This window comes from Georgenia satyanarayanai, assembly GCF_009193135.1.
Taxonomy (GTDB): Bacteria; Actinomycetota; Actinomycetes; order Actinomycetales; family Actinomycetaceae; genus Oceanitalea; species Oceanitalea satyanarayanai.
This window is the reverse complement of sequence record NZ_VUKC01000010.1, coordinates 1-55,990: the sequence shown is the minus strand read 5'-3', so window position 1 is coordinate 55,990 and position 55,990 is coordinate 1. Positions and strand designations below refer to the sequence as shown.

Here is a 55,990-nt window from a genome sequence, read left to right as displayed (position 1 = left end):
CGGAGGAGTTCGAGACCGTGTGGGTCAAGCGGACGACGGCGCAGGGTCCGGCGCCGTCGGACGTGCTCGGTGCACCCGCGCTCACCGGCGAGGCACACCCCATCCCGGGCATCGATCCCGGCAACGCGACCGCTCAGCAGGGTGTCCCCGGCCCGGCGAGCGACCGGCTGCCGCACTTCCGCGCCGACCAGCTGCCCAGCGCCGGCGCGGAGATCCAGTGCGAGTACCTCGTGCCGCGGCACAGCGCGCGGCTGGCGCTGCGGGCGCTCGCCGGCCTCGCCGAGCCGCTGGCCGGGCTCGTGCAGGTGTGCGAGGTCCGTTCGATCGGGGCGGACAGCGCGTGGATGAGCCCGATGTACGCCCAGCCCTGCGTGGCGGTCCACTTCACCCTCGTCCGGGACACCGGGCGGGTGGGCGCCGTGCTGCCGCTCGTCGACGAGGCGCTCGGGGCGCTGGGCGGGCGACCGCACTGGGGCAAGCAGTTCCGCGCCGACCCCGAGCGGGTGCGCTCGCTCTACCCACGCCGCGAGGACTTCCTCGACGTCGTCCGCCGGCACGACCCGCAGCGCAAGTTCTCCAACGCCTTCGTCCGCACCTGGATCGGCTGAGCCGCCCTCACGCGTCTGGTGCGCACGTCCGGCACTCCCGGGAGCGCCCGCACGTGCGTCGAGGCGACCGGGAGTGCGTCCCAGACGAGGGGGCCGGTGGCGAGCCGGGGGGGCGGGAGCCCGGGGGCGCTCTACTCGGTGGCCACCACGGCCCAGCCGTGCGGGGGCAGGACGACGGTGCGGCCGCCGTCGGCGAGCTCCCCCGGGCCGGCGAGCACGGTGGCGGGACCGTCCCCCGCGGCCGGGACGCCGGCGGGCAGGCCCCAGCGCACGCCGTCGTCCTCGGTGCTGAGGAGGACGACGAGCGCCTCCTCCCCGCCGCGGACGGCGTAGACCAGGAGCGGGTCGGACACGTGGAGCACCTCGAGGTCGGCGCGGTGCAGCCACGGGTGGCGGCGGCGCAGGCCGATGAGCTCCTGGTGGCGCTCGTACACCGGGCGGCCGAGCGGGCTCAGCTCCGCGGGCGAGCTGGGGAAGGGAGGACGCACCGCGTCGTCGCCGCCGGCGCGGTCCTCCTTGACGCCGGTGAAGCCGTGCTCGTCACCGGCGTAGACCGACGGGGTGCCGGGGACGGTGAACAGGACCGCGAGGGCGTGGTCGAGGTGGCGCGGGTCGGTGAGCCGGCTGGCGATCCGGGTGACGTCGTGGTTGCCGACGAAGGTCTGCGGGACGAAGGCGCGGGCGAACTCGGCGTGGCGGCGCAGCGCGTGCTCCAGCTCCCAGGCGTTGCCGTCGTTGAGGGAGCTCCACACCGCCTTCCACAGCTCGTACTGGGTGACGGCGTCCATCCCGGACTCCGCGACGATCCCCGCGTAGTCGCCGTGGATGACCTCCCCGACGACGTAGGCCTGCGGGTGGCGCTCGCGCACCCGGGACAGGACCGGCCGCCAGAACGACGGCGGGACGGCGTAGGCGGCGTCCAGGCGCCACCCGTCGGCGCCGCGGTCGAGCCAGTACGTCATCACCCGCTCGACGTACGCCGCGACGGCGGGCTCGGCGTGGTTGAGCGCGACGAGGGCGGAGTGGCCCTCGAAGTCCTCGTGGGTGGGGGTGCCGCCGCCGTCCGGCGCGTCGGGGTCGGGCCAGTGGAGGTGGAACCAGCGCGCGGCCGGGGAGGCGGGGCCCTCCGCGAGCGCCCGCTGGAACGTCGGGAAGTCCTGGCCGACGTGGTTGAAGACGCCGTCGAGGACCACGCGCAGTCCGCGCGCGTGGGCGGCGTCGAACAGCGCGACGAGGTCCGCCTCGTCACCCAGCCGTGGGTCGACCCGCAGGTGGTCGGTGGTGTCGTAGCCGTGGGTGAGGGCGTCGAAGACCGGCCCGAGGAGGATCCCCGAGGCGCCGAGCTCGACGGCGTGGTCGAGCCACGGCCCGAGGTCGGGCAGCCGGTGGGAGACCTCCCCCACGTGCTCCGCGCGCGTCGCCTCGGCGCCCAGGAAGCCCAGGGGGTACAGGTGCCACAGCACCGCGTGCTCCACCCAGTCCGGCTCTGCCACCGCTCACCACTCCCTCATCCGTGTTCGCTCCGATCTTGCCCACAGGGCCGCACGTCCCGCACGGCCGCACCCCCCGTTGCGCCGAGACAGGGGCGGGGCGGGCTGGGTCAGCTCGCCCGGGGGCGGCCGTAGGACTCGAGGAGGCGGAGCCAGACCTCGCTCATCGTCGGGAAGGCCGGCACCGCGTGCCAGAGCCTGTCCAGCGGCACCTCACCGGCGACGGCGATGGCCGCCGAGTGGAGCAGCTCGGCGACGTCCGCCCCGACGAAGGTCATCCCGACGATGACCCGCCGCTCCTCGTCCACGACCATCCGCACCCGGCCGGTGTAGCCGTCGGCGTGGATCGCCGCGCCGGAGACCGCGCCGAGGTCGTGGTCGACGACCCGCACGTCCAGCCCGGCGTCCTTCGCCGCGGCCGCCGTCATCCCCACCGAGGCCACCTGCGGGTCGGCGAAGACGACCTGGGTGCGGGCGAGGTGGTCGGCGGTGGCGGCGTGCACGCCCCAGGCGCTGTCGTCGACCCGCTGCCCCTGCGCCCGGGCCGCGATGACGTCGCCGGCGGCGCGGGCCTGGTACTTGCCCTGGTGGGTGACGGGGCTGCGGTGGTTGGCGTCCCCGACGGCGTAGAGCCACTCGACCGGCTCGCCGTCGCCGTCGAGCACGCGCAGCGTCTCGTCCACCGGCAGCCACCCGCCCTCGAGGCCGACGGACTCGAGGCCGAGGTCGGGCTGCGGCTCGCGCCCGGTGGCGACGAGGATTCTCGCGACGCGCAGGGTGGTGCCGTCGTCGCACTCGACCGCACGGTCGGCGCCGACCACGCGGACGGACGTGGCCGAGACGCCGCGGCGCACGTCCACGCCGCGCTCCTCGAGCGCGGCACGGACCATCTCCCCGGCGAAGGGCTCGTAGCCGGAGAGCAGCTCGCTGCGCACGAGCATCGTCACGCGGGCACCGAGGTCGGCGAAGCCGCCGGCGAGCTCGGAGGCCACGACGCCCCCACCGATGACGAGCAGGCTCTCGGGCACCTCGGTCGCCTCGAGCGCCTCGCGGTTGGTCCACGGCTGCGCGTCCCGGAGGCCGGGGATGTCGGGCACGACGGGCCGCGACCCGGTGCACACGGCGACGGCGTGACGTGCGCTGAGCACCTGCTCCCCGCCGTCGGGCGTCGTCACGGTCACCTGCCGCCGCCCGCTCACCCGTCCGTGGCCGCGGACGAGGTCGATGCCGGCGGACTCGAGCCACTCCAGCTGCCCGGCGTCGTCCCAGCCGCTGGTGAAGGAGCTGCGGCGGGCGAGCACCGCGGCCACGTCCAGGTCGCCGGTCACGGCCTGCCGCGCGCCGTCGACGTGCGACGCCGCCCGCCGCGCCTCCCCCGGCCGCAGCAGCGCCTTGGACGGGATGCACGCCCAGTACGAGCACTCCCCGCCCACCAGCCGGTCCTCGACGACGACGGCGGTGAGCCCGCCCTGGACGGCACGGTCGGCGACGTTCTCCCCGACCGGCCCGGCTCCGATGACGACGACGTCGTAGGTCTCGGACATCTCCGTACCCCTCTCGACAGGCCCTGTGGCGTCCCGCGACCCTACGCCCCGCCTGCTGGCCACGGCCAGAGGGCGGCCGCAGCGGTCGACCCGAGCACCCACACCCGGTCCGGCCCGGCACGACGGCCTCCCGCCGCCTACGCTCGGACCCATGTCGCCCGCACCCGACCGAGGAGCCTCATGATCGAGTTCCGCTCGGTGACCAAGCGTTTCGGGGACACGGCGGCCGTCTCCGACCTCGACCTCGTCATCCCCGCCCACCGCACGACGGTCCTCGTCGGCTCCTCCGGCTCGGGCAAGACGACCGTCCTGCGGATGATCAACCGGATGGTCGACCCCACCTCCGGGACCGTCGAGATCGACGGCACCGACGTCCGCGAGCGCGACCCCGTCCAGCTGCGCCGGGGCATCGGCTACGTCATGCAGAGCGCGGGCCTGCTCCCCCACCGCCGGGTCCTCGACAACGTCACCACCGTGCTGCGCCTCAACAAGGTGGCGAAGGCGGAGGCGCGCGAGCGGGGGCTGGAGCTCATGGGCACCGTGGGACTGGACCGCACCCTCGCCGACCGGTACCCGCGCCAGCTGTCCGGTGGGCAGCAGCAGCGCGTGGGGGTGGCCCGGGCGCTGGCCACCGACCCCAACATCCTCCTCATGGACGAACCCTTCGGGGCGGTCGACCCCATCGTGCGCAGCGAGCTCCAGGACGAGCTGCTGCGCCTGCAGCGCGAGCTCGCCAAGACGGTCGTCTTCGTCACCCACGACGTCGAGGAGGCCTTCCGGCTCGGGGACCGGGTCGTCATCCTCGAGCAGGGCGGCCAGATCGCCCAGCAGGGCACCCCCGCGGAGATCCTCGCGAGCCCTGCCTCCGACTTCGTCGCGAGCTTCATCGGCGCGGACCGCGGCCGACGGCGGCTGACCGTCGTCGAGCAGGACGGGCGGCGCCTCGCCGTCGACGCCGACGGCCGGCCCGCCGGGGTGCTGGACCACTGATGGACTGGTTCCTCGCCAACACCGGGCTCGTCGCCGAGCTCACCGTCCGTCACGCCCGCCTCTGCGTCATCCCCATCGTCCTCGGCCTCGTGCTCGCGCTGCCCCCCGGCGTCCTCGCGTGGCGCAGGCGGCGGATCCGCGGACCCCTCCTCGCGGGGGTCGGACTGCTCTACACAATCCCGTCCCTGGCCCTGTTCGTCCTCATCCCGCCGCTCGTGGGGATCAGCTTCCTGTCCGAGCTCAACGTCGTCATCGCCCTGACGATCTACGCCGTCGCGCTCATGACGCGCACCGTCACCGAGGCGCTCGACGCCGTCGACCCGGCCGTCCGGTCCTCGGCGACGGCGCTGGGCTACTCCGCGTGGGGGCGGTTCTGGGCGGTCGAGCTGCCGCTCGCCGCGCCGGTGCTCCTCGCCGGGCTGCGGGTGGTCGCGGTGAGCACCGTGAGCCTGGCGACGGTCGGCGTGCTCGTCGGCATCCGCAGCCTCGGCTACCTCTTCATGGACGGTCTCCAGCGCGGCATCGTCGCGGAGATCGTCACCGGGATCGCCGCGACCGTCCTCGTCGCCCTCGTCCTCGACGTCCTCCTCGTCCTGCTCGGACGGCTGCTGCTCCCGTGGCACCGACGCCCGCCGCGGGCGGGGCGCCGCATCCAGCTGACGGCGGCGAGCGCCGGATGAGGCTCTTCGCCGACGCCTGGGCCTGGCTCACGGCCCCCGAGCAGTGGACCGGGACGACCGTGCTCGACCGCGCCGGGGAGCACCTGCTCTACACGCTCCTCGCGCTCGTCGTCTCCGCGGCCGTCGCGATCCCGCTGGGCTACGCCGTCGGCCACACGGGGCGCGGTCGGCAGCTCGCCGTCGCACTGGCCGGCGCCGGCCGCGCCCTGCCCTCCCTCGGCCTGCTCACCGTCCTCACCCTTCTCGTCGGCGTCGGTGACGCGGCCCTCGCCGCGACCGCCGTGTTCGTCGTCCTCGCCGTCCCCTCCGTCCTCGCCGGCACCTACGCGGGCGTGGAGAACGTCGACGGCGCCGTCACGGACTGCGCCCGCGCCATGGGCATGACGCCGTGGCAGGTCCTCACGCGGGTCGAGGCCCCGCTCGGGCTGCCGCTCCTCGTCGGCGGGCTGCGCAGCGCCGCCCTGCAGGTCGTCGCGACGGCGGTGCTCGCCGCCTACGTCGGGCTCGGCGGCCTGGGCGTCTACGTCCAGCGCGGGATCGCCCTGCGCCGCTACGACGAGATGCTCGGGGGCGCCATCGCCATCGTCGCGCTCGCCGTCGTCGTCGACGCCGTCTTCGCGGTGCTCGCGCGACTCGCGGTGCGCGCAGCGGGCGAACAGGGCAGGCTCACCCTGTCGACGGAAGGACACCGATGAAGACCACCCGCGCACTCGCCGCCCTCGCCGCAGCAGCCACGCTCACCCTGGCCGCCTGCGGCTCCGACGACCCGCTCGCCGAACCGTCCGGTGAGGCGACGACGACGGACGGCGGCGGCGGCGCCGTCGTCGTCGGCTCGCAGGCCTACTACTCCAACGAGATCGTCGCCGAGATCTACGCCCAGGTGCTCGAGGACGCCGGCCTCGACGTCACGCGCCAGTTCCAGATCGGCCAGCGCGACGTCTACCTGCAGGCGATGGAGGGCGGGGAGGTCCACCTGCTGCCTGAGTACACCGGCAACCTCCTCCAGTTCTACGTGCCCGACACCGAGGCACGCAGCTCCGAGGACGTCGCCGCCGAGCTCCCCGACGCCCTCCCCGAGGGGCTGACGGTCCTCGACCACGCCGAGGCCCAGGACGCCGACTCCTACAACGTCGCCGCGGAGTTCTCCGCCGAGAACGGCATCACCAGCCTCGCGGACCTCGCCGGGTACGACGGTGAGATCGTCATCGGCGGCAACGCCGAGCTCGAGAGCCGGCCCTACGGCCCCGAGGGGCTGCGGGAGTTCTACGGCGTGGACGTCGAGTTCCTCGCCATCGGCGACAGCGGCGGCCCGCTGACCAAGGACGCCATCCGCGACGGCACCATCACGATGGGTGACATCTACACCGCCGACCCGGACCTCGCCTCGGGCGACTTCGTCACGCTCGAGGACCCGGAGAGCATGATCCTCGCGCAGAACGTCGTCCCGCTCGTGGCGACCGACCGCGCCGAGGAGCTGGCCCCCGTGCTCGACCCGGTGAGCGCCGCCCTCACCACGGAGGCGCTCATCGCGCTCAACGCGCGCAGCGTCGGGGAGCAGCTCGACTCCGCGACCATCGCCACCGACTGGCTCACCGAACAGGGCCTGGTGGGCGGGACGCCGTGAGCGCCGCCACCGACCTGCTCCTCGACGCGTACTCCCGGGTCCGGAACTCCGTCCATCGCGCCGGGGAAGGCCTGACGGCCGAGGACCTCGCGGTGCGGCTCGACCCGGACGCCAACTCGATCGGGTGGCTGCTGTGGCACCTCACCCGGGTGCAGGACGACCACGTGGCCGACGTCGCGGGCCGCGAGGAGCTGTGGACGGCCGAGGGCTGGGATGGGCGCTTCGACCTGCCCGTCAGCGGGATCGGGTACGGCCACAGCTCGGCCGAGGTGGGCGCGGTGGGCGGCTTCGGGCCCGAGCTCGTCCTCGCGTACCACGACGCCGTCCACGAGCGCACGCTCGAGTTCCTCCGCGGGCTGCGGGACGAGGACCTCGACCGGGTGGTCGACGAGAGCTGGGACCCGCCCGTCACCCTCGGGGTCCGGCTCGTCAGCGTCGTCGACGACTGCCTCGAGCACGCCGGTCAGGCCGCCTTCGTCCGCGGCGTGCTCGAGCGGCGGACCGGCTCCTAGACTCGGGCGTATGCGCTCACCGATCACCGAGGACGCCGTCGACGAGCTCGAGTTCTCCACGCCCGACCACCGGCGGGTTGCCGAGCAGCTCATCGAGTGGGGAAACCAGCCCCACCCCCGCGACGAGCTCTCCCCCCGCGAGCTGCTGACCGCGGCCGGGGAGCAGCTCGAGCTCGCCGGGGACCCGGAGGCCGCCGAGGTCGTCTACCGCCGGGCGGCCCAGGCCGAGGGGTTCAGCGAGCTCGACCCCCGGTCCCACCTCATGGCCCTCCTCCTCGAGCGCGGGGACACCGCGGAGGCCCTCGTGCTGGACACCCAGCTGCGCCGGAGCCGGCCGTCGGACGCCGCGACCTACGAGTACATGGCCGACGTGTGGGCCGACCACGGCGACGACCGCCGCGCCCTGGGCTGGGTGACGCGCGGCATCCTCGTCCACGAGGAGGGGCCGGGCTTCTCCGACACCGACTTCGCGATGCTGTGCCTCATGCGCTGGCGGATTCGCGAGCGGGAGGGGCAGGAGCCCGACAGCTACGACCTCGTGGGGATCGGGATGGACGAGCGGCTCGACCGCAGCCAGGAGGCGCACCGGCCGCACTGACGCGGGCGCCCGGCGGTCCTGCCCCCGGGCGCCGGCACCGCTCAGCACACATACTGACGACGTGACCCGCGCCCTGGACGACCTGCCGCTCGACCCGACCCGCAGTCGCGCGCCCAGCGACAGCCCCGAGCCCGCCGACCGCCAACGCGTCAAGCACGGCGGGCCGCTGTCCACAGCGGTCGTCGTCAACCCGGCGCGGGTCGAGAACCTCGACGAGCTGCGCACCTCCATCGAGACGGCACTGGCAGAGGCGGGCTGGCCGGCCCCGCAGTGGTTGGAGACGACGCCGGAGGACCCGGGGGCTGGACAGGCGCGCCAGGCGGTCGACGAGGGCGCCGAGGTCGTCTTCGTCAGCGGTGGGGACGGGACCGTTCGCTCGTGCATCGAGGGCCTCGCCGGCACGGAGGCCGCGCTCGCGGTGCTCCCCGCCGGCACGGGCAACCTGCTGGCGGCCAACCTGGGCCTGCCCGACGAGCCCACCGAGGGTGTCCGACTCGCCGTCGACCGCGGCCGTCACCTCCTCGACCTCGGCGAGGTCGAGGGCCAGCTCTTCGCCGTCATGGCCGGCATGGGTTTCGACGCGAAGCTGCTCGACGACGCCTCGACCTCGCTCAAGGCCCGCATCGGCTCACCCGCCTACGTCCTCTCCGCGCTCAAGCACCTGCGCGACCGTCCGATGCGCGTCGAGATCCGCATCGACGACGACCCGCCCCTCCGACGGCGCGCCCGCACCGTCATCATCGGCAACGTCGGCCGCCTGCAGGGCGGCGTCCGGCTCCTCGCGGACGCCGAGCCCGACAGCGGCCAGCTCGACGTCGCGATCCTCAGCCCCCGTCACCTCTCCGACTGGGTGGCCCTCACCTGGGACGTCCTGCGCCGACGCGACCGCGTGCGCCGGATGGAGGTGTTCCGGGGCTCACGCATCACGGTCACCAGCGACCGGGAGCAACCCTGCGAGCTCGACGGTGACGTCATCGAACCGCGGCGTACCCTCACGGCCACCGTGCGGCCAGGTGCGCTGTGGCTGTGCGTCTACCAGCCCGACCGCAGCCCGGACCTCGCGGAGGGCTCCCCCAAGACGCGGTAGCGCCACGCCCAGCACCCCGCCGCACGGGTCTCCCCGCGCTCGGTTGCGGTCGGCACGTTCTGGGGTTGACTGGCGCTCGTGAGGAGAGTGATCATCCCGGGCCTGGCACTGCTGGTGGCCCTGACCGCCTGCTCGGCCACCATCCCCACCGACCCGGACGGCACCCTGGACCGCGTGAGCGGTGGCGTCCTGCGGGTGGGAGTCTCCCCCAGCCCGCCGTGGACCGACCTGCCCGACGGGCCGGACGGTGAGCCAGCCGGGACCGAGGTGGAGCTGGTCGAGGAGTTCGCGGGCACGATCGACGCGGAGGTGCAGTGGGCGGCGGGCGGCGAGGAGGAGCTCATCGGCCTGCTCGAGCGCGGTGAGCTCGACCTCGTCATCGGCGGTCTCACCGCGAGGTCCCCGTGGGCGGAGAAGGCCGCGCTGACCTACCGCTACACCGAGACCACCGGACCCGACGGCGCGAAGGAGCTCCACGTCATGGCCGCGCCGATGGGCGAGAACGCCTTCCTCGTCGAGCTCGAGGGCTTCCTGCTCGAGGCGGACCTGTGAGGACCACGTTCGGGCACACCGAGCTCCCGGAGGAGCAGGAGGCCCACCTGCGCCGCGCGGTCCGGCTGGCGTGGCTGACGATCGCCTTCCTCGTCACCGCTGTCACGCTCGTCCACCTGGCGATGGGCAGCTCGCAGGCGATGAAGGCGGCGTGGGCGGAGGACCTCCTCTCCTTCATCCCGCCGATCGCCTTCCTCGTGGCGGTCCACCGCACCCGCAAGCCGCCCACGCCCGAGCACCCCTACGGCTACCACCGGGCGGTGGGCATCGGCCACCTCGTCGCGGCGACCGCGCTGATCGCCATGGGCGCCTTTCTCGTCTTCGACTCCGCCTCCGGCCTGGTCAAGGCCGAGCACCCACCGGTCGGCCTCATCGAGATCGGCGGGTACGTCGTGTGGTCGGGCTGGCTGATGATCGCCGTCCTCGCCTACACCGCCGTGCCGCCGGTCCTCCTCGGCCGGGCGAAGATGCCGCTCGCCAGGAGCCTGCACGACCGCGTCCTGTACGCAGACGCGGACATGAACAAGGCCGACTGGATGACGGCGGCCGGCGCGATCGTCGGCATCATCGGCATCGGTCTGGGCCTGTGGTGGGCCGACGCCGTCGCCGCCCTGTTCATCTCCGGCAGCATCCTGTACGACGGCGTCAGCAACATGCGGGTGGCGATCAGCGCCCTCATGGACGCGCGGGCAGAGACCTACGACGGCCACGACCCGCACCCGCTCGTGGGGCGGATCGACCAGCGCCTGCGCGAGGTGCCGTGGGTGGCGGCGGCACGCTCCCGCGTACGGGACCAGGGCCACGTGTTCCACGTCGAGTCCTTTGTCGTGCCGGTCGAGGGCCACTCCCCGACGCTCGCGGAGCTCACCGAGGCACGGGACGCCGTCGTCACGCTCGACTGGAAGATCGATGACATGGTCCTCGCCCCCGTCGAGGAGCTGCCGAAGCGGATGCTGCCGTCCGTGGCGGCGGAGGGTGCCGAGTCCGGCAACCACGACACCTCGCGCTGACGGACGACGGGCACACCTGTCGCCGCGAGGGAGTACTCTCCGCGATTGCCACGTAGTGACGTGGGCTTTGCTTAACTTTGGAGGATGCGTTGAGTAAGTCAGCTGTGGCGCCCGAGGAGCTCGGGTACGACCACGAGGAGTACATGCTCGAGCCGGTGCCGCCGACCGCCCGCCGCGGCACCTTCGGTCTCGCGATGATCTGGGTCGGTTTCGGTTTCGTCGTCACCGGCCTCGTCGTCGGTGGCCAGCTCGCCGGGCAGGGCGGCGCCCCGGGCATGCCGTTCGGTCTGGCGATGTCGACCATCGCGACCGGTGAGCTCATCCTCTTCGCGCTCACCGTGCTGCTTGGCATCCCCGCGATGCGCACCGGCTTCAACCTCGCCCTGCTCTCGCGCTTCTCCTACGGGAGCAAGGGCTTCGCCGTGCCGATGGTCGTCATGGCACTCCTCACCCTCGGCTGGTTCGCCTCGATCCTCGGCATGATCGCCGACATCTGGGGCGGTCTGCTCGGCAACCCGAGCGGGATCACCGTCATCGACCCCGCGTCCTGGGGCCGCCCCGACGTCGCGCCGGTGAGCCTCGAGGTCGTCCTCAGCTGCCTCGCCTTCGGCGCGCTGTTCACGTGGACCGCCTACCGCGGCATCGCCGCGATCGAGAAGGTCGCGATCCCCGTCGCCCCCTTCGTCCTCGTCGTCTCCCTCGGCGTCGGCGCCGGGATGCTCGCGGACAACGGCGGGTGGGGTGCGATGGTCGAGTCGGCCTCGTCCCAGTCCGGGCTCGGTTTCGGCTCCGGTGTGACGATCGTCGTCGGGGCGTGGATCGCCGGCGCGATCATGGGCGCCGACATCATGCGCTACGCGAAGAACGTCGGCGCCGTGCTCATCGGCGCCGGCGCCTGCTTCATCCTCACCAACCCCGTCCTCAACGTCGTCGGCTACGTCGGCGCCGTCTCGACCGGTGACTCGAACTTCGTCAACTGGATGTACGACCGCGGCATCCTCCTCGCGATCATCGGTGTCCTCGTGTGGACGACGTCCCTGTGGACGACGAACAACTCCGAGCTGTACTCCAACTCGCTGTACACCGGCCCGGCGCTCAACGCCTTCGGGGTGCGGGTCAAGCGGACGAAGATCGTCCTCGTCGTCGGCGTGCTCGGCACGGTCCTCGGCTCGCTCGCCTTCTACCAGCTCTTCTTCGTCGACTTCATCACCGTGCTCGGCGCCGCGTTCGTCCCGCTCGTCGGGCCGATCCTCGCCGACTACTACCTCCTGCGCCGCCACGAGTTCACCGCCGAGTCCTACCGCCGCCAGCCCGCGCTGCGGTGGCCCGGCATCATCTCCTTCGTCGCCGGGGCGACCCTCGGGCTCCTGTTCCAGTACGCCTGGCCGCTGCCCTTCGGCTTCTCCTCCGGCATCGCGGCGCTCCTCATCACCGTGGTCCTCCACATCGTGCTCCACTACGCGCTCCGCGGCCGGACCTCCGGCCCCGTGGAGGACGTGACGGGCGAGCCCGTGAGCACCCCCGCACGCTGACCGATCGACGAGAGGACTCACCCATGGCCAAGGACATCAAGGTCTGCATCGGCGTCCATGTCGACGCCGTCGCCGGCTGGCTCGGCTCCTACGGCGGGCAGGACTCGCCCAACGACATCCAGCGCGGCATGTTCGCCGGCGAGGTGGGCGTGCCCCGACTGCGCCGGATGCTCCAGCAGCGGGAGCTGCCCGCCACCTGGTTCGTCCCCGGACACTCGGTCGAGACGTTCCCGAGGGAGATCGGCGACGTCGCCGCGGCCGGGTTCGAGATCGGCTGCCACGGGTACAGCCACGAGAACCCGGTGGCGATGACCGCGCAGCAGGAGGCGGACGTCCTCGGGCGGTCGGTCGAGCTCGTCAAGGACCTCACCGGCAGCGCCCCGCGGGGCTACGTGGCGCCCTGGTGGGAGATGAGCGAGCGCACGGCTCAGCTCCTGCTCGACAACGGGTTCTCGTACGACAACTCCCAGAGCTACGACGACTTCAGCCCGTACTACGCGCGGGTCGGTGACACCTGGACGCACGTCGACTACTCCCGGGACGCCGCCGAGTGGATGAAGCCGCTCGTGCGCGGGCGTGAGGTCGACCTCGTGGAGATCTCGGCGAACTGGTACGTCGACGACCTGCCGCCGATGATGTTCGTCAAGGCGAGTGCCAACTCCCACGGGTTCGTCGCCCCGCAGGTCGTCGAGCAGCTGTGGAAGGACCAGTTCGACTGGGTCTACCGGGAGATGGACTACGGGGTCTTCCCCTTCACGATCCACCCCGACGTGTCCGGACGGCCGCAGGTGCTGCTCATGCTCGAGCGCATCTTCGACTACATCTCCGGCCACGGCGGCGTGGAGTGGCTGACCTTCGACGAGGTGGCCACCGACTTCCGTCGCCGGGTGCCGTTCTCCGGCTGACCCGCACCTCACGGCCGGCAGGGCCCGGGCTCGTCACGAGCCCGGGCCCTGCGGCGTCTACGCCCCGGTCGGCAGCCCGCGGGCGTTGGGGACGGTGTGCGTCATCTGCAGGCCGGTGACGTCGCGCGGCCCGTTGCTGCCGAGGTTGCGCGCACGCTCGAGCTCCTCCTCCGTCAGCCGCTGGCGAGGCAGCGGCTCGAGGTGACGGACGTCGTCGGCGGTGATGCCCAGGCCCTCCCCGACGCGCCGGCCGAGCTCGTCGTCGCACATGAAGAAGTGCCAGACCATGCGCTCCTGGACACCGCGGGATGCCTGACCGATGTTGTCGACGAAGTTCTTGACGAGGTCGTCCTGCTCCCACGCCTCCATGAGCTGGAAGCGCTGGCCGGGCTGCTCGTAGTCGTTCGTGCGCTCCAGCTGGGCGCGGGTGAGGCGGCCGCGCAGCTCGGGGCCGACCTCCTCCTCGCGCGCGTGGATGGTCGACTCGCGCAGCCCGCCGTCGTGGGATGGCTCGTAGTTGATGTGCGCGTTGCCGGTCGGGTCCTGGTGGAAGGCCATCTGCCCGTCGCGCTGGTTCGTGCGCACCGGCACCCTCGGGGAGTTGACCGGGATCTGCAAGTAGTTCGTGCCCACCCGGTAGCGCTGGGTGTCGGAGTAGGAGAAGGTCCGGCCCACGAGCATCTTGTCGTCGGAGAACTCCAGGCCGTCGACGAGGACGCCGGTGCCGAAGGCGATCTGCTCGTTCTGGGTGTGGTGGTCGGTGATGTTCTCGTCGAGCACCATCGTCCCGACCTTGCGCGGCGGGAACTCGTTCTCCGGCCACACCTTCGTGTCGTCCAGCGGGTCGAAGCTCAGCTCGGGGTGCTCGCCGTCGGACATGATCTGGACGAGCAGGTCCCACCTGGGGTGGTCGCCGCGGTCGATGGCCTCGTGGAGGTCGAGGGACGCGTGCCCGGTGTCGTGGGCCTGGACGGCGGCGGCGTCCTCCTCGGTGAGCGACCGGACGTCCTGGTGCGGCATCCAGTGGTACTTGACGAGGACGCTCTCCCCCTCGGCGTTGACCCAGCGGTAGGTGTTGACGCCGAAGCCCTGCTGGTGGCGGTAGGTGGCGGGGATCCCGCGCGGTGAGAAGAGGTTGACGAGCATGTGCATGGACTCCGGCGTCTGGGACATGAAGTCGAAGATGCGGGCCGGGTCCTGCCGGAACGTCACCGGGTCGGGCTTGAGGGAGTGGATGACGTCGGGGAACTTGATGGCGTCGCGGATGAAGAACACCCCGAGGTTGTTGCCCACGAGGTCCCAGTTGCCGTCCTCGGTGTAGAACTTGATCGCGAAGCCGCGGGGGTCACGGGAGGTCTCGGAGGAGTCGCGCCCGCCGATGACGGTGGAGAAGCGGATCGCGAGGGGCGTGCGCTTGCCGGCCTCCTGGAACAGCTTCGCGCGGGTGTACCTCGCGATCGGCTCGTCACCCCACTGGCCGGTGGCCTCGAAGTACCCGAAGGCGACCTTGCCCCGGGCGTGGACCACGCGCTCGGGGATCCGCTCCCGGTCGAAGTGGGAGATCTTCTCGAGGAACTGGTAGTTCTCCAGGGTGGCCGGCCCGCGTGAGCCCACCGTCCGGGTCTGCTGGTTGTTGGCCACCGGGTGGCCCTGGCGGGTGGTGAGCTCGTCGCGCTGCTCGTGGTCGGTCATCGCTCTCTCTTTCCGGGAGCCGGGCCACGGCACGGGGACCGCGCCGTGCGGCCCACGGTCCGACGCGCTGCCCCCAGGCCGTACGGACGTGTCGGTCCAGGCTGGCACGGGCATCCGCGCCCCGCCCGTCGGCCACGACGGCGCCAGCCGGGCGCCGGCTCAGTCCGTGGCGGCCGGTTGGTGGTCGCGGCGGGCAGCGCGGTCGAAGATCGCCAGGACGTCGACCGGCCCGTGCTCGGCCCCGAGGGCGTGCGGCAGCATCGTGGGGAACTCGGCGGCCTGGTCGGCCCCCAGGCGGTAGCGGCGCTCGCCGAGCAGAAGGACGGCGGTGCCGGACAGGACGACGAGCCACTCCTGACCGGCGTGCGCGCGCATCCTCGCCGGGTCGGGCGGGACGGTGAGCCGCTGCCGGACGACGCTCAGACCCGGCTGGGCACGGACGGGCCAGCGCCGCCAGCCGTGCGGGTCGACGACGGGGCTGACGACGACGTCCTCGACGTCGCTCGCGACGAGCTGGTCCAGGGTCGTGTCCAGCGCGCGCGCGAGCCCGACGAGCTGGTCCAGCGCGAGGCGACGCTGGCCGTTCTCGATGCGCGAGAGCGTGGAGGGGCTGAGGCTCGAACGACGGGCGAGCTCGTCGAGGGACCAGCCGTGGGCCAGGCGCAAGGCGCGCACCCGCTTGCGCACGAGGCCTTCGGCGGCACCAGTCTCTTGCTCCATACGCAAGAGGCTATGTCCCCAACGCAAGCCATGGCTACGGTCGGGGCAGCGGGCCCGGCCGAGGCCCACCGAAGGAGAGTCATATGTCTGCCGACACCCTGCCCGACCGCACCGTGGACGCCGTCGTCATCGGCGGCGGGGCCGCCGGGCTCAACGGCGGGCTCATGCTCGCCCGCTCGCGCCGCTCCGTCGTCGTCATCGACGGCGGGACGCCGCGCAACGCCCCCGCCGAGGCCGTCCACGGGCTGCTCGGCCTGGACGGCACGCCGCCCGCCGAGCTCTACCGCCGCGGCCGCGAGGAGGTGCGCGGGTACGGCGGCACGGTCGTCACCGGGACGGTCGCCGCCGCGTCTGCGACCGAGCCCTCCCCCGAGGGGGATCTGCGCTTCTCCGTCACACTCACCGACGGCCGCGAGCTGACCGCTCGCCGCCTGCTCGTCGCGACCGGGACGCGCGACGTACTCCCCGACGTCCCCGGCCTCGCGGCCCACTGGGGGCGCGGCGTCGTCCACTGCCCCTACTGCCACGGCTGGGAGGTCCGCGACGAACCGATCGGCATTCTCGCCGTCGGGCCGGTCTCCACCCACCAGGCCCTCCTGTTCCGTCAGCTCACCGACGACGTCGTCTACTTCACCCGGCGCACCGAGCTCGACCGTGAGGCCCGTGCGCGCCTGGACGCGCTCGACGTCCGGGTCGTCGACTCGGACGTGGAGGAGGTTCTCACCGCGGCCGACGGCGGCATCGAGGGCGTGCGCCTGTCCGACGGGAAGGTCGTCGCCCGTCGCGTCCTCGCGGTCGGATCCACGCTGGCGCCGCGCATGCAGGGACTGGAGGCGCTGGGTCTCACCCTGGAGGACCTGCCGCACGGGGTGGGCCGCCGGGTCGTCTCGGGGGTGGCGGGGTCCACCGAGGTGCCGGGTGTGTGGGTGGCGGGCAACGTCACCGACCCGATGGCCCAGGTTGGCGCGTCCGCGGCGGCCGGCGCAATGTCCGGCGCCCATATCAACGCCCACCTCGCGGCCGCCGACGCCGACGCCGCGCTGGCCGCACGGATCGTCGGCGCCGGGCGATAGGCAGCGGCACCCGCCAGGGCCAGGGCACAGCGCCCACCCAGCGGCCGAGTGCCACCGGGCAGCAGCGTCGTCAACGCGACATCCGCGGATCGCTCGTCGGGTCGGGGTACTGCGCGGGACACCCGGCCGTGGCGGCGTCGGGCCGGAGCTCGAAGTGCCAGGACTCGTTGGCGTACACCTGGCACAGGCCGTAGGAGGCGCCGAACCGGGAGAGCCAGTCGATCGCGTCGTAGGGGGCGATGTCGACCGCCTCCCCGCTGACGTGGAGCGATGTCTCGGGCGTGGCGACCCACCGGGCGGCCTCGGCCTCGGAGCCGTACGTGCCGACCGCCTGCTCCAGGAGGTGGTTCTGGTAGGCGGCCGAACGCCATCCGCTGCTGACCTGGATCTCGATCTCCGCGTCCGCCGCGTCCGCCGTCGCCTGCCGCAGGGCATCCGCGAGGGCGGGGTCGAGGTTGCCGATCCCCGCGAGGTTCTCGTCGAGGACCGTCGCACCATGGGGAAGGCGTCCGTCAGCCTCGGTCGGCCCGCCCGGACCGACTCGATCGCGCACCTGGCCCGACGGGCCGGGCGTCGTCGTGGGCACCGCCTGACATCCGGCCGTCACGACGGCCAGGCAGACGACGAGCGCAAGCGCGCGGCGCGGTGGTCCTTTCCTGCCGCTCGCGGGCGGTCGAGGGGGCGCGTTGAGAATCATGGCTCCATCCCAGCGAGGCACCCGTTGTCGACCCGTATGCAGTTCTCGATACGTTCGCGATACCCCCCGGCTCGTACCATCGCGAGGGTGCGTGTGCTGATCCTCGAGGACGAGCCCTACCTGGCCGAGGCCGTGCGCGACGGTCTGCGCCTGGAGGCGATCGCGGCCGACGTCGCCGGTGACGGTGCGACCGCCCTGGAGCTGCTGACCGTCAACTCCTACGACATCGCCGTCCTCGACCGCGACGTCCCCGGCCCGTCCGGTGACGAGGTCGCGCGCCGCATCGTGGCGACGGCCAGCGGGATGCCCATCCTCATGCTCACCGCGGCCGACCGGCTCGATGACAAGGCCTCGGGGTTCGAGCTCGGTGCTGACGACTACCTCACCAAGCCCTTCGAGCTGCGCGAGCTCGTGCTCCGCCTCCGCGCGCTCGACCGCAGGCGGGCGCACCACCGGCCGCCGGTGCGGGACCTCGCCGGCCTGCGGGTGGATCCCTTCAGACGCGAGGTCTTTCGCGACGGCCGATACGTCCCACTCACCCGTAAGCAGTTCGCCGTCCTCGACGTCCTCGTCGCTGCGGGCGGTGGTGTCGTCAGCGCCGAGGAGCTCCTCGAACGCGCGTGGGACGAGAACGCCGACCCGTTCACCAACGCCGTACGCATCACGGTCTCGGCGCTGCGCAAACGCCTCGGCGAGCCGTGGGTCATCACCACGGTCCCCGGTGCGGGGTACCGCATCGACTCCGGTGCGCAGCCTGGAGGGGACCGCGGTGACGGGTAGGGCAGGCGGGATGAGCGCCCGGCTCAGGCTCACCCTCAGCTACGCCGGGTTCCTCGTGCTCGCGGGCACGTTGCTGCTCGCGGTCGTGTGGGTGTTCCTGCTCCGCTACGTGCCCGACGGCACGATACGGACGCAGGCCGGCTTCGTCCCCAACCGCTCGGACCTGGTCGACGCGTTCGTGCCCAACGCGGCGCTCGCGCTGCTGTTCCTCCTCGTCCTCGGCATCGTCGGCGGATGGCTTCTCGCCGGCCGGATGCTCGCACCGCTGCACCGGCTCACGGAGGCCACGCGGACCGCTGCCACGGGTGACCTCTCGCACCGGGTCCACCTCGAGGGGCGGAAGGACGAGTTCCGGGAGCTGGCGGACGCGTTCGACGACATGCTCGGCCGGCTCGAGGCACACGTCGCCGCGCAGCAGCGGTTCGCTGCCAACGCCTCCCACGAGCTCCGCACGCCGCTGACGATCACGCAGACCCTCCTCGACGTCGCCCGCAAGGACCCGCACCATGACGGCGCGCAGCTCCTCGACCGTCTCAGCGCGGTCAACGGCCGGGCGATCGACCTCACCGAGGCGCTGCTGCTGCTCAGCCGCTCCGACCGGCGCACCGGGGAGCCGGTCGACCTGTCCCTCCTCGCCGAGGAGGCCGGCGAGACGCTGCTCCCGCTGGCCGAGAAGCACGGCCTCGTCCTCGAGACGTCGGGGGACGCCAGCCCGACGACCGGTTCACGGGCTCTCCTGCTGCAGATGACCATGAACCTCGTGCACAACGCCATCGTGCACAACACCTCCGGACGTGGAGCCGTGTGGGTCAGCACCACCGCTCACCGGGGAGTCGCGACGCTCACCGTCGAGAACACCGGGGAGGAGATCAACGCGGACGCGGCCTCGACCCTCACCGAGCCTTTCCACCGCGGCGGCGGGCGCACGCGCACCGGCGACCACGCCGGCGTCGGCCTCGGCCTGGCCATCGTCGAGACGATCGTCCGTTCGCACGACGGGACGCTCGTCGTCTCGCCGCGCCCCTCCGGCGGACTGCACGTCACGGTCCGACTACCGGCCGTCGACGGAGACGACTGAGGCGCGGCACCGTCCGGTGCCGCGCCTCAGGGCCGATGGTGGAGCTAGGGGGATTCGAACCCCCGACCTTCTCATTGCGAACGAGACGCGCTACCAACTGCGCCATAGCCCCATGCTCGGTCGAGCGGTGCCCACTTTAGCACCGCCGTCGGGAGGGAGTGAACCCGGCCCCGCGTTGACGTGGGTCACAGGATCGACGGGCCGGGCGCCGCGTCGCGCAGTACGTTGAGGGGCGCCACTACCCCCGACGACGAGGACGCCATGACCTACCACGTGGACTCCGAGGTCGGCCGCCTCCACGAGGTGATCCTCCACCGGCCCGGACTGGAGATGCGCCGCCTCACCCCCCAGAACCGCGAGGAGCTGCTCTTCGACGACATCCTGTGGGTCGAGCGCGCCGAGGAGGAGCACGACGCCTTCGCCCGGGCGCTGCGTGACCAGGGCGTCGCGGTCCGCTACTTCACCGACCTCCTGCGCGAGACCCTCGCCGTCCCGGCCGCGCGGTCCCTCATCGTCGAGCAGACCTTCGGCCCCGCGCTCCTCGGTGCCGCCGGCGTCCAGCCCGTCCTCGACATGGTCAACACCCTCGACGACGGCGAGCTCACCACCCTGCTCGTCGGCGGCCTCACCAAGCGCGAGCTCCTCGAGCGGATCGACGAGCCCCGTTCGGTCGCGCTGCACGTCCTCGCGCAGGACGAGTTCGTCGTCCCGCCCCTGCCCAACCACCTCTACGCGCGCGACGCCTCCGCGTGGGTGTACGACGGCGTGGGGGTGAGCAACATGCGCAAGCGCTCGCGCCTGCGTGAGTCCCTCCACTACCAGGCGGTCTACCGCTTCCACCCCGACTTCAGGGGCGTGGACTTCCACCTGTGGAGCGGGGCCGGCGGACGCACCGGCATCAACGTCGAGGGCGGGGATGTCCTCGTCCTCGGCCGCGGCGCCGTCCTCGTCGGGATGAGCGAGCGCACCACACCGCAGGGGGTGGAGCGCGTCGCCCAGCGCCTCTTCGAGACGGGCTCGGCGACGCAGGTGGTCGCCCTGGCCCTGCCGCACGAGCGGGCCTTCATGCACCTGGACACCGTGATGACGATGGTCGACGACCACACCTTCACCGAGTACGCCGGGCTCGGCGCGCTGCCCTCCTACCGGATCACCCCCGGGGACGCCGACGGCGAGCTCGTCGTCACCGACCACCCGCCCGAGGAGATGCACGCGTCGATCGCCCAGGCCCTGGGTGTGGACTCCCTGCGCATCCTCACCCCGGCGCAGGACTCCCTCAGCGCGGAGCGGGAGCAGTGGGACGACGCCTGCAACGTGCTGGCGCTCGCGCCGGGCGTCGTCGTCGCCTACGAGCGCAACACGACGACCAACGCCTACCTGCGCTCCCACGGTGTCGAGGTCATCGAGGTGCCGGGCTCGGAGCTCGGCCGCGGGCGGGGTGGGCCCCGGTGCATGAGCTGCCCGACCATCCGCGACGGCATCTGACCGACCCGCACCCCGCCTCCACCTCGGCGAGTACGCACAAACGGTCACCGGCGCCGCCTCACGGGGCGGTCGCGGTGACCGCCAGTGCGTGCTCGGGGAGAGGAGGCGTCAGGCGCCGACGGCGCGGCGGCGGGCGAGGACGGAGTCGAGGTCCAGGCCCCGGGCGGGCAGCGCCTCGGCCGCGGGGGTGGCCTCGGGCTCCGGGTCGGCGACGGGCGCGTAGGGCGAGCCGGCCAGTCCGGAGACGACGACCACGGGCTCGGCGGGTGCCGCGGGCTCCGCGGGCGCCTGCTCGGCGACGGGCTCGGGCTGGGGCGCCTCGTAGGGCGCGATGTCCCGGCGCGGTGCCGAGGCCTTGAGCGTGTAGGTGGGGACGGGCACCTGGACCGGGGTCCAGCTGCGGGCGACCGGCTGCTCGGCGGGCGCGGCGGCCTCGGTCGCCCCCTCGACGACGGCGGTGGCCGCGGTCTCGGGCACCGGCTCGGCGGACGTGGGTGCCTCGGCCGGCTCCTCGGTGGCGGCAGGCTCAGCCTGCGGGACGGCTGCGCTCGACGCCGCCGACCCCGCCGGACGGGCGGAGGGTGCCGGTCGGCTGCGCGGGGCGGGCCGCACCTCGAGGCGGGCCATGGCGGCGCGGTCGGCCGAGGTGCGCCGGGCGGCGACCTTCGCGGCACGGCGGCCGAGCACGAGGACACCGGCGAGCAGGACGGTCGGCACGACACCGAGGGCGATCGGCAGGCTGCCCAGGCCGAAGCCGAGCCAGCCACCGACGCTCGCGAGGAGCAGCACGACCGTGAGGACGAGCCGGCGCTTGGCGGCGGCCTTGCGACGGCTGATCTCGGCGGCGCGCGCCGCGCGCAGCTGGGCCAGTCGCCGCGCCTCGGCGGCGGCCCGCTCGCTGGGGGTGGTGGGCCTGTTCACGGCGGGTGCCTCCGTTCGTCGTCGTGGATCGTGGAGGTACGGCCTGCTCTCCCGGGTCCCGTGGTGCTCCCCGGGCGACGACCGCCTCGCCGTCGCCCCGGTGGCCACCACGCGCAGCGTGCCGGAGAAGCGGTCCTCAACCCGTGACTCCGCCAGCTGGTGACGGCTGTGCACGAGGTGGGGGACCAGGTACCCGAACAGGATGAGGGCTAGTCCGACGACCACCCACCCCTGAACATCCACAGGCACGAAACTATCCGGGCGGCGCACCGCCGCCGGGATCGTCGGCGGCGTGTCTCCCGCGCGTGCGGGTCCACCGCTCGAGGAGCCCCTCGGGGACCTCCTCGGTGACGAGCGCGAAGGTGCGGTGGTCGCGCCAGTCGCCGTCGATGTGGAGGTAGCGCTCACGCAGCCCCTCGTCGCGGAAGCCGAGCTTCTCCACCACCCGCAGGCTCGCCGTGTTCTCGGGCCGGATGTTGATCTCGATGCGGTGCAGCCGCAGGACGGTGAAGCAGTAGTCGGCGGCGATCGCGACGGCGGTCGGGGTGATCCCGCGCCCGGCGACGTGCTGGCTCACCCAGTACCCGATCGAGGCCCCGCGCAGCGCCCCGAGGATGATCGAGGAGACCGACAGCTGACCCACGAGCTCGCCGTCGGCCTCGATGACGAAGGTGAGCGCCTCACCGCGCCTGCCCTGGCGGCGACTCTGCGCGACGTAGTCGCGGAAGCCCACGGGCGGCGCCGGGACGGGGCTCGTCGCCTCCCACGGACGCAGCCACTCGACGTTCTCCCGGCGCACCCGCTCCCACGCGGCGCGGTCGTTGTAACGGAGCAGTCGCAGCCGGACGCCCTCGTGCTCCAGCATCAGCCGTCCAGCAGCAGGCAGGAGAGCGCGGTGCCCTCGGTGACGTCGGTGAGGTCCTCCGGTACGACGGCCAGCGCGTTGGCGCGGGCAAGCGCGCTGAGGAGGAGCCGGCTCGGGGAGCCGACGGGCGTGGCCCGGTAGCCCTCGCGGGGGGACCCGGCGAGCGTGACGCGGACGAACTCGCGCCGGCCGGCCGGCGAGTACCAGCCGGTGCTCGCCGTCGCCGTCACGGTGGGGCGGTAGAGGTCGGTGTACCCGGCCATCGACAGCACCGCCGGGCGCAGGAAGACCTCGTAGGCGACCTGCGCCGCCACCGGGTGCCCCGGCAGCGCGAAGATGGGAGTGCCGTCCCCGATGTGGCCCAGTCCCAGCTGGCGGCCGGGCCACATGGCGACATTGTCGAAGCGCACCGTCCCGAGCGGGGCGAGCACCTCCTTGACGGTGTCGTTGGAGCCGTGGCTCAGCCCGCCGGTGGTGACGACGAGGTCGGCGCGCACGAGCTGGTCCTCGAGGGTCTCGCGCAGCGGTCCGCGCTGGTCCGGGACGGCCGCCACCCGGTAGGTGGCGGCGCCGGCGTCGTGCAGCGCGGCGGCCAGGGCGTGCCCGTTGGCGTCGTACACCTGCCCGGCGGCGGCCGCCTGACCCGGTTCGACGAGCTCGTCACCGACGGAGATCACGACGACGCGCGGGCGCGGGTGCACCGTCACACGGCCGCGACCGACGGCGGACAGGAGCGCGACCTGCCGGGCCCCCACCCGCTCGCCCGCCGGGAGGACGACCTCCCCGGCGCGGACGTCCTGGGCGCGCCGGTTGACGTTCTCCCCCACGGCCGCGGCCGTGCGGACCTCGACCTTCGCCGTGCCGCGGTCGGTCTGCTCGACCGGCACGACGGCGTCGGCCTCCACCGGCAGCGGCGCACCCGACGCGATGCGCACGCAGACGCCGGCGGGCAGGCGGGTGCGCTCGACGCTCCCGGCCCGGACCTCGTCGAGCACCCGCAGGGTCACCGGCGCCGACGGCGTGGCGGTGGCGACGTCACCGGCCCGCAGCGCGTAGCCGTCCAGCGCGGCGACGTCCGCGAGCGGCAGGTCGCGGGGAGCGAGGACGTCCTCGGCGAGCACGCACCCGACGGCGTCGGCGAGCACCACCTCGAGGGGCGGCTGTGGGCCGACCGCCGCCAGACAGGCGGCGAGGTGCTCCTGGACGCTTCTCACCGGGGGTGGCTCGCGGCGGGGTCGGAGCTGAGCTCGACGTGCCGGCCCGCGACGAACTGCTCGAGCCAGGCGGAGAAGTCCGGCCCGAGGTCCTCGCGGTCGACGGCGAGCTGGACGACGGCCTTGAGGTAGTCGAGCTTGTCACCGGTGTCGTACCGGCGGCCGCGGAAGACGACGCCGTGGACGCCGCCGCCCTCGCTCGCGGGCATCCGGGCGAGGGTCTGCAGGGCGTCGGTCAGCTGGATCTCGTTGCCGCGGCCGGGCTCGGTCCCCTCCAGGACGTCGAACACGGCCGGGGACAGCACGTAGCGGCCGATGACGGCGAGGTTCGAGGGCGCCTCCTCCACGGGGGGCTTCTCGACGAGCTCGGTGACGGTGACGACGTCGCCGTCGGGGATCCCCGCGAGGGAGACGGGCTCGACGGCGGCCGCGCCGTAGAGGTTGATCTGCGAGGGCTCGACCTCGAGCAGCGCGATGACGGAGCCGCCCAGGCGCTGCTGGACGTCGATCATCGTCGGCAGGATCGGGTCGCGGGCGTCGATGAGGTCGTCCCCGAGCAGCACCGCGAAGGGCTCGTCGCCCACGTGCTCACGCCCGCACAGCACGGCGTGGCCCAGGCCCTTGGGCGTGCCCTGACGGACGGCGTGGATGTCGGCGAGGGCGGTGGGACGGCGGACCTCGGCGAGGCGGTCCTCGTCGCCTTTGGCCTCCAGCGCCGCCTCGAGCTCGACGTTGCGGTCGAAGTGGTCCTCGATCGCGGACTTGCCACGGGCGGTGACGAGGAGGACGTCCTCGATGCCTGCCGCGGCGATCTCCTCGACGACGTACTGGATCGCGGGCCGGTCGACGACCGGCAGCATCTCCTTGGCCACCGCCTTGGTGGCGGGCACGAAACGGGTGCCGAGCCCGGCGACCGGGACGACAGCCTTGAGGACCGGGGTGAAGCTCTGCTCTGTCATGCCCGAAGGCTACCGAGCACGCGCCGGGTCCGCCGGAGGGAGGCGCGGCGCCCCCACGGACGGGCCCCGGCGTGGAAGACTGGACACATGTCGACGGCGATCCGCTTCCCCAGCACGGCCGGACTGGAGCTGGAGGACGCGAAGAGCGCCCTGCGCGAGACCGTCCGGACGTCCCGGGCGGCACGCTCCCCGCGTCAGCGTGAGGAGGCGGCTGCGGCCTTCGCCGAGCACGGCGTCCAGGCGGTGGGCGGTGCCCGCTGCGTCGCCGCCTACGTCTCCGCGTCCACCGAGCCGGACACGAGCCTCCTCATCGACGCCCTCCAGGAGCGCGGGATCCGGCTCCTGCTCCCCGTCCTCGGCCCGGGGCTCGCGCGCTGCTGGGGGGAGTACACGAGCCGCGAGCACCTGGCGCAGCGCGCGCCCGGCCGCCCGCTCGAGCCGGAGGGCGAGGTGCTCCCCCCGGAGGCGCTGGCCGAGGCGGAGGTCGTCATCGCCCCGGCCCTCGCCGTCGACCGGAGCGGGATCCGGCTGGGGCAGGGTGGGGGCTGGTACGACCGGGCGCTCCTCCATCGCGCGCCCGACGCCCCGGTGCTCGCGATGGTCCACGAGGCCGAGCTCATCGTCGACGCCCACCTGCCACGCGCCGAGCACGACATCCCCGTGGACGCCGTCATCACCGAGGAGCGCTGGTTCCTCATCGACGGCTCCCCCTTCGCCCACACCCCCACCCCCTGACCCCCACAACTTCGCAATTGGTGGGTTGCCTGACGCCTCAGGGCCCTCTGGGCGTCACCCAGGTGACCAACTGCGAAGTTTTCGGGGGTGGGAGGCGGGGCGCGCGTCAGCCGGGGTGGCGCAGGGTGCGGGTGCTCGCCGCGGCCTCGTCGACCGCGGCGCGGCTGAAGGGCCAGGGGAAGGCCTCGCCAGCGGCCCATGCCCCCAGCTGGTCGGCGTAGTGGTCGTCGGCCGGGTGCCCGGAGACGCCGGTGAAGTTCACCCACAGGGACCGGTCGAGGTCACCCAGCTCGACGGCCATGCGCATCGAGGGCACGCTCGTCACCCGGTAGTCCCGCCGGCCCTCCACCTCGGCGCTCGCGTCCCAGCCGGTCGCGTTGACGATGCTCGAGCCACCGCCCACACCCACGGGGCTCGGGTTGGCGAACCACGAGACCGGCGCCGGCACGCCGTCACCGAGCACGGGGTGCTGGGGGGCGGCGACGTGAAGCCGTGACCACTGCCAGTCCTCGGGGTTCTTGCCCAGCGTCTGGGTGAGCTCGTTGCGGGCGGCGACGAGCGCCTGGAGGAGGATCTCGTCGCGGCTCTCGACGAGGTTGATCGTCCGCCGGTCGTCCCACCACGCGTTCGTCGGGTCCTCGAGGAGCCGGTCGACGACGACGAGCCACCGGCTGCCGCCGTCGGGGGCGAGCGTGGCGGGCAGGTCGTCGGCGAAGGTGAGGTCCAGGAGGTTCGCCCAGACGGCGGCGAAGTAGGCGGCGGCAGCGGAGTCACCGCTCTGCTGGTAGCCGTCCGCGGCCCACTCCTCGAGGAGGTCGACGGCCTCGCGGACGAAGGCGTCGGGGACCGTGACATCGAGCAGCGCCGGCACGAGGTGCTCGGCGTAGGCGCTGGCCTCGTCGTTCATCGCCGCGTTGGCCCACTCGGCGTCGATCGCGGTGCCGTCGGCGATGGCCCCGGAGATGAGCTCGCGCAGCCGCTGGGAGCGGAAGCCGTAGTCCCAGTCGCCGGTGAGGAAGGGGCCCTGGCCGGCGGGGAGCACCGCCTGGTTCGCCGCGACGATGAAGCCCTCCTCCGGGTTGAGCGCGCTCGGCATGTCGGCGGCGGGCACGTAACCGGCCCAGTCGTAGCGTCCGTCCCAGCCGGGGCGGGGCCAGCTGCCGTCGGAGGGGACCGGGCCGTCCGCGACCGCCTGCCGGACCGGGACGCGGCCGGGGGCCTGGTAGCCGATGTCGCCGTCGGTCGTGGCGAAGACGATGTTCTGCGCGGGGACCTCGAACAGGGCGGCCGCCGCGGCGACGTCCTCGGCGTTCGTTGCGCGGTTGAGCGCGAAGATCGCGTCCCCGGTCCGGCCGGGGGTCAGCGCCGTCCACGACATCGCCACCGCGTAGCCCCCGAACCCGGGGGAGGGCGAGCCGTCGGGCACCGGGGAGCTGTTCGCCGCGGCGGTGTCGGGCAGGATCCCCGAGACGATCGGCCCGTGGGAGGTGGCCGCGACGGCGAGGGACACGTCCGTGCCGCCGTTGACGGCGATCGTCTCGGTGCGCCGGGTGAGCGGGACGCGCTCGTCCCCGCGGAGGTAGGTGCCGTCGTCGTAGACACGCTCGAGGAAGAAGTCGACGACGTCCGCTCCGAGGTTCGTCAGCCCCCACGCCAGCTCGGCGTTGTGCCCGATGATGACGCCGGGCATGCCGGCGAAGTCGAAGCCCGCGACGTCGAAGGTGCACAGGGTGGTGATCTCGCGGCAGTGCAGGCCCACCTGGTGCCAGATGCCCGGGGCGCTGATGCCGAGGTGCGGGTCGTTGGCGAGCACCGGCAGCCCGGTGGCGGTGTGCTCCCCGGACACGACGAAGGAGTTCGAGCCGATGCCCTCGCCCTCACCGAGGAGGCGCGGCGTGGCCTGGACGGCGGCATGGGCGCTCTCCACGGCGTCGGCGACGCCGGCGGGCGCGGGCCAGGAGGCGTCCTCGACGGTGGCCTCGGGGTCGGTCGCGTCGGGCGGCGGGATGATCGGGAGGTTCTGCGCCTCGGGGTAGGCCGGGTAGATCTGCCCGACGCGGGAGATGTCCCCGCCGAGGGCGCGGACCGCGGTGGCGCGGCCCAGCTCGTCGTCGACGTTCGCGGCCAGGTCCCAGGCCATCGCCTTGAGCCAGGCGAGGGAGTCGATCGGCGTCCACGGTGCGATCTCACCGAGGTCGGTGACGATGCCGAGCACGGTGTACTCGACCCCGAGCTGGCTGGCCTCGCGGGAGTCGAGGTAGGCGTTGACGCCATCGGCGTAGGCCTCGAACAGCGCGCGGCTCTCCTCGCTGAGCAGGTCCCACTCCTGCTCGGCGACGCGGCGCCAGCCGAGGGTGCGGATGACCTGGTCCGCGGCGAGGGCACTCTCGTTCTCGCCGACGAGCTCGGAGACGCGGCCGGCCGTGACGTGGCGCCGGTAGTCCATCTCGAAGAAGCGGTCCTGGGCGTGGACGTAGCCCTGGGCGCGCATGAGGTCGGTGTCGGTGTCCGCGTAGATCTGCGGCACCCCGCGCTCGTCACGCAGCACCTCGACCTCGGAGGAGAGGATCCGCAGCGTGGTCTCGCCCCCGTAGTCGGGCAGCGGTCTGCGCACCAGGACGGCCGCGAGCGCCACGCCCGCCACGAGGATGACGACGAGGACGGCCGCGACGACGATCGCCAGGCGCTGCAGAAGGTGGGAGCCACGCACCTGCCGAGGGTAACCGGAACCGCCGACGACAGGGCGGCTCCGCGCCGTGACTCCTCCCCCGACGCCGCCGGCGTACCTCACACCCACAGTCCTGACCCGCCCGCCGTGGTCGGGTCCCCGCCGGGCCCTACGGTCGGCCCATGTCCTCCCCGCCGGTACCCCCGTCACGCCGCCGCCGGGCGCGCGTGCGCCGCATGCTGTGGCGCTGGCGCCACGTCCTGCTCGCCGTGAGCGTCGTGTCCGCGGTGGGTGTGGTGGTGCAGGAGGTGAGGCCCCCGGCACCGGCGACGGTGGGCGTCGTCGTGCTCGCGCGCGACGTCGCGGCGGGTGCCCCCCTGGCGGACTCCGACGTCCTCACCGCCCGGCTGCCGCGGGAGCTCGTCGCGGCCCGCATGCTGCGCACCCCGACGCAGGCGGTCGGTCACCGCCTGGCGGTGGGGCTGCCCGCCGGGTTCCCGCTGGCCGAGGAGGTGCTCGTGGGGCCGGGACTGGCAGCGGGCACCGCCCCCGGTGAGGTCGTCGTGCCCGTGCGGCTCGCGGACGCCGCGGTGGCCCGGACGCTCCGCCCCGGGGACCGGGTCGACCTCCTCGCGGCGGCGGCGGACGCGGCGGCGAGCGAGGGCGGGGCGCAGGTGGTGGCGGCCGGGGCGCTCGTCGTGGCGCTCGAGGAGGACGGTGGGGGCGGCCTGCTCGGCGGGGAGGAGCCGGCGTCACTCGTCTTCGTGGCCGTCCCGCGCGGGGTGGCACCGGACGTCGTGGGGGCGAGCGCGTGGGCACCGTTGCGCGTGGTCCTCCCCGGCTAGCGGCCGGGCACTCTGTCCCCCGCTCCCGGGAGGGGGGTGGCCACACCGTTCCCGCTGGTGTGACGGCCTGGCGCCGCGGCGGCGACGCGACAGGTGGAGGACGCAGCCGTGGGTCTAGTGTGCGGACCGGCCGGGGCGGTCCCGGACCAGGAGTGGGAGGAGCGAGCTGTGCTCAAGGGATTCAGGGACTTCATCACCCGCGGCAACGTCATCGACCTGGCGGTCGCGGTGGTCATCGGATCAGCCTTCGCGGCCATCGTCGACACGATCGTGTCGAGCATCATCACGCCGGTCGTCAACTCCATCGGGAGCGCGGACGTGGAGGGGTGGGGCTTCGAGATCATCTCCGGCCGGCCGGACACGCTCGTGAACTTCTCCGCGATCGTCAACGCGATCGTCGTCTTCCTCATCACCGCCGCCGTCGTCTACTTCGTGTTCGTCATGCCGATGAACACCTTCCAGGAGCGGCGCAAGCGAGGCCAGGAGCCGGAGCCCGAGGCACCGGCCGAAGACGTCATCCTGCTCCAGGAGATCCGCGACCTCCTCAAGGCGCAGGCCACGCGCCCGTAGCGGGCTACTGCCAGTGGGGCGGCTTGTCCCGCAGGTAGCGAGCGTCGTCGGCGCCCTCGGGCAGCTCGCCCCAGGCTGCATCGGTGTCCTCGCCGGCTCGGTCCGGCAGCACCGGTTCCGCCGCGGGGCGCTGCGTGGCCGTGGGCGGCCCGTCCGCGGCGCGCCGCGGCTGGGCGGGCGGCTCGGTGGGAACGAGCGCACCCTCCTCGCTCGCGCCGAGGCGGGTGGGCGGGGCCACCACGCGCCGGTGCCCGCCGCGGCGGGCCATCAGCGGCGACGTGCGGCGACGGCGCGCAGCACGGCGTCCACCTCGACCCCGCGGCGGGTGAGCGCGAGCTCCTCGCGCAGCGCCTCCACGAGGGCGTCCTCGTCGCGCTCGGTGCCGTCGGCGTCGATCCACGCGGCGAGGTCGTCGAGCTCGTCGTCGGAGTAGGCCCCGACGGGCAGGCCGGGTGTCACCGGCGGGCGGGGGCCGCGCTCGGCCCCCACCAGGGCCTCGTCGCCGCCCGCCGTCGGCTCGGGGTCCGCCGCCGGCTCGGGGTCCGTCGTCGGCTCGTCCGTCTCGGCGGGCTCCTCGACGGCTGGCGCGCCGGCGGCCTCGGGCGTCGGGGCGCTCGGCTCACCGCCACCCGCCGTCTCCTCCGGCGTGCGGTCCTCGTCCGTGTCGCTGACCTCGACCGGCAGCGCCGCCGCCGGGGGCCGGACCGGGTCGGCCGCCCGGCGACGGGAGTCGACGACGTCGAGCGCGAGCGCGACGATCGCCTCCGCCTCCCGTTGGGGGTCGGTGAAGACCGCGGTGGAGAAGGCCATGTGCACCCGCCACCCGCGCGACACGAGCCGCTGCACCCAGTGCCGCTCGCGACGGCGCAGGTTGGGCTCGGCGACGTACGCGGCGTCGTCGGTGAGGACGGCGACGAGCAGCTCACCGGGAAGGTCAGGGTGCCCGATCGCGAGCGGGATCCGCACCCCGCCCTCGACGCCGTACTGCGGCACGACCGTCAGACCCAGCCGCCACAGCCGCTCGGCGAGGTCGACGAGGAGCGGGTCGGGGGCCGCGCCGACGCCGTCGACGTCCTGGACGGGCTGCGGGTCGGCGGCCCAGTCGACGATGTCGGCGAGGAGGAGCGGGCCGGGGGTGTGGAGCCGGCCGCGGTCGATCTCGCCCGGCCCGACGCAGGAGACGACGACGAGCCGCTCGCGGACGGCGTCGAGCGCGTCGATGAGGCACGCCTTGCCGTCCGGTCCGCTGATCGCGCCGAAGCTGTGGAGCACCCGCCCGTGGGGGGTCTTGGCGTAGCCGAGGGTGAGGACGACGGTGTCGCGCCGCAGGCCGCCGGCGCCGTCCGCGTCGACGACGACGAAGGGCTCCTCCCGGTCGGCGGCGAAGAAGCGGGCCACCGCCGAGGAGCCCGACACGGCGGAGATGACCGCCTCGCGCACCCGGTCGGCGTGCCGGGCGTTGAGGGCGACGACGGCGAGCGACTGCTCCGGCGACGTCAGGGCGTGCTCGATGACGAGGTCGACGACCCGGTCCACCTCGGCCTGGACGCTCTCGACCGCGTCCGCCCCGGGAGCGGGCATCCCGAAGCCCTCGACGAGCTCGAGGGTGATGCGGCCCGGTGACGGCGGGTCCGGCACCGGCTGGATGACGTCCTCGTAGCCGTGGCGGGCGAGGAAGGCCGCGATCGACTCCTCGCGCTCGGCGCGGTCGGTGGGCAGCGTGAGGACGGGCAGGAGCGGGGCGAGCTCGGAGACGAGCCCGTCGCCGCCGCGGCGGGAGTCACCGACGAGCACGACCTGGCTGCCTCGGGTGATGGCGCCGACGGCCTGCTCGGTGGGCAGGTGGTGGACGCCGTCGAGGATGACGAGGTCGACGCTCCGCGTGGGCGGCAGGAGCTGGGGCACGAGGACCGGCGGCACCACCCAGCCGGGCCGGACCGCGCCGAGGAGCTCGGGGTGGCGGGCGTAGGTGCGCCGCAGGTCGACGCCGGTGCCCAGCTCCGCCTCGAGCTGGGCGGCCTCGTCACGGCGGTCGCGGACCAGGGCCCGCAGCCGGCGGACGACGGCGCGGCGGACCGGGCCGGGCAGGGTGCGGACGTGGGCGGCGTCGAGCTCGCGGAAGCGCTCCGCCAGAGCGACGAGCCCGGGGCCGTCGTAGCCCGCGAGCGCGGGGTCGGTGCGGAGGATCTCCTCGAGCACGGAGGCCCACCAGGCGAGGTCGAGCTCCGCGCCGGCGAGCGCGGCGACGACGCGCCGATCGGTGAGGTCCGCGACGAGCTCTCCCAGGCCGAGGGCCTCGAGGTCGGCGAGCACGGCCGTGCGCTCCGGCATGAGCCGCACCGCCTCGCCGTCACCACCGAGGGCGGTCATGAGCGCGGCGAGGTCGGCGAGCGGGAGGTCGAGGAGGTCGGGCTTGCCCGCCCCCGCGCCGACGACGTCCTGGAGGGCGAGCACGTCCGCCTCGACGGCGCGCGCGTGGCGCGTCATCTCCGACAGGCCCTCGGGCAGCCGCGGCCAACCGCCGGTGGGGCAGTGGCGGCGCCACACCTCGCGCTGCTCCTGGACGTGGACGAGCTCGGTGTGGAGGTCGGTCACCGGGCGGCCCGGGCGCAGCAGGTCCTTGGCCTGCTTGCGCAGCCGCCGGCGCGTGCCGAAGGACATGGTGACGCCGTGCTCCTTGCGCCACGAGCGCGTGGAGGTGGCGATGACCATGTCGGCGGCGGACCGCTCGAAGACCTGCGGGACGAAGACGTCGAGCGCGGAACGGACGCCGTCGAGCATCTCGAGCTGCTCGAGCCACCCGCGCAGGGTCACCGCCTCGGTGATGCCGGTCTCGCGCGTGGTGCGTCCGACGTCCTCCAGGACGCGGGGCAGCTCGACCCCGGCGAGCCGCTGGGTGCGCTCCAGTGCCTGGCGGGCGGCGTCGGCGCTGTCCAGGCGGACGCCGTACCAGGGGGTGTCGTGGGGGCGCAGGTCGAAGGCGCCGAGGGACGCGGCCCGGACGAGACGCTCCCGGGCGTGCTCGCGGCGGTCGCCGGCGAGGTCGCGGACGGTGCCGGCGGGGAGGCGCACCTCGGTGCGCGGACCGGGCCGGGCGGCGGTCAGCTCGGCGAGGGCGAGCAGTGCGGCGTGCGCGGAGCAGCCCCACGGCTGGCGCGAGGTGTGGAGGGCGGTGACGTAGGCGGCGAGGCGCTCACGCACGGACACGAGCTCGGCGCGTACCGCACGGACGGTGTCGACCTCGCTCGGCGGCTCCTCGGCGGTGAGCCCGGTGCGCAGCTCCTGCGGAGCACCCGCCCGCCATCCCGTGTCGGTGGCCAGGTCCAGGACGAGCTCGCGCAGCCCGAGCCGGTCGAGCTCCTCGACGAGCGCGCGCCCCACGCGTCGCGTGCCGGGCACGTAGAGCACCCGCCGGCCCGAGGCGACGGCGTCGGCGACGACGGCGGCGAGGGTCCCCGGCACGTCGGCGCCCGGAGGCGCGTCGATGAAGACGTCGGTGCCGGCGGCGACGGCGTCGATGACCCGCTGCTGGTCGGGGTCCAGGTCCCCGACGCCCCGCTCGGCCTGGGGCTGACGGTCCGCGCCCGCCCGCTCGGGCAGGACCCGGTCGAGGGCGGCGCGCGCGTCCTCGTCCCCGGCGAGCGCGGCGACGACGTCGTGGCCGACGAGGTCGTCGTGCATGGCCTCGAGGTCCTCGACGAGCACCTGGCCCGGGTGGACGAAGGGACCGATGAGGACCCGCTCCTCGAGGGTGAAGTCGGGCAGGTGCTCCTCGCCGAGGAGGGCGATCCGGCCGAGCGCGGCCCGCGGGGAGAAGCCGTCGGAGGTGAGGGCGCCGGCGGCGATGGTGTGGAGGTCGGCGTTCACCCCGCGCGAGCGCAGCGCCCGCACGAGGACGGTGTTGAGGTCGACCGCCGGCTCGAGCTCGAGGTCGAGGTCGGCGACCTGCCCGCCGCGGGGGGTCAGGCGCACGGGGCGCAGCAGCACCGGCGCCCGCACGGTCCGCGGCTCGGCGGCGGTCGCCCCACCGGCCGGGGCGTCGGCGTCGGCGTCGGCGTCGGCATCGCCGTCGTCGTCCGTCACGGGCGCGGGCGGCGGCAGCTCGGTCCACGAGGCGATGCCGGCGGCGAGGTAGGTGGGGGCCACGCCGTAGCGCTGGGCGAGCTCGTCGGTGCGGGCGACGACGGTGCGGGCGGAGCGGCGGGCCGCGACGAGGGCGCCGCCCTCGCGGACGAGGTTGGACAGCCGGGTGGCGCGCCCGGAGTAGAGCTGGGCGATCCCGGAGGGGTGCGCCGCGGTGAGGTCGATGACGGCCTCACCGAGCATGCTGACGTCGGAGAGGGCGCTGGCGCCGCTGAGCGCGACGAGCCGCTCACGCCACTGCTGGGCGGCGTCCTCGACGGTGCGCGCGCGGGCGCTGGGGGCGGCGTCGGGCTCGCCGCCCTCGGAGCGGCCGCCGACGACGCCGACGGGACCCGGTCCGCCGCTGCGGCGGGGCCCCGCGGGAGGCCGGGCGAAGAGCGGTGAGGGGGTCATCACCCCACGCTAACCAGCGCCAGCCCGCCGGTCCGTGCGACCCGCCGGGGCGGGGAGATCTGCCCGGGCATAAAGATAGGGCGTGACGCACACGGGGGGCAGGCGTCACGCCCTATGAGCAGTATCCTGGTCCACCTTTCGTCGGAGCGCAAGCCCCGACCTCCGTACAGTTTTGTGTGATCTGCCTCACACCTCGCGACGACCTTCATCACGGGGTCGTCTTCGGTGCCTCCGGGCAGATTCGAACTGCCGACACCCGCTTTAGGAGAGCGGTGCTCTATCCCCTGAGCTACGGAGGCGGGGCGGGCCCAGCGTACTCGGCGAGCACGGCCGTACGCACATAGGCTCGGGCGCATGGCCAGCCGCACGCTCGACCTCCCGCAGGACTGGGCCTACGCCGTCGTCACCGCCGTGCGGCACCACGGCCGCTGGATCCCGCTCACCCGCGTCGACGCCCCCGCCCGGGCGTTGCGGGCCGGTGACGACGTCGTGGGTCGCTCGGCGCTCGTGCTCGTCGACCGGATGCGCGTCACCCACGCCGACGCCCCCCGGGAGCTGCGCCTGGTCAAGACCGGGCCGCTGCTGCTCGGGGAGGTCACCATCACGGTGCGGCCCGACGGTCCCTCGCGTGCCGTCGTCGACTGGGTCGAGGAGGGCGTCCACCTCCGCGGGCCGCTCCCCCGCCGCCTCACCGCGGCGCTGCTGCGTCCGTCCCTCGAGGCGATGACCGCCCTGGCGCTGTGGCGCATCCACCGGTCGGTCCGGCGCGAGCGCCGCCGGCGCTCCGGCTGACACCGGGCCCACCCGCGGACCGCGCGGCTGATCCTGCTCCGCGCTGCCGACATGTCCGCAGCGTGCAGCAGGATCAGCAGCGTGGACCGAGGAGGGGCGGCGCGAGTCAGCCCGCCGGGACGGCGGCGAGCGCCTGGGCGAGGTCCGCGCGCAGGTCCGCCGGCTCCTCCAGCCCCACCGACAGCCGCACCGTCGCGTCGCTGATGCCCACGCGGGCGCGGCCGTCGGGGCCGAGCCGCCGGTGGGTCGTCGTCGCCGGGTGGGTGACCATCGACTTCGCGTCGCCGAGGTTGTTCGAGATGAGGACCAGGCGCAGGGCGTCGAGGAAGGCGAAGGTCTCCTCACGGGTAGCCGGCCGGTCCCCGACGGCGACGTCGAAGGTGACGACGCTGCCCCCGCCGCTCATCTGCGCGCGGGCGAGCGCCGCCTGCGGGTGGGAGTCGAGGAAGGGGTGGCGCACGCGGCCCACCCGGGGCAGCGTCTCGAGCCACCGCGCCAGCTCCAGGGCCGCGTCGCTCTGGGCGCGCACCCGCAGCGGCAGCGTCTCCAGACCCTTGAGCAGCACCCACGCGTTGAAGGGGCTCAGGGACGGGCCGGTGTTGCGCAGCACCAGCCGCAGCGGCCCCTCGACGAACTCGCGGCTGCCGAGGACGGCGCCGCCCATCGTCCGTCCCTGGCCGTCGATGTGCTTGGTCGCCGAGTACACGACGACGTCGGCTCCCTGGGGCAGCGTGCGCTGCAGGACCGGGGTGGCGAAGACGTTGTCGACGACGACGACGGCGCCCGCCGCGTGGGCGAGGGCGCTCACCCCGGCGACGTCGACGATGTCCTGCATCGGGTTGGACGGCGTCTCGAACAGGACGACGTCGGCCGGGGTGGCCAGGGCCCGGCGCCAGTCCTCGAGGTCGTGCGCGTCGACGTAGTCGGTGACCACGCCCCAGCCGCCGAGGATGTCCTCGAGGAGCGTGATCGTCGAGCCGAACACGGCGCGGCCCACCACCACCCGCGAGCCGCTGCGCACGAGCGCCGCGAGCGTGGAGAAGACCGCCGACATGCCGGTGGCCGTGGCGGCGCAGGCCTCGGCCCCCTCGAGAGCCCGCAGCCGCTCCTCGAAGGTGCGCACCGTGGGGTTCTCGTAGCGGCTGTAGGTGAAGCGGTCGGTCTCCCCCTCGAAGGCGGCCTCGGCGTCGGCCGCGGCCGCGTAGACGAAGCCCTGCGTGAGGAAGAGGGCCTCGGAGGTCTCGTCGAAGCCGGTGCGCTCGTGCCCGGCGTGCACGGCTCGGGTCGCACTGCCCCACGTGGGGTCCGGCTCCGGGTACCCGCCGGGCCCGGGACAGGCGGGGCGGGTGGTGGACGTCGTCATGGCTCCTCCATCGGTCCTGGCGGGAGCACCCGTGGGCCGGGTTGCTGCAGCGTCGACGAGCCAGGTCTCTCGGCTGCTCTGGATGGGTCCCGACGATGCTAACCACGCCGCGGGCAGCCTGACCCGCGCCCCCCTCACCCGTCCCAGCACACGGGACGACAGCCGCCGCCGACGCCACGGGGTGAGACTCGCGGGCTCCGCCCTTCGCAGGACCACGCGCGGCGCGGATCATCCCTGTGGCGGCGACGATGGGCACTTCTCCCCATGGTCAGCCACCCTCCGGCCCGTGAGGATGGGCGTGAGGCGCCGGCGGCTCGACCCGGCGCGCGAGGGGAGCACGATGTCCGCGCAGACGATCCAGCAGGGGCGCCAGGGCCGCAGCCGGGTGGTCCACTTCCGTCTCGACGTGGCCGAGTGGACGGTGCTGCGCCGCGCCCTCCTCTCCCGCGTGCCCGGCGGGGTGACGCCCGCCGGCTTCGCCCCCGAGGCCTTCGGGCTCGACCCGGACGAGCCGCTCACCCCCGACGAGCGCGCGCGGGCCTGGGCGAGCCTCCAGTTGCGGGGCCTGGCCACCCACACTCCCGCGCTGGACGACGTCACCGGGCTCACGCCGTCGGCCGTGCTCGGGATGCTCATGCTGCTCGAGTCCGACGTCCGCGTCGACGTCTCCTCCTGGTCGGGGGACGTCGTCGTCAACGAGGCCGTCGCGTGGAGCTCGGGGCGCACCGCCGCCCTCGCCCGCCGTCGCCGCCGGGTGCGCACCCCGGGCGGGGAGACGGTGCTCGAGCAGGAGCCCGTCGTCGAGGTCTCCCTGTCCGCGGCCGGGGGGCTGCTGGCACAGGTCATGCGCGCGCTGCCCCACCACGCGGGCGGCCGGCCCGCCGACCGCTCCCCCATCCGTGTCGGCTGGCCCGAGTCCGCCGCCATCGCCCACGCCCTGCGCCTGGGCCGGGAGGACGTCGCCCTCCACCTCGCGGGCCTGCCGGCCTCCGCGCTGGCGGTGCTCGGCGCCGTCTCCACCGAGCTCACCGGGGGCGCGTGCGTGAGCGCGGCCCGCCGTCACGACGACGGCGCCCTCGCCTTCCACGGCGTGTGGCTGTGGACGGCGGCCGACGTCGTCGAGCTGGTGGACGCGACGACCCACGGCGTCACCCTGCGCCACACCGACCTGCTGCGCGTGCGCAACGGTCTGCTCACCGCGCTGACCGGCCTCCTCCACGCCGAGGAGGTGCTGTGACCCTCACGGTCACCGGGGGCGCGGCGGGCATCCTCGCGCGCGTGGAGGACATGCGCGCGACCGCCGACGTCCTGGACGCCAAGGGCGACGCCGCCCGTGAGCTCGCCCTCCGCGTGGCCGCCGTCGCCGTCCACGACGCCGTCCTGTCCTCCCAGGTGCTCTCCCCGGTGACCGGTGGGCGGGTGCTCGCCGAGGTCGCCCGGGCGCAGCTGCCGCCGGAGGGGCTCGCGTGGGTCGCCCTCGAGTACGAGGCTGCCGCGGTCTTCCTGCGCGGCTCGGCGACCGTCTACGAGGAGACCGACGCCGCCCTCGCGCGGCTGGCCGAGCTGGGCCGGGGCGTGACGGGCGTCGTCGTCCTCAACGTCGGCCTGCTCGCCGCCGGGGGGATCGCGCTGTCCTCCCTGCTCCTCGACGCGCTGCCGGCGGACGTGGCCGACGCGCTCACCCCGGACGCCTTCGCCACGTGGGTCGAGGAGGTGGGCGAGGACCCGCTCGACACGGTGCTCGGCGGGCTCTACGACGAGCCGTGGGTGACCGACTCGATCGTCGCCGGGCTGCCGTGGGTGCTCGGTACCGAGGTGCCGCTCGTCCTCGGCGCACTCACGCCGTGGACGTTCCCGCCGGTGCCGCTGAGTTACGAGCAGGTGGTGGCGGGCGTCATCGGTGCCGGTGGCCTGCTCGGACTCCTCGCCGACGGCACGCCGGTCGTCACCCCGGACCGGGCGCCGGACGGCACCGCCGCCGACAGCCTTGCCGCCCTCTTCGGCAACATCGGCCGGCTCGGTGACGGTGAGGCCTCGGAGGTGCGGGTCACCGCCGTGCCCGACGGCGCGGGCGGCCACAGCTGGATCGTCGAGATCCCGGGCACCCAGGACTGGGCACCGGAGTCCGGCACCAACCCTTCCAACCTCGCGACCAACCTCCACCTCATGGCGGGCTACGACACCGCGATGGAGGCGGCCGTGCTCGAGGCGCTGCACCAGTCGATGAGCGAGGTCGCCGCCCAGCACGGCGTCCCCCTCGCGCAGGTGCAGGCGCAGCCGGTCACCCTCGCGGGCCACAGCCAGGGCGGGATCGTCGCCGCCGCGCTCGCGGCCGACCGGGGCAACGGCCTGCACGTCACGCAGGTCGTCACCGGTGGCTCACCGGTCGCCGGCATGGACATCCCCGACGACGTCGCCGTCCTGTCCATCGAGCACACCCAGGACCCGGTCCCCCGCCTCGACGGCAGCCCCAACCCCGGTGCGCCGGGCTGGACCACCGTCACGCGGGACGTCGACGGCGCGGACGGCGTGACCGCGGGGTCGCCGATCTCCGCCCACGGCGGCGGTGTCTACGCCGACACCGCGGCGCTCATCAGCGCCCGGGCCGCCGAGGACCCCGCCCTCGCCCTCGCGCTGCGGGGGCTGGACGAGCAGTTCGCGCAGGTGCGCGACGGTCAGGCGCAGGTCTTCCAGTACGACGTCAGGCAGGAGCACCGGTGAGGCGGCTGCTGGCCTGCTGCGCGCTCGGGCTCCTCACGCTCGTGCCGGCCTGCTCCGGCGGCGGCGCGGACACGGCGGCGCCCGCCTCCCCCGCCCCGGACCTCGCGGCCGAGAGCGACCGGCTCACCGCCGCGCTCAGCGCCCTGGACGCCGTGACGTCGGCGGAGGTCCAGGTCCGTTCCGGGGCGACGTGGGGGCAGCAGGTGGTGATCGACGCGGCGACGTCCACCACGGACCCCGCCGAGCAGCTGGCCGTGCTCGACCGGCTCGTGCACGCCGGCTGGGACACCGCCGCCTTCGTCCCCACCGACGTGAGCACGGTCCTCACCGCGCCGGGTGGCGCCGTCCTCGACGCCCGCGACCTCGGCTTCACCCACCAGGGGGCCGGCCCGACCGGCCTCTACGAGCGCTACGGGCCGCCGGCCGCCGATCCCGGCTGGCGGCCGTGACCGACCGGAAGGAGCACCGTGGGACTGGCTGAGGCACCGGAGGAGCTGCGCCTGCTCGCCGGGCAGATGGACGACGTCGCCGGGCAGGCCCGCGAGCTGGGTGCGGACCTCGTCGCCCTGCGCGAGACGAGCGGCTGGCGCTCCGCCGCCGCCGAGGAGTACCAGGCGGCGCTGCTCGACCACGCGGAGACGACGACGCGCGCCGCCGACCGGGTCGACGACGTCGCCCTGGCCCTGCGCGAGCACGCCGACGGCACGGCGCAGACCCTCGCCGCGATCGAGGCGGCGCGTGGGTTCCTCCTGTCCGCCGCCGAGGAGGCCCGCTCGGTGCTCGGCGACCTGTGGGACGGCGTCGTCGACGCGGTGACGGAGGACGCCCGGCGCGTGCTCGACGTCGTCGCGGACGCGCCGGCGTCCCCGGTCGACCTCGGGTGGCTCGAGCGCGCCCGTCAGGCAGGCTGGCCGGGCTGACGGGCGCGACAGCTCAGGCGCGGATCTCCAGCGTGCAGCACTTGGCCCCGCCGCCGCCCTTGAGCAGCTCGGAGGTGTCGATGCCGATGGGCTCGAAGCCGCGCTCGGACAGGGCCGCGGCGAGGTCGGTCGCGCGCGGGTTGTGGACGACGTGGCGGCCGTCGCTCACGCCGTTGAGCCCGAGGACGACGGCGTCGGCCTCGGTCGCGACGACGGCGTCGGGGAAGAGCCGCTCGAGCACCCGGCGGCTGCCCTCGCTGAAGGCCTCGGGGTAGTAGGCGATCTCCGTGTCCGACAGGACCATGAGGGCGGTGTCGAGGTGGTAGAACCGCGGGTCGACCAGGCGCAGGGTGATGACCGGCTTGCCGACGACCTCCTGCAGCTCGGTGTGCGAGGCGGTGGAGGTGCGGAAGCCCGTACCGGCGAGGACGTAGTCACCGACGGTGAGGATGTCACCCTCCCCCTCGTTCGTCTCGGTCGCCTCGTGCACCCGGTAGCCGTGGTCGGCGAACCACCGCGCGTAGGCGGGGCCCTCGGGCATGCGCTGGGGGTAGGTGAACTTCGCGGTGTACATGACCCCGTCGCTCACCAGCCCGCCGTTGGCGGCGTAGACCATGTCCGGCAGCCCCTCGATCGGGTCGATGAGCTCGATGCGGTGCCCGAGCCGGACGTAGGTGTCGTGGAGCTCCTGCCACTGGGCGACCGCCAGGTCCGTGTCGGTCGGCACGGTGGGGTGCATCCACGGGTTGATCTCGTAGCTCACGGTGAAGTGCGTCGGTCGGCACATGAGGAAGTGCCGAGGCGTGGCGTGGCGGGATGGCCGCACGGCAGCCCCTTTCGTGTCGGGTGTGCTTAGAGCCTAAGCACGCCCGAGGGCGCGGCAGCGAGGGCGCGCGTGACCCTCGACACGTCAGCGGCTGCGCCAGGGCACGTCTGCCGGGCCGGCCTCCTCGCGGGCGGAGCGGGCGGGCACGACCATGACCGGGCACACGGCGTGGTGGAGCACGGCCTGGCTCGTGGAGCCCATGAGCAGTCCCGCGAAGCCGCCGCGGCCCCGGGAGCCGACGACGACGAGGTCGACCGCCGTCGAGAACTCGGCGAGGAGGGCGGCCGCGTTGCCGTCCAGGGCGTGCTGGCTGATGCGCACCTCGCGGCCCTCGACGGCCCGCTCGACGGCGACGTTCAGGCCGACCTTGACGTCGGCGAGGACGTCCTCACGGTCGACGGCGGCGGGCAGCCAGGCGAGGGATCCTGAGCCGCCGCCGATCGGGACCGCGGCGACGGCGGTGAGGTGGGCGTCCCACAGGACGGCCTCGTCGACGGCGCGACGCACCGCGATGGTCGCCGACTCCGAGCCGTCGACGCCCACGACCATCCGGCGCACCGGCGTGAAGCCGGACTGCCCCTCGGGGGTGCGGGGCACGACGACGGTGGGGCAGTGGGCGTGCGCGGGCAGCGAGGAGGAGACGTTGCCGAGGAGCCGGTCGGCGAAACCGCCACCACCCCGTGTGCCGACGACGGCGAGACCCGCCTGCCGGGAGAGCTCGACGAGCACGCCGGTCGGGTCGCCGAGCTCGAGGGCGGACGTGACGTCGAGTCCGTCACCGACCCGCTCGAGGGCCTCGTCGAGGACCGCCTGCGCGCCGGCCTGGATCGCCGAGTCGTCGACGGCCGCGAAGCCGCCGTCGAGGGAGGCGACGGTGAACGCGGGGACCGCGTAGGCGCACACGACGTGGAGACGCCACCCGAGCCGGCGGGCCTCGGCAGCGGCCCAGTCGAGGGCTGCTGTGCTCGTCTCGGAACCGTCCACACCGACGATGACGACGTTCTCGCGGGGCATCTCACCCTCCAGGTCGGGAGTCGTTGCCCCCATTGTGCTCTCTCGCGCGCGGCGGGGGCGGCGCTTCGGGCGGGGACGACGACGGGCCCGCACCGGGTTCGGTGCGGGCCCGTCGGGGCAGCCGTGCTGGGGGCTCAGCCCACCCGGATGAAGGTGGGGGCGCCGCGGCCGACGTGCGAGATCGGACCGGCCTGCAGGGGCTTGGAGGGGTTGCGGGCGGCGATGTGCTGGCCGTCGCCCAGGTAGATCCCGATGTGGCCGGGCCACCACACGAGGTCACCGGGTCGCGCCTCGGAGGCCGAGACGACGGTCCCGGCGCCGGCCTGCGCGCTGGAGCCGCGCGGGATGCTGATGCCGGCCTGCTGGAAGACGTACCAGGTGAAGCCGGAGCAGTCGAAGCCGGACGGGCTGGAGCCGCCCCACACGTACGGGGTGCCGACGTAGCGGAAGGCGATGTCGACGATGGCGTTGCCCGAGGCGGCCGGCGCGGGGGCGGCCTGGGTGACGCTCTCCTCCGCGACAGCGGCGGAGGAGGACGAGGACGAGGACGCAGACGCGGTCGCACCGCTGCGGGACGCCGTCTCGGTCGAGCGCGCGGCGGCCAGGGCCTGCGCCTCGGCGGCGGCGGCAGCCTCCGCGGCGGCCTCCTCCGCGGCGATGTGCTCGGCGATCGGGTCGGAGTCCTCGGCGAGGGTGGTCTTCGGCGGCGTCGCCGCCACGGCCACGTCCGCGACGGCGAACTCGACGTCGGCGGGCACGGAGACGGTCGGGTTGACCGTCAGGGCCGTGCGCGCCTGGCTCGAGAGGGCCGAGACGTCGACCTGCGGGAGGGAGGAACCCTCCGGCGCGGCGACGGCGGTGCTGGCCGCCATGGTGAGCGCGAGACCCGAGGACGCGGCGACGAGCATGCCACGGCGGGCTGCCGGGCCGGCGACGGCCTGGCCGAGCGCGGTGAGTGGGGTGGTGGGACGGCACGCTGCACGGTGGCGCCCAGGCGTAGTGACGGTCACGAACTGCCTCTCCTGTGTTGCCGACGAGGTGAGCTGTCGGGTTCGGGTGGGAGTTCACCCGGCCCGCCCTCTCGGACGGGCTTCACCCCTAGGGGCCGACCGGAGCCGACCGCCACTACCTGGTTCCCCCGCCCCTGCCGACGGACATTCTTGGGACCACGGGCGGCGGCAGGGTTGGGCTCCGTCCATGGGCTCTTCACTGGAGGGCGTGAGGAGCGAGTCGGACACTACCTGAGCGCCTCGCCAATTGTCACGTTCCGGTTACGACGGATGTGACCGGCGTGTCGCGACTCACACCTGTGGGGCAGGGAGAACCGCGGACTTCCGCGGTTTTCAGGCGTCGACGAAGAGGTGTCGCGTGACGTCCACGGCGACGTCGAGGACGAGCTCGGAGCCGTCGGCCTGGAGGGAGACGAAGCCGGCGCCGCGCTGCACGTTGAGCCGGGAGCCGGGACGCACCCCGGCCTCGGAGAAGCGGGCGAGCAGCTCGACGTCCACCTGGAGCGGCTCGCCGATGCGCCGCAGGACCACCTCGGTGTCCTGGCCGTCGACGACGGCGGCCAGCGGCTGCAGCGGCGGGTCGACGGGCGCCAGGCTGTGCTCGCCGAGCTCGGCGAGACCGGGGATGGGGTTGCCGTACGGGTCGTGGTGGGGGTGGTCGAGGAGCGCGACGAGGCGGTGCTCGACCTGCTCGCTCATGACGTGCTCCCAGCGGCACGCCTCCTCGTGGACGTACTCCCAGTCCAGGCCGATGACGTCGGTGAGCAGCCGCTCGGCGAGGCGGTGCTTGCGCATGACCTGGGTGGCCCGCTCGTGCCCGCGGTCGGACAGGCGGATGCGGCGGGCCTCCTCGAGGTGGAGCAGCCCGTCGCGCTCCATGCGGGCGACCGTCTGGGACACCGTCGGGCCGGAGTGGCCGAGGCGCTCGGCGATGCGTGCCCGCATGGGCACCACGCCCTCCTCCTCCAGCTCGTAGACCGTCTTGAGGTACATCTCGGTGGTGTCGATCAGGTCACTCATACGTTGCTGCCCATCTCTCGCTCCTTCCCCCGAGGATAGGCCGAGCCGCTCGAGCCCGTGGCCGTCCCGGGGCCGAGGTCACCGCAGCCGTCGCGGCACCCACCCGGGGGTGGGTGGGGCGCTAGGTCTTCTCCCACGGCTCCACCGGGCCGGGGACGGGGACGAAGAGGGGGTGGACGGCGACGTCGGTGACGTCGCGGACCAGGGCGTGGCGGTCCGGGCTGCGCTCGGCCAGCTTCGCGAGCAGGTGTGCCCACTCGTAGGCGACCTGCCCCTCGGTCACCGGGACACGCGCGACGGCGTCGAGGGTGACAGGGCGGTCGATACGGGTGCGGTCGAAGCGGTAGCCCCGCTCGTCGGCCTCGACGGCGAGCACCCCGAGGTAGGCGCAGACCGTCGCGACCGGGTCCGCCGTCGCCCGGAAGCGGACGAGCTGGCTGTGGCCCCGGTAGCCCTTGGTCCGCCCCGCGAGCACCGCCTGCGCGAGCAGCGTCTCGCGCCAGCACGCGACGAGCCCCTGCCGGTCGAGGTAGCGCGGGTGGACCGACCAGACCCTCATGCCGCCCCGCCCCGCGCGGGCAGCCCCAGGCGCACCGCCCACCTCGTCCAGGGCGGGGCCACCCGCCAGTTGACGGCCAGCGTGCGGAAGGCCCGCCGGAAGCGGCGCCGCAGCTGCGACAGGCCCACGAGGCTGCGCGCCGAGACGCCGACGACGATCGACCGGTCCAGCCGCACCTGCCGGCGCGGCCCGAGCGCGAAGGCGAGGTCGAGGTCGTCGTGGAGCTCGGCGTCGTCGTCGTGGACGGCGGCGCGCACGGCGAGCCAGCTCGAGCGGCGCACCGCCATGCTCGAGCCCCACAGCGCGTGGTGGCCGAGGGCGAGGTAGCACAGCCCGTAGTAGGCGCCGAGGTAGACGGCGGACACGAGCCGGCCGGTCCGCGGCAGCTCGTAGAAGCTCCCGACCCCGGTGACGGCGTCCCGTCGCGGGTCGACCATCGCGGCGGTGATGCGTTCGAGCCAGTCCGGGCCCGGCAGGGAGTCGGCGTCGAGACGGGCGATGAGGTCACCGCGGGCGGCGTCGTAGCCGGCGGCGGCCGCCATGGGGATCCCGCGCCGCGGCTCGGTGACGACACGCGCGCCGAGCCGGCGGGCGACCTCCGCGGTCGCGTCGCGCGAGCCGTTGTCGACGACGACGACCTCCAGCGGCGCCACCGTCTGCCGCCCCAGGGCGCCCAGGCAGCGCGCGAGGGCCGGCGCGTCGTCGAGCGCCGGGATGACGACGCTCACGCTCAGCGGGCTCACCGCGCCCACCGGGCCACGAGGACCCCGGCGACGGCGGACCCCACCCCGCCGGCGGTGAGGTCACCGATGGTGTCGCCGTAGTACACGTAGACGGAGTCGTCGATGTAGGTGAACCCGGCCCACTCGGCGATCTCCCACAGCACCCCGAGGGTCATGCCCGCGCTCGCCGTCGTCAGCGCGACCCCGGCGCGCCCCGCCCGGGTGGCCGGGTCGGCGAGCAGCCCGCGGCGCAGCATGACGATCCCGAGCGCCGCGGCGACGAGCCCGTTGACGAACAGGTGAGCCGGCACGTCGACCCAGGGCACCGACTCGTACATCCCGACGGCGCTGGCCCAGCCCGCGGCGACGAGCGCGGCGCCGAGCAGCGCCTGGAGGGTGGCGGGCAGGAAGAGCACCCGGGCGAGCGTGACACCGCCGAGCACGAGAGCTGCCACCGCCGCGGCGACGACGTCGACCGCGAGCGCCGCCGGGACGCTGAGCGCGGCGAGCACCGCGACGGCCTGCGCCGCGGCCCGTGCGGGACGGGGCCCGGGGACGGTGAGCAGGACGCCGGCGGGCGTGGTGGGGCGCGGCTCGTGCACGTCGGGCATCAGCGGGTCCAGGCGATGGCGATGAGCAGCTGGGTGACGAGGAAGCCGGTGCCGAGGTTGAACCAGATGAACCGGCGCCACCCCGCGTTGGCCTCCTCGCATCGCGCGTCGGGCAGCGACCAGAACGGCGCGACGGACACGATGTAGGGCACGACGAGGACGGCGGCCAGCGCCCCCGGCCACCCGGTCCACAGCACGGCCACCCCGGCCGCGGCGTACAGCAGGACGGCCAGGCGGGTCGTGCGGGCCGCCCCGAGCCACGTCGCGACGGAGGAGATGCCGGCCTCGCGGTCCGCGGTGACGTCCTGGACCGCGCCGAAGGCGTGGGAGGCCATGCCCCAGAGGAAGAAGGCGACGAGTGCCGCGAGCGCCGCGCCCTCCGGGGAGCCGCCCGCGAGGACGAGCCCGAGGACCGCGGGGCTGACGAAGTGGGTGCTCGAGGTGAGCGAGTCGAGGACCGGGCGCTCCTTGAACCGCAGGACGGGCGCCGAGTACGCGATGACGGCGAGGACGCTGACGGCGAGCACCGCCGTGGATGCCGCCGAGCCGAGAAGGACGAGGGCGACGACGAAGGGCGCGTTGCTCAGCACCGAGGCCCAGATGGTCGTGCGGTGCCAGCGACGGTCGAGGACGATCCCCTCGATGCTGCCCTTGCGGGGGTTGCGCAGGTCCGACTCGTAGTCGAAGACGTCGTTGACCCCGTACATGAGGAGGTTGTAGGGGATGAGGAAGTACAGCGTCCCGACGACGAGCGCGACGTCCACGCCGCCGCCGGCCATGAGGTAGGCCGCCGCGAAGGGGTAGGCGGTGTTGATCCAGCTGACGGGCCGGGAGGAGCCGAGGAGCTGGCGCAGCGCGCTCGTCGCGGTCGCGGTCACGCCCGCTCCTCCTCGGTCCGGCGGGGGCGCAGCAGCTCCCACAGCGCGGGCAGGAGCAGCACCGAGGCGAGCGGCCAGGCGAGGTCCTCGACCGGCGCGAGGAGGAGCCGCACCCCGGTGAGCTGGTCGTCGTCGTAGCGGAAGAGGTCGGCGGCGATCATGAGGCTGTCGAAGACGACCGTGAGGACGAGCAGGACCACGAGCGAGAGGGCGGTCGCCGCCCACCACTGCCGGCCGAGCCGCCGCACCCGGGTGGCGACGACGGCGGTGACGAGGACGGGGACGAGGAACAGGCCCGCCAGCAGGACGTAGCTCACTCAGCCCACCTCCGCCGTCGTCGTCCGGCGCGAGCGCAGGAGCAGGAGGACCAGGCCGTGGAGCACCAGGGTGAGGTAGCAGAGGAAGGTGACGAAGACGAGCTCCTCCAGGGGCAGCTCGGGGGCGAGCATGATGCCGGTCATCGCCTCGCTCTCCCCGCGGTGGTAGAAGCCGGCGGCGATCGCGGCGACGTCCCACAGGAGGAAGAACACGACGCCGAGGGCGAGGACGAGCGCGCCGCGGCGGGCGTCGGCCCACAGGACGAGCCGGAAGCGGGCGTCGAGCAGGGCCATGCAGCCGAGCGGGACGAGCAGCGCCGCGAGGTAGGCGAGAGCGATCACGAGGCCCACAGTGCCATCTCGGCGCGTACCCGGTCACGAACGATCTCCGCGCTGATGAGGCACATCGGCAGGCCGATGCCCGGGATGGTGCTCGCGCCGGCGTAGTACAGGCCGCGCACCTTCCGCGAGGCGTTGCCCGGCCGGAAGAAGGCGCTCTGCCGCAGCGTGTGCGCCGGGCCGAGCATGCCCCCGCGCCAGGAGCCGAGGTCCGCGGCGAAGTCCCCCGGCCCCACCGTCCGGCGGACGCGGATCCGGTCCCGCAGGTCCGGGATCCCGGTCCACGAGGCGAGCTGGTCGATCGCGGCGTCGGCGATGTCCTCGACGGCGCGGTCCCCGCCGCCGTCGAGACCGCCGCGCCCGATGGACGGGTCGGCCGGGACCGGGACGAGGATGAAGACGTTCTCCGCGTCGGCGGGCGCGACGCTCGGGTCGGTGCGTGAGGGCGTGCACACGTAGGCGGAGGCGGGCCGCGGCACCCGGTTCTCGCGGATGTCGCGAAAGTTGCGGTCCCAGTCCTCGGTGAAGAGCAGGGTGTGGTGGGGCAGCTGGGGCAGGCGGCCGTCCACGCCGAGGTAGACGAGCACGCCGCCGGGGCCGGGGTCGCGGCGTTCCCACCAGCGGGCGGGGCGCTCACGGACGGCGGGCGGGAGCAGCTCGGTCTCCACGTGGTGGAGGTCCGCCGCCGCGACGACGACGTCGGCACGCACCCGGTGCTCACCACCGGCGGCGTCGCGGTAGCGGACCCCGCTCACGCGGGAGCGCGGACCGCGCCGGCCGCGCGCCGCCGACTCCGTCGTCACGGCGGTGACCGTGGCGCCGGTGCGGACGGTGACCCCCTGCTCCTCGGCCAGGCCCGCGACCGCCTCGATGAGCCGGGCGAAGCCCCCCTGGGGGTACTGGACACCGCCGGTGAGGTCGAGGGCGCTCATGAGGTGATACATGCTCGGCGTGCGGTCGGGCGAGGAGCCGAGGAACACCGCGGGGTAGCCGAGGATCTGGCGCAGCCGGCGGTCGGTGAAGCTCGCGGCGACGTGTGCCTTGAGCGAGCGGCCCAGGAGCGGCAGCAGCCGGTGCGCCTGGCGCACCACGTCCGGCACGGCCAGGTCCCGCCACGAGGTGAAGCTCGTGTAGAGGAAGTGGCGCAGCGCCATGTCGTAGGTCTCCTGCGCCGTGTCGAGGTACCGGTCGAGCCGCTGCCCGGCGCCCGGCTCGACCCGCTCGAAGGCCGCGAGGTTCGCCGCGCGGTCCGGCAGCACGTCGAGCGGCTCGGTGTGGCCCTCGTAGAACACCCGGTAGGCGGGGTCGAGGGTGACGAGGTCGAGCTGCTCGGCGCTCGAGCTGCCGAGGAGCCCGAAGAACCGGTCGAAGACCTCGGGCATGAGGTACCAGGACGGACCGGTGTCGAAACGGAAGCCCGCGGCGCTCCAGCTGCCCGCACGCCCACCGAGCTCCTCGCGCTGCTCGAGGAGCTGCACCCGGAAACCGTCGCGGGCGAGCAGCGCGGCCGTCGCGAGCCCGGAGATCCCGCCCCCGACGACGACGGCGGTGGGCGCGTCGGCGCCAGCGGCCCTGCCGGGCGCGGGCTCGGCGGTCATCGACGTCCTCCCGTGAGGGTCCCGCGCATGACGATCCGGGCCTTGACCGGGTCGGGGACCCGCACCCGCTCCAGCCGGATCTGCGCCGCGGGCGTCTCCCGCAGCCGCCGGGACAGCTCGCTGAACAGGCCGTGGGCCACCCGCACGGCGCGGCGGCTGCTCGGGGGCAGCTGCACCAGCGCGGCCTCGGCGGCGGCGAGGTCGGCGTCGATGTCGTCGAGGAGCGCGTCGCGCTGCGCGTCGCTGAAGGCGGCCGGGTCCAGGCCGGGGAAGTACGTGCGTCCCAGGGCGTCGTGGTCCTGGCCGAGGTCGCGCAGGAAGTTCACCTTCTGGAAGGCGGCACCCAGGCGGCCGGCACCGGGGGCGAGACGCTCGTAGGTGGCGTCGTCGCCGTCGACGAACACGCGCAGGCACATGAGGCCGACGACCTCGGCCGAGCCGTGGACGTACTCGGCGAGGCTGGCCGCGTCGTGCGCGTCGACGGACAGGTCCGCCCGCATCGAGGCGAAGAACGGGGTGATGAGCTCGGGTCCGATCCCGTAGCGGCGGGCGGTGCGGGCGAAGGCGTGGACGACGAGGTTGGCGCTGCGGCCGCTGCCCAGCGCCTGCCCGGTGTCCTCCTCGAGCGCGTCGAGCATGGCACCGCGGTCGGCGGTGGACCAGGACTGGTCGGGGTCGTCGACGATCTCGTCCGCCACCCGCACGAGCGCGTAGATGTTGCGCACGTGCTCCCGGTCCCCGGGCGCGAGCAGGCGGCACGCCCAGCCGAAGGACGTCGAGTACGTGTCGATGACGACGGCGGCGCTGCGGCTGGCGACGTCGTCGTACCGGGAGGCCGCGGCGGGCCGGCGGGACACCCTGCTCACGCCGCCCTCGCCCCGCGCGCGACGGTGCGGGCCCACTCGTCCAGGAGCGCCGCCTCGGGCAGGTGCGCGACGGCCTCGCGCGCCTCGCGGTCGAGGTCCGCGGCGAGGCCCTCGACGTAGGCGCGCGCGCCGCACTCCTCCAGGAGCGTGCGCACCCGGGCGGCGTCGGCGTCCTCGATCACGCCGGAGACGAGGTAGGGGTGGATGTGGGCCCACGCGGGTGTCGTGCGGGCGAAGGCGATGAGCGGGGTGCACTTGCCCTCGCGGAGGTCGGAGACCGTGCTCTTCCCGGTGGCCGACTCCTCCCCGAACATGCCGTCGAGGTCGTCGCGCAGCTGGTAGCCGATGCCGAGGAGGCGGGCGAAGCGGGTGAGCGCGGACTCGTGCTCGGCGTCCGCCCCGCCGAGGACGGCGGCCAGCTGGAGGGGCAGCTCGAAGGAGTACACCGCCGTCTTCTGGTGCTCCATCGAGATGACCGCCGGGATGTCGGCCTCGCCGTCGAGGCTGAGGCGTACGTCGGTGAGCTCCCCGGCGGCGCTCAGGTGGAGGGCGCGGTCGAGGAGGTCGAGCATCCGCCCGACGGTGGCCGGGGGCGCGCCGCACAGCGCGAGGGCACGCACGGCACCGGCGAGGGCGAGGTCGCCCGCGAGGATCGCCGCGCTCTGGCCGTAGTGGGCGGCACGCTCGGCGTCGTGGCCCCGCTCGCGCGCGTCGGCCGCGAAGGTGCCGACGACGTTGGGTCGCCCGCGCCGGACCGTGTCGCCGTCGATGACGTCGTCATGGACGACGAGCGCGGTGTGGAGGAGCTCGAGGGCGGCACCGACCCGGGCGGCGACATCGGCCTGCCGACCGCCCAGGGCGAGGTAGACGCTGTGGAAGAGCATGGGCCGCAGCCGCTTGCCGCCGTCCGAGGCGTCCCGGAGCGCGGCCCACAGCCGGGCGTGCTCCGTACCCGCGAGGTGGCGGGAGCCGTCGGCGAAGAAGCCGGCGATCGCGGCCTCCACCGGGGCGGTGTCCACCGTCTCGCGCGGCGGGGCGCTCATCCGGAGCTCTCCGGCAGGTGGCCGGCGGCCACGAGACGCTCGACCTGCGCGACCATCCACGGGCTGAGGGCCCACGGCGCGACCTCGACGGTCTGCACGGCCTCGCGGGGGTCGACCCACGCGTGCTCGGCGACCTCGTCCGGGTTGGGCTCCGGCTCCTGGGTGGTCGTGGCGACGAAGACGGGGCAGATCTCGTTCTCGACGACGCCGGACGCGTCGACGGCACGGTAGCGGAAGTCGGGGACCGCGGGACGCACGTCGCTCACCTCGAGACCGAGCTCGTGCCGGGCGTGGCGGGCGATCGCCTCGGAGAGGTCCTCCCCCGGCCGCGGGTGCCCGCAGAAGGAGTTGGTCCACACCCCCGGCCAGGTCTTCTTGCTCAGCGCGCGGCGGGTGAGCAGGAGCCGGCCGCTCGCGTCGGTGAGGTAGCAGGAGAAGGCGAGGTGGAGGGGTGTCTCCGTGGTGTGCACGGTCGGCCGCGGGGCGGTGCCGATGGCCGTGCCGTCCTCGGCCAGCAGCGTCACCAGGTCCTCGGTCGAGGTGGTCATGTCGTGGTCTCCTGTCTTCCGACTCGTGTGTCCAGTCCCGTGCGCAGCCGCACGACGATCGTGACGACGGCGACGACGGCGGCGGCCGTCACCGCCGTCGCAGCGGTGGTGGTCGACTCGGGCGCACCGGAGGTGCGGGCCACGGCGATCCAGCTCAGTCCCCACACGATGGTGGCGGCGGGCGCGAGGCGCCCGCGGCCGACGAGGGCGAGGGCAGTCCCGATGACGGCGACGGCCGCGAGCACGCCGACCGCCCACCACTCGGGGGCGCCACCGCCGGTGAAGCCGCTGTCGAGCAGCGCGGCGGCGATGTTGGCGCAGGTCGCCACGCTCACCCAGCCGAGGTAGAGCCCCATGGTGCCGTCCGCGACCAGCGCCTCCACCCGGCTGCGCGGCGGGACCGCGAGCAGCCGCTGGAAGGTCAGTGCGAGCACGGCGAGCAGGGCGACGATGACGACGACGCTCCACCACACCCGGCCGGCCTGCACGGTGAGGATCCACGCCGCGTTGAGGACGAGCGAGGCGACGACGGGCCACGCGATCCGGCGGCGGTCGGCGCGGTCCCACCACTGCCACAGCGTGTACAGGCCCAGGCCGGCGTAGATGACGCTCCACACGGAGAACGCCGGGGAGTCCGGGGCCAGGTGCGTGGAGTCGGCGGCGAGCACCCCACCGGCAGCCTCCGCGATCGGGGTGCCGCCGAAGAGGCCGACCCCGATCAGCGAGCCGACGACGCACACGACGTAGGCGACGGTCACGGCGACGTGGCGCACGAGCGCCGAGCGGTCCTCCCTCATGCGCTGCTCCCCACCGCCGTCGTCGTCGCGGCCGCGGTCGAGTCGTCCTCGTCCTCGGGCACGCGGGCCTTCCAGGGCCACCATACGGTCCGGCCGATGTCGTAGACGAGCCCGGAGACGAGGAGGCTGCGGACGATGAAGGTGTCGATGAGGACGCCGACGGCGACGATGAAGGCGAGCTGGACGAGGAAGAGCAGCGGGATGACGACGAGCGCGCCGAAGGTGGCCGCCAGCACGAGGCCGGCGGAGGTGATGACGCCACCGGTCATCGTCAGACCCCGGCGCACGCCGCCGCGGGTGCCGTGCTCGAGGGACTCCTCGCGGACGCGGGTCATGAGGAAGATCGAGTAGTCGATGCTCAGCGCGACGAGGAAGACGAAGCCGAACAGCGGGACGGAGGCGTCCGCGCCGGGGAAGTCGAAGACGTGGTTGAAGAAGATCGCCGACAGTCCCAGCGTGGCCGCGAAGGAGAGCACGTTGACGGCGAGGATGAGCAACGGGGCGACGATGGCGCGCAGCAGGATGACGAGCATGACGAAGATGACCGCGAGGACGAGCGGGACGATGGTCCGCAGATCCTGCTCGGCCGTCTCCTGGGTGTCCAGGCGCTGGGCGGCGGCCCCGCCGACGAGGGCGTCGGGGTCGACGTCGCGGATCGCCTCGCGGACGTCACCGGCCACGACCGTGGCCTCCTGGCTCTCCGACGTCGCGCTCGTCGCGGCCTGGATCTCGACCTGTCCGTCGACGACGACGGGGGCGTCGTCCTCACCGGTGACGACCTGCGCGCTCGCGACGCCCTCGACCCCCTCGATGACCTCGACGGCGTCCTCGGCGGTCTCCTCGGCGGTGATGACGACGAGCGGCTGGACCTGGCCGGCGTCGAAGTGCTCGACGAGCACGTCCTGGCCCTCGACCGCCTCGGTCGGGTTGAGGAAGACGTCCCCCTCCCCGGTGCCCTCGGCCTGGAGGGTGGGGAGGAAGGCGGCGAGCGCGAGGAGGGCGACGGCGGTCGTGCCCCAGATGACGCGGGGGCGCCGGGCGACCGCCGCGGCGATGCGGCCCCACAGGCGCGAGGAGTCCTCCGCGGCCGGGGAGGCGTCGGGCCGGTACTGCGGCCTGCGCGGCCAGAACAGCGCGCGGGAGCGGCTTCCCGCGACGAGGAGCAGCGCCGGCAGCAGGGTGAGGGCGCCGAGCACGGCGGCGGCGATGCCGATCGAGCCGACCGGGCCGAGGCTCGCGTTGGAGCCGAGGTCCGACAGCAGCAGGCACAGGAGGCCGGCGATGACGGTGCCGGCGGAGGCGAGCACGGGGGGCACCGAGGCGCGCCACGCCCGGGCCATCGCCCGGCGCGGCTCGGCGTTGCGGGTGAGCTCCTCGCGGTAGCGGGCGACGAGGAGCAGGGAGTAGTCGGTGGCCGCCCCGATGACGAGGATCGAGAGGATGCCCTGGCTCTGGCCGTTGAGGAGGATCGTGCCGTTCCCGGCGAGCGGCTTGATGACGAGGGCGGCGGCGCACAGGGAGAACACGGAGGTGAGCAGCACCGTGAAGGGCAGCAGCGGGGAGCGGTAGACGATGACGAGGATGACGAGCACGACGACGAGCGCGACGAGGAGCAGGACGCCGTCGATCCCGCCGAACGCCGCACCGAGGTCGGAGACGAAGCCGGCGGGACCCGTCACCCAGGTGTCGAGGTCGGCGCCGGCGAGCGTGTCCGCCGCGAGCTCGCGCAGCTCGGCGACGACGACGTTGCCGGTCCGCTCCCCCGTGTCGCCGAGGTTCTCCTCGGCGCTGTCGCCGTTGATGGAGACGGGCAGCAGGAGCGCCTCGCCGTCCTCGGCGGGGATGACCGGCACGGGTCCCTCGAGGACGTCACCGAGGGCCCGGCCGTCGGGCAGCTCCAGCTCGGGCACCTGCTGGGCGAACTCCTCGGCCGCGGCGAGCTGCTCGGGGGCGAGCGCGCCCCCGCCGGAGGGGGTGGCGACGAGCAGCGCGGGGAGGGGCTGGTCGCCCGCGAACTCCTCGGCGAGCGCGTCGGCACGGGTGGACTCCGCGCTCGACGGGAGGAAGGCCGCCTGGTCGTTGGTCTGCACCTCCGACAGGGAGCCCTGCGCCATGCCGCCCAGCCCGCCGACGGCGAGCCAGGCGACAAGGACGCCGAGCGTGAGGAGCGCGCGGAGAACTGCGCCGCGACGGCCGCCGGACTTACGGTGACTGGGGCCCTGGTGGCCACCCTTAACACTAAGCACGCTTAGCAATATGATCGAACGGCCCACTGCGCGCAACCGGAAGGACACCGTGACAGACCGAGAGCGGGACAGCTCAGCGGGCACCGGGGACGAGTCGACCGGGATGCGCGGCATGGCGTTCCCCCCACCGGAGACCTGGCCCACGGGCAGGTTGCTGTCCGCGGCGGCCCGTCGCGTCGAGCGCGCCTGGGACGCCTACCTGGGCCAGTGGGGGCTCACGCATGCGTCGGTGCCGGTGCTCGTCGTCCTCGCGCGCGGCTCGCTGTCCCAGCGCGAGATCGCGGCGCACATGCACGTGACCGAGCAGACGATCGGCCGGGTGCTGCGTGGCCTGCAGGCCAGCGGCCACATCACCCGGGCCCCGCACCCCGGGGACCGCCGGCGGCACGTCGTCGCGCTGACGAAGGAGGGACGCGACGCGCTCACCGCCCTCGACCACGCACAGTCGGTCGAGGCCCTCATCGGCAGCTCGCTCACGGCGAGCGAGACGGCCCAGCTGCGCTCCCTCCTCATCAGGATGCTCGCCGACCTCCCGGCGGGCGAGGACACGGACCGGACCTGACCGCGGAGCCCCTACGATCGGCGTGATGCAGACCACGCCGAACCCGCCGATCTACTCCCTGGGAGCCGGGGACGAGCCGCACTACCGCGGCCGTCCCCTCTCCAGGCTGCTCGACCGGCACCTGGAGTCGGTGTGGGGACTGCTCGTCGACGGCGAGGAGTCCCCCGCGCTACCACCGGCGGAACCCTTCCCGCTGCCCGTGCGCACGGGAGACACCCGGGTGGACGTCCAGAGCGCCATCGCCCAGCTCGCGCCCGTGTGGGGGTTCCGTCCCCTGCTCGACATCACGCCCAAGCGCGCCCGCGAGGACCTCGCCCGCGCGTCCGTCCTCGCCCTGTCCTTCGTCGCCCAGTCGGCCCGCGGGTCGGACCTCGCGATGGTCCCGCAGCGGGAGGTCGAGCAGGGCCGCTCGTCGGCCGAGCGCTTCCTCATCCGGTGGAGCGGCCACGCCGAGCCCGACCACGCACGCGCGCTGGACGCCCTGTGGACGGTGGTCGCGGAGGACGGCCCCGACTCCCCTTCGACCCGGATCGCCATCACCGCCGCGCGCACGGGGGCGGACGTCGGCGCGTGCCTCGCCGGAGCCGTCTCCGGCGTCAGCGGCCCGCTGGAGGCGGGCGCCGCCGCGCGGGCACGCCGCGTGGCGGAGCGGGTGCACGACGGCCTGGCGCCCACGACCGCCGTCACCGACGCGTTGCGGGAGCACGCCATGGTGCCCGGGCTGGGGCCGCGGCACGAGGACTCGCGTGCCGCCCTGCTGCGGGAGGTGTGCCGCCGGCTCGGTGTGCGCCTCTACTCCGCGGGCCGGGCCATCGAGGAGGCCGGGCGCGAGCTCCTCGCCGAGACCACGGGGCGGCCCGCCACCGCCGACGTCCACTTCTGGGGCGCGCTCCTGCTCGACCACATCGGCTTCGAGGCCCGGCTCTTCAACGCGCTCATCATCTGCGGCCGCACCGCCGGCTGGTCCGCCCACATCCTCGAGGCCCAGCGCTCCCTGCGCCCCTCCCCCCCCTGACCCACCCGCCCCCCCCACCCGCCCCCCCGAGGTGGGGGGGGGGGGGGGGGGGGGGGGGGCCCGGGGGGGGCGGCGGGGGGGGGGGGGGCGCGGGGGGGGGGGGGCCCTCCGCCCCCCCCCCCCCCCCGCCCCCGCGTCTACTCGGCGGACCGGACCAGGACGCCGTAGCCCGCCTCTTGCAGGGCCGTGACGACCTCGTGGCAGTGCGCCGTGCCCTTCGTCTCGACCTCGACGCCGATCCGCACCTCGGCCA

General features: G+C 74.3%; 55 protein-coding genes, 2 tRNA genes and 1 riboswitch (1 of these 58 cut by a window edge). Of the genes, 26 read left to right on the top strand and 31 right to left on the bottom strand.

Annotation, left to right across the window (positions count from 1 at the left end):
• Nucleotides 1-608, top strand: partial view of a D-arabinono-1,4-lactone oxidase gene (locus tag GD632_RS11615; RefSeq protein ID WP_152192321.1) — the final stretch only. 682 nt of this gene lie to the left of the window's left edge; the window shows 608 of its 1,290 coding nt (coding positions 683-1,290); its start codon lies off the left edge, out of view; the stop codon is at nt 606-608.
• 131 nt (nt 609-739) lie between these two features.
• Here GD632_RS11615 and GD632_RS11610 read toward each other — a convergent pair whose 3' ends face one another.
• Both GD632_RS11610 and GD632_RS11605 read right to left on the bottom strand, forming a co-directional pair.
• On the bottom strand, nt 740-2,101 hold the full coding sequence (locus tag GD632_RS11610; protein ID WP_152192318.1) for an alpha-amylase family protein: 1,362 nt from the start codon (nt 2,099-2,101) through the stop codon (nt 740-742).
• A gap of 107 nt (nt 2,102-2,208) precedes the next feature.
• Complete coding sequence (locus tag GD632_RS11605) at nt 2,209-3,642, bottom strand: dihydrolipoyl dehydrogenase family protein (RefSeq protein WP_152192316.1); 1,434 nt, start codon at nt 3,640-3,642, stop codon at nt 2,209-2,211.
• A 180-nt stretch (nt 3,643-3,822) separates the two neighbouring features.
• Here GD632_RS11605 and GD632_RS11600 point away from each other — a divergent pair, with 180 nt between their 5' ends.
• The 11 genes from GD632_RS11600 to GD632_RS11550 all read left to right on the top strand — a co-directional run bounded on the left by GD632_RS11600 (nt 3,823) and on the right by GD632_RS11550 (nt 13,132).
• Complete coding sequence (locus GD632_RS11600) at nt 3,823-4,632, top strand: ABC transporter ATP-binding protein (RefSeq protein WP_152192314.1); 810 nt, start codon at nt 3,823-3,825, stop codon at nt 4,630-4,632.
• Nucleotides 4,632-5,312, top strand: coding sequence for an ABC transporter permease (locus GD632_RS11595; RefSeq protein WP_152192311.1), 681 nt, complete (start codon nt 4,632-4,634; stop codon nt 5,310-5,312). The genes GD632_RS11600 and GD632_RS11595 overlap by 1 nt, the downstream gene beginning before the upstream one ends.
• On the top strand, nt 5,309-6,007 hold the full coding sequence (locus tag GD632_RS11590; RefSeq protein ID WP_152192308.1) for an ABC transporter permease: 699 nt from the start codon (nt 5,309-5,311) through the stop codon (nt 6,005-6,007). Before GD632_RS11595 ends, GD632_RS11590 begins: the two co-directional genes overlap by 4 nt.
• Nucleotides 6,004-6,936, top strand: a complete 933-nt coding sequence (locus tag GD632_RS11585; RefSeq protein ID WP_152192306.1) for an ABC transporter substrate-binding protein — start codon at nt 6,004-6,006, stop codon at nt 6,934-6,936. Before GD632_RS11590 ends, GD632_RS11585 begins: the two co-directional genes overlap by 4 nt.
• Nucleotides 6,933-7,448: a mycothiol transferase gene (locus GD632_RS11580; RefSeq protein ID WP_152192304.1), complete on the top strand. Its 516-nt coding sequence runs from the start codon at nt 6,933-6,935 to the stop codon at nt 7,446-7,448. The genes GD632_RS11585 and GD632_RS11580 overlap by 4 nt, the downstream gene beginning before the upstream one ends.
• A 10-nt stretch (nt 7,449-7,458) precedes the next feature.
• Nucleotides 7,459-8,046 carry a tetratricopeptide repeat protein gene (locus tag GD632_RS11575; RefSeq protein WP_152192301.1) on the top strand — a complete coding sequence of 196 codons (588 nt, stop codon included), beginning with the start codon at nt 7,459-7,461 and terminating at the stop codon, nt 8,044-8,046.
• 61 nt (nt 8,047-8,107) lie between these two features.
• Nucleotides 8,108-9,133, top strand: a complete 1,026-nt coding sequence (locus GD632_RS11570; protein ID WP_226924824.1) for a diacylglycerol/lipid kinase family protein — start codon at nt 8,108-8,110, stop codon at nt 9,131-9,133.
• Between the two features lie 78 nt (nt 9,134-9,211).
• A complete protein-coding gene (locus tag GD632_RS11565; RefSeq protein ID WP_152192299.1) occupies nt 9,212-9,685 on the top strand; it encodes a transporter substrate-binding domain-containing protein in 474 nt (157 codons plus the stop codon).
• Nucleotides 9,682-10,695, top strand: coding sequence for a cation diffusion facilitator family transporter (locus tag GD632_RS11560; RefSeq protein WP_152192297.1), 1,014 nt, complete (start codon nt 9,682-9,684; stop codon nt 10,693-10,695). The genes GD632_RS11565 and GD632_RS11560 overlap by 4 nt, the downstream gene beginning before the upstream one ends.
• 89 nt (nt 10,696-10,784) lie before the next feature.
• Entirely contained in the window at nt 10,785-12,227 is a 1,443-nt protein-coding gene (locus GD632_RS11555; protein ID WP_226924823.1) for a purine-cytosine permease family protein, read from the top strand.
• 23 nt (nt 12,228-12,250) lie between these two features.
• The gene (locus tag GD632_RS11550; protein WP_152192295.1) at nt 12,251-13,132 is read left to right on the top strand and encodes a polysaccharide deacetylase family protein; all 882 of its coding nucleotides are present in this window, start codon (nt 12,251-12,253) and stop codon (nt 13,130-13,132) included.
• A 57-nt stretch (nt 13,133-13,189) separates the two neighbouring features.
• On the opposite strand, the gene GD632_RS11545 is transcribed toward GD632_RS11550, so the two are convergent.
• Together GD632_RS11545 and GD632_RS11540 are read right to left on the bottom strand one after the other, a co-directional pair.
• A complete protein-coding gene (locus tag GD632_RS11545; protein WP_152192293.1) occupies nt 13,190-14,824 on the bottom strand; it encodes a catalase in 1,635 nt (544 codons plus the stop codon).
• 159 nt (nt 14,825-14,983) lie between these two features.
• Nucleotides 14,984-15,544: a helix-turn-helix domain-containing protein gene (locus GD632_RS11540; protein ID WP_152192291.1), complete on the bottom strand. Its 561-nt coding sequence runs from the start codon at nt 15,542-15,544 to the stop codon at nt 14,984-14,986.
• 83 nt (nt 15,545-15,627) lie between these two features.
• Here GD632_RS11540 and GD632_RS11535 point away from each other — a divergent pair, with 83 nt between their 5' ends.
• Nucleotides 15,628-16,617 (top strand): NAD(P)/FAD-dependent oxidoreductase, encoded by a 990-nt coding sequence (locus GD632_RS11535; RefSeq protein ID WP_152192289.1) that lies wholly within the window; start codon nt 15,628-15,630, stop codon nt 16,615-16,617.
• 70 nt (nt 16,618-16,687) lie between these two features.
• On the opposite strand, the gene GD632_RS11530 is transcribed toward GD632_RS11535, so the two are convergent.
• Nucleotides 16,688-17,203 carry a M15 family metallopeptidase gene (locus GD632_RS11530; RefSeq protein WP_226924822.1) on the bottom strand — a complete coding sequence of 172 codons (516 nt, stop codon included), beginning with the start codon at nt 17,201-17,203 and terminating at the stop codon, nt 16,688-16,690.
• A 198-nt stretch (nt 17,204-17,401) separates the two neighbouring features.
• Between GD632_RS11530 and GD632_RS11525 the strand changes: the two genes are divergently transcribed.
• Complete coding sequence (locus GD632_RS11525) at nt 17,402-18,094, top strand: response regulator transcription factor (protein ID WP_152192285.1); 693 nt, start codon at nt 17,402-17,404, stop codon at nt 18,092-18,094.
• Between the two features lie 10 nt (nt 18,095-18,104).
• Entirely contained in the window at nt 18,105-19,172 is a 1,068-nt protein-coding gene (locus GD632_RS11520; RefSeq protein WP_152192283.1) for a sensor histidine kinase, read from the top strand.
• 36 nt (nt 19,173-19,208) lie between these two features.
• Here GD632_RS11520 and GD632_RS11515 read toward each other — a convergent pair.
• A tRNA-Ala gene (locus GD632_RS11515) sits at nt 19,209-19,284 on the bottom strand.
• A 149-nt stretch (nt 19,285-19,433) separates the two neighbouring features.
• On the opposite strand from GD632_RS11515, the gene GD632_RS11510 reads away from it, so the two are divergent.
• Entirely contained in the window at nt 19,434-20,657 is a 1,224-nt protein-coding gene (locus GD632_RS11510) for an arginine deiminase (RefSeq protein ID WP_152192280.1), read from the top strand.
• 108 nt (nt 20,658-20,765) lie between these two features.
• On the opposite strand, the gene GD632_RS11505 is transcribed toward GD632_RS11510, so the two are convergent.
• From GD632_RS11505 to GD632_RS11490, 4 genes are all read right to left on the bottom strand, one after another.
• Complete coding sequence (locus tag GD632_RS11505; RefSeq protein ID WP_152192278.1) at nt 20,766-21,578, bottom strand: hypothetical protein; 813 nt, start codon at nt 21,576-21,578, stop codon at nt 20,766-20,768.
• A 253-nt stretch (nt 21,579-21,831) separates the two neighbouring features.
• On the bottom strand, nt 21,832-22,443 hold the full coding sequence (locus GD632_RS11500; RefSeq protein WP_152192275.1) for a GNAT family N-acetyltransferase: 612 nt from the start codon (nt 22,441-22,443) through the stop codon (nt 21,832-21,834).
• On the bottom strand, nt 22,443-23,657 hold the full coding sequence (locus GD632_RS11495) for a molybdopterin molybdotransferase MoeA (RefSeq protein WP_152192273.1): 1,215 nt from the start codon (nt 23,655-23,657) through the stop codon (nt 22,443-22,445). Before GD632_RS11495 ends, GD632_RS11500 begins: the two co-directional genes overlap by 1 nt.
• Nucleotides 23,654-24,616, bottom strand: coding sequence for a UTP--glucose-1-phosphate uridylyltransferase (locus GD632_RS11490; protein ID WP_152192270.1), 963 nt, complete (start codon nt 24,614-24,616; stop codon nt 23,654-23,656). The genes GD632_RS11495 and GD632_RS11490 overlap by 4 nt, the downstream gene beginning before the upstream one ends.
• 87 nt (nt 24,617-24,703) lie before the next feature.
• Between GD632_RS11490 and GD632_RS11485 the strand changes: the two genes are divergently transcribed.
• Nucleotides 24,704-25,351, top strand: coding sequence for a 5-formyltetrahydrofolate cyclo-ligase (locus tag GD632_RS11485; RefSeq protein WP_152192268.1), 648 nt, complete (start codon nt 24,704-24,706; stop codon nt 25,349-25,351).
• A gap of 106 nt (nt 25,352-25,457) precedes the next feature.
• Here the strand turns inward: GD632_RS11485 and GD632_RS11480 are convergent, their stop codons facing one another.
• Nucleotides 25,458-28,061: a penicillin acylase family protein gene (locus GD632_RS11480; protein ID WP_152192265.1), complete on the bottom strand. Its 2,604-nt coding sequence runs from the start codon at nt 28,059-28,061 to the stop codon at nt 25,458-25,460.
• 140 nt (nt 28,062-28,201) lie between these two features.
• Here GD632_RS11480 and GD632_RS16400 point away from each other — a divergent pair, with 140 nt between their 5' ends.
• Together GD632_RS16400 and mscL are read left to right on the top strand one after the other, a co-directional pair.
• Nucleotides 28,202-28,864, top strand: coding sequence for an SAF domain-containing protein (locus GD632_RS16400; protein WP_152192262.1), 663 nt, complete (start codon nt 28,202-28,204; stop codon nt 28,862-28,864).
• A gap of 168 nt (nt 28,865-29,032) precedes the next feature.
• Entirely contained in the window at nt 29,033-29,434 is a 402-nt protein-coding gene (gene mscL / locus GD632_RS11470) for a large conductance mechanosensitive channel protein MscL (protein ID WP_152192260.1), read from the top strand.
• Nucleotides 29,435-29,438: 4 nt separating this feature from the next.
• Here the strand turns inward: mscL and GD632_RS11465 are convergent, their stop codons facing one another.
• The 3 genes from GD632_RS11465 to GD632_RS11450 all read right to left on the bottom strand — a co-directional run bounded on the left by GD632_RS11465 (nt 29,439) and on the right by GD632_RS11450 (nt 34,269).
• Nucleotides 29,439-29,672 (bottom strand): hypothetical protein, encoded by a 234-nt coding sequence (locus GD632_RS11465; RefSeq protein ID WP_152192258.1) that lies wholly within the window; start codon nt 29,670-29,672, stop codon nt 29,439-29,441.
• A 29-nt stretch (nt 29,673-29,701) separates the two neighbouring features.
• Nucleotides 29,702-33,970, bottom strand: a complete 4,269-nt coding sequence (locus GD632_RS16030) for a hypothetical protein (RefSeq protein ID WP_193311456.1) — start codon at nt 33,968-33,970, stop codon at nt 29,702-29,704.
• Nucleotides 33,971-34,196: 226 nt separating this feature from the next.
• A tRNA-Arg gene (locus GD632_RS11450) sits at nt 34,197-34,269 on the bottom strand.
• A 55-nt stretch (nt 34,270-34,324) separates the two neighbouring features.
• Here GD632_RS11450 and GD632_RS11445 point away from each other — a divergent pair.
• Entirely contained in the window at nt 34,325-34,762 is a 438-nt protein-coding gene (locus GD632_RS11445; RefSeq protein ID WP_152192255.1) for an SRPBCC family protein, read from the top strand.
• Between the two features lie 106 nt (nt 34,763-34,868).
• Here GD632_RS11445 and GD632_RS11440 read toward each other — a convergent pair whose 3' ends face one another.
• A complete protein-coding gene (locus tag GD632_RS11440) occupies nt 34,869-36,125 on the bottom strand; it encodes an O-succinylhomoserine sulfhydrylase (RefSeq protein WP_152192253.1) in 1,257 nt (418 codons plus the stop codon).
• 298 nt (nt 36,126-36,423) lie between these two features.
• Here GD632_RS11440 and GD632_RS11435 point away from each other — a divergent pair, with 298 nt between their 5' ends.
• From GD632_RS11435 to GD632_RS11420, 4 genes are read left to right on the top strand one after another with little or no spacing between them, the layout of a single operon-like run.
• A complete protein-coding gene (locus tag GD632_RS11435; protein ID WP_152192250.1) occupies nt 36,424-37,362 on the top strand; it encodes a type 2 periplasmic-binding domain-containing protein in 939 nt (312 codons plus the stop codon).
• On the top strand, nt 37,359-38,846 hold the full coding sequence (locus tag GD632_RS11430; RefSeq protein ID WP_152192248.1) for a lipase family protein: 1,488 nt from the start codon (nt 37,359-37,361) through the stop codon (nt 38,844-38,846). Before GD632_RS11435 ends, GD632_RS11430 begins: the two co-directional genes overlap by 4 nt.
• Complete coding sequence (locus GD632_RS11425) at nt 38,843-39,295, top strand: hypothetical protein (RefSeq protein WP_152192246.1); 453 nt, start codon at nt 38,843-38,845, stop codon at nt 39,293-39,295. The genes GD632_RS11430 and GD632_RS11425 overlap by 4 nt, the downstream gene beginning before the upstream one ends.
• An 18-nt stretch (nt 39,296-39,313) precedes the next feature.
• Nucleotides 39,314-39,766, top strand: coding sequence for a hypothetical protein (locus GD632_RS11420; protein ID WP_152192243.1), 453 nt, complete (start codon nt 39,314-39,316; stop codon nt 39,764-39,766).
• A gap of 13 nt (nt 39,767-39,779) precedes the next feature.
• On the opposite strand, the gene ddaH is transcribed toward GD632_RS11420, so the two are convergent.
• The 16 genes from ddaH to GD632_RS11340 all read right to left on the bottom strand — a co-directional run bounded on the left by ddaH (nt 39,780) and on the right by GD632_RS11340 (nt 54,160).
• Nucleotides 39,780-40,592, bottom strand: a complete 813-nt coding sequence (gene ddaH, locus GD632_RS11415) for a dimethylargininase (RefSeq protein ID WP_405002537.1) — start codon at nt 40,590-40,592, stop codon at nt 39,780-39,782.
• An 84-nt stretch (nt 40,593-40,676) separates the two neighbouring features.
• The gene (locus tag GD632_RS11410; RefSeq protein WP_152192241.1) at nt 40,677-41,606 is read right to left on the bottom strand and encodes a universal stress protein; all 930 of its coding nucleotides are present in this window, start codon (nt 41,604-41,606) and stop codon (nt 40,677-40,679) included.
• A gap of 134 nt (nt 41,607-41,740) precedes the next feature.
• On the bottom strand, nt 41,741-42,616 hold the full coding sequence (locus tag GD632_RS11405; protein ID WP_226924821.1) for a C40 family peptidase: 876 nt from the start codon (nt 42,614-42,616) through the stop codon (nt 41,741-41,743).
• Between the two features lie 2 nt (nt 42,617-42,618).
• A riboswitch (cyclic di-AMP (ydaO/yuaA leader) is annotated at nt 42,619-42,773 on the bottom strand.
• Between the two features lie 176 nt (nt 42,774-42,949).
• Nucleotides 42,950-43,636, bottom strand: coding sequence for a metal-dependent transcriptional regulator (locus GD632_RS11400; RefSeq protein ID WP_152192238.1), 687 nt, complete (start codon nt 43,634-43,636; stop codon nt 42,950-42,952).
• A gap of 121 nt (nt 43,637-43,757) precedes the next feature.
• The gene (locus GD632_RS11395; RefSeq protein ID WP_152192236.1) at nt 43,758-44,195 is read right to left on the bottom strand and encodes a pyrimidine dimer DNA glycosylase/endonuclease V; all 438 of its coding nucleotides are present in this window, start codon (nt 44,193-44,195) and stop codon (nt 43,758-43,760) included.
• On the bottom strand, nt 44,192-44,938 hold the full coding sequence (locus GD632_RS11390) for a glycosyltransferase family 2 protein (protein WP_226924820.1): 747 nt from the start codon (nt 44,936-44,938) through the stop codon (nt 44,192-44,194). Before GD632_RS11390 ends, GD632_RS11395 begins: the two co-directional genes overlap by 4 nt.
• Nucleotides 44,935-45,528, bottom strand: a complete 594-nt coding sequence (locus GD632_RS11385; RefSeq protein ID WP_152192234.1) for a hypothetical protein — start codon at nt 45,526-45,528, stop codon at nt 44,935-44,937. The genes GD632_RS11390 and GD632_RS11385 overlap by 4 nt, the downstream gene beginning before the upstream one ends.
• Nucleotides 45,528-46,406 (bottom strand): prenyltransferase, encoded by an 879-nt coding sequence (locus GD632_RS11380; RefSeq protein WP_152192232.1) that lies wholly within the window; start codon nt 46,404-46,406, stop codon nt 45,528-45,530. Before GD632_RS11380 ends, GD632_RS11385 begins: the two co-directional genes overlap by 1 nt.
• The gene (locus GD632_RS11375) at nt 46,403-46,723 is read right to left on the bottom strand and encodes a lycopene cyclase domain-containing protein (protein ID WP_152192229.1); all 321 of its coding nucleotides are present in this window, start codon (nt 46,721-46,723) and stop codon (nt 46,403-46,405) included. The genes GD632_RS11380 and GD632_RS11375 overlap by 4 nt, the downstream gene beginning before the upstream one ends.
• The gene (locus GD632_RS11370; RefSeq protein WP_405002536.1) at nt 46,724-47,065 is read right to left on the bottom strand and encodes a lycopene cyclase domain-containing protein; all 342 of its coding nucleotides are present in this window, start codon (nt 47,063-47,065) and stop codon (nt 46,724-46,726) included. It lies immediately after the preceding gene.
• Nucleotides 47,062-48,660: a phytoene desaturase family protein gene (gene crtI / locus GD632_RS11365; RefSeq protein ID WP_152192227.1), complete on the bottom strand. Its 1,599-nt coding sequence runs from the start codon at nt 48,658-48,660 to the stop codon at nt 47,062-47,064. Before crtI ends, GD632_RS11370 begins: the two co-directional genes overlap by 4 nt.
• Nucleotides 48,657-49,526, bottom strand: coding sequence for a phytoene/squalene synthase family protein (locus tag GD632_RS11360; protein WP_152192224.1), 870 nt, complete (start codon nt 49,524-49,526; stop codon nt 48,657-48,659). Before GD632_RS11360 ends, crtI begins: the two co-directional genes overlap by 4 nt.
• Nucleotides 49,523-50,569, bottom strand: coding sequence for a polyprenyl synthetase family protein (locus tag GD632_RS11355; RefSeq protein WP_152192222.1), 1,047 nt, complete (start codon nt 50,567-50,569; stop codon nt 49,523-49,525). The genes GD632_RS11360 and GD632_RS11355 overlap by 4 nt, the downstream gene beginning before the upstream one ends.
• A complete protein-coding gene (gene idi / locus GD632_RS11350) occupies nt 50,566-51,117 on the bottom strand; it encodes an isopentenyl-diphosphate Delta-isomerase (RefSeq protein WP_152192220.1) in 552 nt (183 codons plus the stop codon). Before idi ends, GD632_RS11355 begins: the two co-directional genes overlap by 4 nt.
• Nucleotides 51,114-51,914 (bottom strand): tryptophan-rich sensory protein, encoded by an 801-nt coding sequence (locus GD632_RS11345; RefSeq protein WP_152192218.1) that lies wholly within the window; start codon nt 51,912-51,914, stop codon nt 51,114-51,116. Before GD632_RS11345 ends, idi begins: the two co-directional genes overlap by 4 nt.
• Nucleotides 51,911-54,160, bottom strand: coding sequence for an MMPL family transporter (locus GD632_RS11340; RefSeq protein ID WP_226924819.1), 2,250 nt, complete (start codon nt 54,158-54,160; stop codon nt 51,911-51,913). Before GD632_RS11340 ends, GD632_RS11345 begins: the two co-directional genes overlap by 4 nt.
• A 49-nt stretch (nt 54,161-54,209) precedes the next feature.
• Here GD632_RS11340 and GD632_RS11335 point away from each other — a divergent pair, with 49 nt between their 5' ends.
• The gene (locus GD632_RS11335; protein ID WP_226924818.1) at nt 54,210-54,722 is read left to right on the top strand and encodes a MarR family winged helix-turn-helix transcriptional regulator; all 513 of its coding nucleotides are present in this window, start codon (nt 54,210-54,212) and stop codon (nt 54,720-54,722) included.
• Between the two features lie 25 nt (nt 54,723-54,747).
• On the top strand, nt 54,748-55,737 hold the full coding sequence (locus GD632_RS11330) for a citrate/2-methylcitrate synthase (protein ID WP_152192211.1): 990 nt from the start codon (nt 54,748-54,750) through the stop codon (nt 55,735-55,737).
• Nucleotides 55,738-55,990 lie beyond the last annotated feature (253 nt).

What these genes read in the sequence shown, in the direction of transcription:
- GD632_RS11605 (WP_152192316.1), bottom strand. Translation starts at nt 3,642, where the DNA reads ATGTCCGAGACCTACGACGTCGTCGTCATCGGAGCCGGGCCGGTCGGG.
- GD632_RS11600 (WP_152192314.1), top strand. Translation starts at nt 3,823, where the DNA reads ATGATCGAGTTCCGCTCGGTGACCAAGCGTTTCGGGGACACGGCGGCC.
- GD632_RS11595 (WP_152192311.1), top strand. Translation starts at nt 4,632, where the DNA reads ATGGACTGGTTCCTCGCCAACACCGGGCTCGTCGCCGAGCTCACCGTC.
- GD632_RS11590 (WP_152192308.1), top strand. Translation starts at nt 5,309, where the DNA reads ATGAGGCTCTTCGCCGACGCCTGGGCCTGGCTCACGGCCCCCGAGCAG.
- GD632_RS11585 (WP_152192306.1), top strand. Translation starts at nt 6,004, where the DNA reads ATGAAGACCACCCGCGCACTCGCCGCCCTCGCCGCAGCAGCCACGCTC.
- GD632_RS11575 (WP_152192301.1), top strand. Translation starts at nt 7,459, where the DNA reads ATGCGCTCACCGATCACCGAGGACGCCGTCGACGAGCTCGAGTTCTCC.
- GD632_RS11550 (WP_152192295.1), top strand. Translation starts at nt 12,251, where the DNA reads ATGGCCAAGGACATCAAGGTCTGCATCGGCGTCCATGTCGACGCCGTC.
- GD632_RS11545 (WP_152192293.1), bottom strand. Translation starts at nt 14,824, where the DNA reads ATGACCGACCACGAGCAGCGCGACGAGCTCACCACCCGCCAGGGCCAC.
- GD632_RS11540 (WP_152192291.1), bottom strand. Translation starts at nt 15,544, where the DNA reads ATGGAGCAAGAGACTGGTGCCGCCGAAGGCCTCGTGCGCAAGCGGGTG.
- GD632_RS11535 (WP_152192289.1), top strand. Translation starts at nt 15,628, where the DNA reads ATGTCTGCCGACACCCTGCCCGACCGCACCGTGGACGCCGTCGTCATC.
- GD632_RS11520 (WP_152192283.1), top strand. Translation starts at nt 18,105, where the DNA reads ATGAGCGCCCGGCTCAGGCTCACCCTCAGCTACGCCGGGTTCCTCGTG.
- GD632_RS11510 (WP_152192280.1), top strand. Translation starts at nt 19,434, where the DNA reads ATGACCTACCACGTGGACTCCGAGGTCGGCCGCCTCCACGAGGTGATC.
- GD632_RS11500 (WP_152192275.1), bottom strand. Translation starts at nt 22,443, where the DNA reads ATGCTGGAGCACGAGGGCGTCCGGCTGCGACTGCTCCGTTACAACGAC.
- GD632_RS11490 (WP_152192270.1), bottom strand. Translation starts at nt 24,616, where the DNA reads ATGACAGAGCAGAGCTTCACCCCGGTCCTCAAGGCTGTCGTCCCGGTC.
- GD632_RS11485 (WP_152192268.1), top strand. Translation starts at nt 24,704, where the DNA reads ATGTCGACGGCGATCCGCTTCCCCAGCACGGCCGGACTGGAGCTGGAG.
- GD632_RS16400 (WP_152192262.1), top strand. Translation starts at nt 28,202, where the DNA reads ATGTCCTCCCCGCCGGTACCCCCGTCACGCCGCCGCCGGGCGCGCGTG.
- GD632_RS16030 (WP_193311456.1), bottom strand. Translation starts at nt 33,970, where the DNA reads ATGACCCCCTCACCGCTCTTCGCCCGGCCTCCCGCGGGGCCCCGCCGC.
- GD632_RS11445 (WP_152192255.1), top strand. Translation starts at nt 34,325, where the DNA reads ATGGCCAGCCGCACGCTCGACCTCCCGCAGGACTGGGCCTACGCCGTC.
- GD632_RS11440 (WP_152192253.1), bottom strand. Translation starts at nt 36,125, where the DNA reads ATGACGACGTCCACCACCCGCCCCGCCTGTCCCGGGCCCGGCGGGTAC.
- GD632_RS11410 (WP_152192241.1), bottom strand. Translation starts at nt 41,606, where the DNA reads ATGCCCCGCGAGAACGTCGTCATCGTCGGTGTGGACGGTTCCGAGACG.
- GD632_RS11400 (WP_152192238.1), bottom strand. Translation starts at nt 43,636, where the DNA reads ATGAGTGACCTGATCGACACCACCGAGATGTACCTCAAGACGGTCTAC.
- GD632_RS11395 (WP_152192236.1), bottom strand. Translation starts at nt 44,195, where the DNA reads ATGAGGGTCTGGTCGGTCCACCCGCGCTACCTCGACCGGCAGGGGCTC.
- GD632_RS11385 (WP_152192234.1), bottom strand. Translation starts at nt 45,528, where the DNA reads ATGCCCGACGTGCACGAGCCGCGCCCCACCACGCCCGCCGGCGTCCTG.
- crtI (WP_152192227.1), bottom strand. Translation starts at nt 48,660, where the DNA reads ATGACCGCCGAGCCCGCGCCCGGCAGGGCCGCTGGCGCCGACGCGCCC.
- GD632_RS11355 (WP_152192222.1), bottom strand. Translation starts at nt 50,569, where the DNA reads ATGAGCGCCCCGCCGCGCGAGACGGTGGACACCGCCCCGGTGGAGGCC.
- idi (WP_152192220.1), bottom strand. Translation starts at nt 51,117, where the DNA reads ATGACCACCTCGACCGAGGACCTGGTGACGCTGCTGGCCGAGGACGGC.
- GD632_RS11345 (WP_152192218.1), bottom strand. Translation starts at nt 51,914, where the DNA reads ATGAGGGAGGACCGCTCGGCGCTCGTGCGCCACGTCGCCGTGACCGTC.
- GD632_RS11330 (WP_152192211.1), top strand. Translation starts at nt 54,748, where the DNA reads ATGCAGACCACGCCGAACCCGCCGATCTACTCCCTGGGAGCCGGGGAC.